This window comes from Deltaproteobacteria bacterium (assembly GCA_016177765.1).
Lineage (GTDB): Bacteria > UBA10199 > UBA10199 > JACPAL01 > JACOUP01 > JACOUP01.
In genome coordinates this window covers 576,717-633,870 of record JACOUP010000008.1, presented here as the reverse complement: position 1 = coordinate 633,870, position 57,154 = coordinate 576,717, and the positions used below count along the sequence as shown (strand labels likewise).

Here is a 57,154-nt window from a genome sequence, read left to right as displayed (position 1 = left end):
ATTTCCTCTACCGTCATTTCTTTCCAGTTGATCTGCCTCATAACGGTTTCCCCATTCGGCGGGGACGGAGACGCGGTGTGAATTTCTCCCGACGTGTCTCTTCTGGTAAGGCCATCAGTAATTTATCGAGCAAGGCGATGAGTTCCGGATAAAAAGGGTACCGTGGATTTAATTGATAGACGATCGTCCGATCCCGTTGACGCCCCGCAAGAATCCCCCCTTGCTCCATCCCCTTTAGCTGTAACTGGACAGACCTTAAAGGGAGTTCTAGAATCCGCCGCATTTCCTGGGCATACCCTTCTTTATAGGTGTACAGATAAAGCAACACCTTCTCCTTGGTTTTGTTCCCTAGTAAGGTCTCAAGCATATTTATAAGACTAACATAGTTAGTCTATACGACTCAAGTCTTTAGTTAAGGGGAAAAGTTACTTAAAAAAGGACATGGTGAGTCTATCGAACCATAATGACTGGCTTTTTGTATTAGATTTGGCTAGAAGATCAGTGGGTTAGGAGTGTACCCGGTACACTTCTGCACTTCTGTTACACTTCTGTTAGGCTTCCACGGGCCAGATATTGCCGTTGATTAATCAGGTTGCTTCCAGTAGCCTCCGGTTCCATGCAAGAAGACTATTTTAGGAAAGGCAAGGTCAGCAAATATTTCCCCCATGCCGGTTACGGGTTTATTCGGGACGGGGCAGGGCATGAGACCTATTTTCATCTGGATGAGGTCCGGTTTGTCGGGGAGAAGAAAAAAAGGGGGGAGATCAAGGAGGGGATGGAGGTCGGTTTTGATGTCTCCCGCACCTCGCGCGGGATTCGCGCCACATTTTTGAAAATTTACCCTATTGTATCAGCTTCCACCCCTTCTGGAACAGGCGAACCGCCAGCAGAAAAAACCCCAGAGACAGAATTAAAAGCATCCCCAGAGAATAAGTCAGTGGAAGATCAGACACCCCAAGCACCTGCCGTCGAAAGCCATCCACCAGATAAAAAATAGGGTTGGCGTAGGAGACCTTCTTCCAAAATGGCGGGAGCATCTCAATCGAATAAAAAACACCTCCAAGATATAAAAACGGCGTGATCACAAAGTTGGTGAAGGTCGCCAGGTGGTCCCAGTCCTCGGCCCAGAGCGCCGCAATAATCCCCAATGAAGAAAATATCGCCGCGATGAGGGTCAAAAAGAAAATGGTGCCGGCGTAGGAGTGGAACGTCATGCCGGTCATGATGACCGCCACAAGCAGGGTCATGATCCCAACCACGAGTCCACGGGTGACCCCGCCGATCACGAACGAGGCAACGATTTGAAAATAGGAGAGGGGGGCGACCAGGATATTTTCAATGCTCCGGTCCATCCGGGCCATGAAGAGGGAGGTGGAACTGTTGGAAAACGAATTGGTCATGACCCCCATGACGGCAAGTCCCGGCAGGATGTAAAGGATGTAGGAGAAGCCATGGATCGTGGTGATTTTTTCGCCCAGGGAATAACCAAAGATCAGGATGAAAAGCAGTGTGGTGATCACCGGCGGGGCGATCGTCTGCGCCGCCAGCCGGGTAAAGCGATAATATTCCCTTTCGATGAGGGTCAAAAAGCCAACGGTTTTAGGGATTAGCATTTTGGTCCTCATGGATGGAGTGACCGGTGACTTTGAGAAAAACCTCTTCCAAACTTCCCGGGAAAACCTTCACCTGTTCCCGACAATATTTTTTAATCAGCGCCTTCGGTTCCCCCATTTCCACAATATCGCCCCGGTTCATGATCGCCACCCTCCCGCAGAGCTCTTCAGCCTCATCGATATAGTGTGTGGTCAGGAGGATTGTCGTACCGTCTTTGTTCAAACTTTTAAGGTGTCGCCAGAGTTCGTGGCGCTGTTCGACATCGACGCCGGCGGTCGGCTCATCGAGGATCAGGATTTTGGGAGAGGTGATGAGGGAACGGGCGACAAGCACCCTTTTTTGCAAACCGCCGGAGAGCTTCCAGTATTCCTCATTCGCCTTATCGGCGATCCCGAATTGCGCCATGAGCTGGTCAGCCCTTTTCCTTCTCTCTTTTCGATCAATACCGTAGAAACCGGCCTGAAATTCCAGGGAGCGGCGGACGGTGAAGTAGCGGTCAATATTCGGTTCCTGGGGGGAGAGGCCGATCAGCCTTTTGGCCTGGAGGTGATTTTTGGGGAGATCGTGAGTAAAGACCCGAAGGGTCCCTTTTGTCGGGTGGACAAGACCGACGATCGCCTTAATCAATGTCGTCTTCCCGGCGCCGTTGGGACCGAGCAGTCCAAAAAATTCCCCGGCCGGGATCTCCAGATCGATCCCGCGGAGCGCCTCCACTTGACGATAATTTTTTTTGAGCCCGTGAATGGCGATCGCTATGGATCTCGGGGAGGCCATGGGATGCTAGAACCTAGTCCAATGTGGGTAAAAATCAACATTGAAAAACAGATTCAGGGTTGGTACGAACCACCCAAGGGTGATTCACCCAAGGGAGGTTTTTATGCGCCACTGGCTCCTGGTTCTTGTTTATATCGTCCCGATCATCGGGGCATTGACGTCGATGATCCGCCGGGCGAGTGCGCTCTACTCTTTTGGCGAATCGTTCCGCCGGCTCCTGCCGGATGATCGGTTCTACCGGATGACGAGGCGATGGCAGGGGTGGCTCAGGCAGTGGCTTCAGAAATATTCCGCCCGGAAATACATCAACGTGGAGGATCTGAATCTCCTCGCCGGCAAGCTGGAATATGCCTTGGGGCATACCCGTGATTACACGATCGGTCTTTATATGGTCGGGGTAGCGGTCTTTGAAACGACGCTAATGATCTGCGGCAACGAAGCGCTCTTTGGGGTCCGGTTCACCTCCGTTTTTTATCATACTTTTTTTGCCCTCCTTTCGATTTTTAGTTATCGCCGCCACGTCCTGACCGGACTTCAGTTGAGTGAGTTTCTCCGGTCAAACCCGAAGGTCCACCCGCAGGAATTTTTCGACCATTACTACCGGCGTTTGGGGCCGCAGACGGTTCCCTTCCCCAGAAAGGCGGCCTGTACTGTGGATCCCCACGATGTTTCCTTTCTCACCGGGAGGCCTCCCCAGCAGGGGATCCGCTTTCTGTTGCGGGGTCTCTACGATACCGCCGTCCTGGCACGGACCGCCTATAAGGCCTCTGATTATGTCGGTTATGAATATGGGCGGGAGATTTTTGAACGGATGTCCCAGATGTGGGGGAAAAGAATCCTTCAGCTTTTCCGGTGCCGATTGATAGTCAAGGGGGATGAAAAGATCAAAGAGCTCTCCGGCAAGGTGATCCTGATCTTCAACCACAAGAGCCACCTCGATTTTGTCTTCAATTTCTTTGCGATGTCTGGCACCGCCTTGAGGGTGGTTCACCCAGAGGTTGGCGAACAGCAATACCGCGGGGTTCGCCCCCGTTACATGGCGGCCAAGGATCATTTTGTCGACAACCGGTTTGTCTATGACGGGTTGGGGATCGGCCGGTTGATTGAATCGGTCGATATGGTCTTTGTGGACCGGAAGGGAAAGGGGAGGCTGGCGGTCTTTGAGGCGTGCGAAAAACTGCTGACGAAAGAGATCGAGATAGCGCTTTACCCTCAAGGGACACGGGCCTACGGAAACAGGGGGTCTCGCGGGGAGAGGAGGGACGCCGGGTTTTACACCACCGGTTCGCCCTCTTCCCTCAAGCAGACGCTCGGGCATCTCAAAAAAGGGGCCGCCTACTTGGCCGTCGATACCGCGATCCAGGCGGCTCCCCAAAATACCGCGGTCCATTTAGTGATGATCGGGATCGACGGGACCGGCAATATTGTCCCTAAGGGTTCTTTCGAGGTACAGACGGAGGCGACGGTGACCTTCACTGTGGGAGAGGTCTTTACCTTGACCCCGGAACGGGTTGCCCGGCTCGAAAAACCGGAAGGGATGGCCCAAACCGAGGGAGAACATCGGTACCTCGGCCTGATTGATGAAATCCAACAGGCGATCAACCAGGGGCTCGTTCAAGCCCTCCACCTCCATGAAAAATTGGAGGCGAGGTTCGTGGAGGATCTCAAAGAGGGTCAGTTGATCCCGATGGAGGGGCTCTTTAACGTCAAACGGAATCTCTCTGAAATAGCCTTTGTGATCCTCGACCGGATCTATGCCCTTTCCCCGAGTGAGTGGGGTCCGTTTCTCGCCGAACTGGCGGGTCAGTTGGCCCGTGGTGCCTCATCGGTTATCTTGGAAGAGCTCCGCGACCGTGTCACGGAACGACTGATCACCACGCGCGGCAAGGAGTGCAAGCCGATGGTCATCCAGGAGAGGGTGGTTCCCCCAAAAAAGAGAGCGGTCGGGGGTCTCTAAAAAACAACAACCTTTTTGGTTGACTTTCCGTCTCGAATCCTTCAAAAGCAACTAGACTGACATGTCAGTTTAGTATTAAGGTGCACTCATCGGGTGAGGTGGGAGAGAATCTTCGATGAATCGTGAAATAATGATCGGTGTCGATATCGGGTCTACCACCGCCAAGGCGGTTGTGGTCGACCCCTCCAACCTTCAGATCCTCTGGCAGGATTACCAGCGGCATGAGACCCGTCAGCCGGAGAAGGTGATGGAGTTTCTCATCCGTATCGGGAACGATTTTCCCCAAGTTCCCCAGGAAAATATCCGGATCTTTGTGACCGGTTCCGGGGCCGGGCCTCTGGCCGAACCGCTGGGGGCGAAATTTGTGCAAGAGGTCAATGCGGTGACCATGTCGGTCGAAAAACTCCACCCGGATGTCGGTTCCGTCATCGAGCTCGGTGGGCAGGATGCCAAGATCATTATCTACAAACAAAACGAAGAGAGTGGTGAAAAACAGGCGATCACCTCGATGAACGACAAGTGCGCCTCGGGGACCGGGGCAACGATTGACAAATGCATGATCAAGGTCGGTGCGAGCAATGACTTGGCCTGTAGCCTCCAGTTTGACGGGACAAAGCTTCACCATGTGGCGGCCAAGTGCGGCGTCTTTGCGGAGACTGATATCGTCAATCTCGTAAAGTCGGGACTCCCGGCCGAGGAGATCTTAAACTCACTGGCCGATGCGATCGTCATGCAAAATCTTTCGGTTCTAACGAGGGGCAACACCCTTCGCCACCGCGTGCTACTCCTTGGTGGACCGAACACCTATCTCCCATTTTTGCAACAATGCTGGCGCGAGAGGATCCCCAAGACCTGGGCTGAACGGAATTACAACTATCCGAAAGATGTTCCGATCGAGGAGTTGATCTATGTCCCCAAGAATGCGCAGTACTACGCTGCTTACGGGGCGGTGATCTACGGGACCCATGAGGCGGACTCTGTCGGCCGGTACAAGGGGCTGGATGGGTTGAAGGAGTTTATGACCAACGGCCGGAAGGCTCAGTTGGGCCAAAAGGCAGGAAAGCCGCTGGTGGAGTCCACTGAGGAATTGGAGGAATTCAGAAGAGAGTATGCCATCCCCAAATTTACCCCCCGTTCCTTCAAGAAGGGGGAGACGGTTCGTGGTTTTATCGGTCTCGATGGCGGTTCCACCTCTTCCAAGGCGGTGTTGGTGGATGAGGCGGGAGAACTCCTCCTGAAGGCGTATCAGCTCTCCAAGGGGAATCCGATCCAGGACACCAAGGATATTTTGCGTCAGATGCAGGATTATGCCGAGTCCCAAGGGGCTAGCCTGGAGGTTTTGGGTTTCGGGGCGACAGGGTACGCCGCCGATGTCCTGGAAAATTGCGTGAAGTCAGATGTCAATATCGTGGAGACGGTAGCCCATATGATGAGTGCGGTCCACTTCTTCGGGGCGATCGATGTCATCTGCGATATCGGGGGGCAGGATATCAAGGTCCTGTTCATGCAGAACGGGGAGATCAAGAATTTCCGCCTTTCCAATCAATGTTCGGCCGGGAACGGGATGCTCCTGCAGGCGATGGCGGACCAGTTTGGCGTCAAGGTCCAGGATTACGCCGACGTCGCCTTTCAGGCCGGGCTCTCGCCCAAGTTTTCCTACGGTTGCGCCGTTTTTCTGGATAGCGACCGGGTGAATTTCCAAAAAGAGGGGTATGCCAAGGAGGAACTCTTGGCCGGCCTCGCCCAGGTTTTGCCCAAGAATGTCTGGCAGTATGTCGTGCAGATCCCACGAATGGCGGAGCTTGGCCGGCGATTTGTCCTTCAGGGGGGGACCCAATACAACCTGGCGGCGGTCAAGGCCCAGGTTGACTATATTAAGGAGAGGGTGCCGGAGGCGGAGGTCCTGATCCATCCCCATACCGGTGAGGCGGGGGCGATTGGCGCCGCGATGGAGACAAGGCGGGTTGTCCAGCGGCGCGGCTATTCCACCTTCATCGGGCTCAATGCGGCGATCCATGTTGAATACACGACCAAGAACGATGAATCGACCGTCTGCCACTTTTGCCCCAACAACTGCAGCCGGACCTTTATCGACACCAAAACTCCGAATGGAGAGATGGCCCGGTATATCTCCGGATTTAGTTGTGAAAAGGGGACCGTTGAATCGAAAGAGGAGATGGTCAAGCTCGCCACCCGCCGAAACGAACTCAAAAAGAAATACCCGAACCTGGTTGATTACGAGGCGCGGGCCGCCTTCAAGATGTACCCGGTCGACCCGCTTCCGGAAGACAAAACAATCATCGACGATATCAAGGTTACGAAAACTATTTTTGGGAATCTCAAGAGGACTCCGTACCGACGGGGTTTTGCAAGGTCTTCCGCGGAGGCGATGGAAAAACGACGCCAGCTCCGGATCGGGATCCCGCGTGTCCTGAATATCTACAATACGGCTCCGATTTGGAGAACCTATTTTGAAACATTGGGGATCCCGGCCTCCAACATTGTTTTTTCCGATTACACGACGGAAGAGATGTGGCAGGAGGGGGGAAAATATGGCTCCATCGATCCCTGCTACCCCTCCAAGGTGGCGCAGGCGCATATCCACAACCTCCTCTTTCATAAGCATGAAGAAACAAAACCTTTAAACTACATCTTTTTTCCGATCCTGACCCATATCCCTTCTTTCCTGGAAAAAGTGATCGATACCGCCTGTTGCCCGATCGTCTCCGGGGCGCCGGAGGTGATGAAGGCGGCCTTTACCAAGGAAAATGATTTCTTCAAGGAGCGCGGGATCACCTACCTCGACCCGGCGATGACGCTCAATGAACCGTACCTCTTCAAAAAGCAGATGTTCCTCTCTTTGGGGTCGATCTTGGGGTTGACCGAGGATGAGAGTGACTTTGCGGTCGACCAGGGCTGGAAGGCCTTGAAGATGTTCGACGACGAACTCCAGCAGAAGGGGCGTGAACTGCTCGATTGGGCGGAGGCGAACGGCAAGATGATCCTCCTGATGCTCGGTCGTCCGTACCATCTGGATCCTGGGCTCAACCATAACATCGTTGATGAGTTTCAGGTCCTGGGGTACCCGGTCCTTTCGATGCGCTCGATCCCGCGGGATCCGAAATATCTCCACCGGTTTTTCAAGAAGGATCTGGAATCAGGAGTCATTACCAGTCCATTTGAGATCACCGATGTCTGGCCGGAAAACTACAGTGCGAACAGCAGTCAAAAAGTTTGGGCCGCCAAGTTTGCAGCACGCCACCCGAACGTCGCCGTGCTGGATCTTTCCAGTTTCAAGTGCGGTCACGATGCCCCGACCTACGGCATCATCGACAAGATTATTGCGACCTCCGGCACACCGTATTCGGCCTTGCATGACATCGATGCGAACAAACCGGGGGGATCGATCAAGATCCGGGTCAGGACCTATGCCCATTCGCTCTCGCTCCGTGAAGAGATTCTGCAGGATTTGACGAAGAAGGAAGAAGAACTGAAGGGCCGTCTGGCGGCCAAGAGGGTTGAATTGGAAGCCCTCGTCACTAGAACTAAACATCAACCGATGAAGGAGGAGAACAATTATGCCGTCAACGCATGAACAAACGAATGTCGAAATTCCTCATCCGATCATCCAAGCTGAACTGGATCGTTTTGAGGCGGAAGAGAGGGCGCGCCTTGGTTTGAAGGAAAAGGGAGAAGGTGCCCCCCAGTGGCAGGACAAGATCAACCGGGAATTTTATGCCGACCAGAGGGAGCATACAACGATCCTTGTTGCGGGGCTGACGGTAGCGCATGATTCCTTCGTTCAGGCGGGGCTCTCCGGTCTTGGTTACAAGGTCGAGACCCTGGATTGCCCGGACAATGAGGCGCTCCAGTTCGGCAAGGAGTACGGGAACCGCGGACAGTGTAACCCGACCTATTTTACGGTCGGCAATCTGGTCAAACATCTGGTGACCCTCCGCGAGAAAAAGGGGATGAGCAGTCAGGAGATTTTGGACAAGTATCTCTTTCTGACAGCGGGGGCCTGCGGGCCGTGCCGTTTCGGGATGTATGTGACCGAATACCGCAAGGCGCTTCGGGATGCCGGCTTTGACGGCTTCCGCGTCATGCTCTTCGATGCGAGCGGCGGGATGAACCAGACCTCCGGCCGCGGGGTTGGTCTGAAGATGGACAAGGATTTTTTTATCACAATCGCCAAGTCGATCCTGTCAGGGGATGCCTTGAACGCAATCATGTACCGGATCCGGCCTTATGAAGTTGTCGCCGGGAGCACGGATAAGGCGGTCGAAGCCTGTCGTGAGGTGGTGAAGGCTTCTCTACGACAAAAAAAATCGATCCTGAAGGCCCTTTACCGGTGCCGCAAGATCCTGCAAGGGGTGAAGGTCGACCGGACGCGGGTCAAGCCGAAGGTGAGTGTCATCGGCGAGTTCTGGGCGATGACGACCGAAGGGGAGGGGAACTACCGCTTGCAACGGTTCCTGGAACAAGAAGGGGCGGAGGTTGATATCCAGCTGATCACCAACTGGATCCTCTACAACATCTGGCAGGCGAAGATCGACACACGGGCCCGGATGGTCCTGCGGGGGGCCGATCTGAACGCGCGCAAGGGTCTGAAAACCACTCAGGTGGGAAAGAAGTTTTTAACCCTTTGGGTGGCTGAAAATGTCCTGAAAGGGGTCTTCTATACCTTTGGCAAGATTCTGGGGCTGACGAATTATCACCTTCCTGATATGCAGGAAAATGCCGACCTGGCGAAGGATCATTACAACCCAGACCTTCGCGGCGGTGAAGGGCATATGGAGGTTGGCAAGCTGATCCAGACCGTTGTTCATAAAAAGGCGCATATGGTAATTTCGGTCAAGCCGTTTGGGTGCATGCCTTCCTCAGGGGTTTCTGACGGCGTTCAGACGCTGATCACCGAAAAACTGCCTGATGCGATCTTCCTGCCGATTGAGACGAGCGGTGACGGGGCGGTGAATGTCTACAGCCGGATCCAGATGATGCTCTTCAAGGCGAAACAGGTGGCCCAGAAGGAATATGAGGGGTTGCTCACCGATAAGGGGTTGACAGTTGATGAGGTGAAGGCTCGGATCGAGAAGAACCGCCGCCTGAAGAAAACCACTTATTACAGTCCTCACAAGGTGGCCGGGACTGCCGCCAATTTCTTGTTGGAAGCGGCTTAGAGCGTTTTTTCCAAAGTGGCGATCAACTCCGGCTTCGCAATGGCATGGATGACGAGGCGAAAGACCTCGCGTGTGACCGCGCTACTGTTCGACTTCCCCCCTCCTTCGAGGAGAGACTGGTAAAAAATCTCCTTCAGGCACCCTAAAAGACAGATGGAAAGGACACGAATATCCCCCTCTCTCACGAACCCCATCTCCTGGCCCTGACGGAGCCCTCTTTGGATGAGGTCGAGGATCTGGCCGTAAAAAATCTTGAGCCGCTCATCCAATTCTTTATCCAGACCCACCGATTCGTTGAAGAGGATTTTGGCGAGTAGTGGTTGTTGCACCAGGAGTCCGGTCACTCGTTGGATATTTCCCATCAGTTGGGAAGGGATCTTGTCAACGGCATCCCTGGGCAGGGTCCGGATCTCCGATTGGACCCGTTGAAAGAGTTCCGTTATCAGGACGTCAAAAATTTCACGCTTCCCCTCAAAATAAAGATAAAAGGTGCCGCGGGCGACATGAGCCCTGGCGATAATATCGGAGACCTGTGTTCGATGGTACCCCTTCTCCCCGAAACAGACAATGGCGGCCTCCAGAAGTTGCCGTTGCCTCTCCTCTTTTGGCAGGTGATGGGACATTTTTGTGAGATGATCATTATCATCTTGAAAAATTGAATAAAAGGATTAAAATCGCTGGCTCTAGGGGGGATACCATGAAAAAAATCAATAAAATAAAGAGGGGGCCTGTCCTTTGGGGGGGTCTCCTTCTGATAGCCCTGCCGGTCTATTTTGCAGGGTGCGGGAGCAGCAGTACTGATGATACAGGGGATGGCGGCGGGACGACAACGGCCACGATTACGAATAATGAGGAGGCGATGCAGAGCCTTCCTAATGCCGATCCAACCTCGATGGATTACGGCATTTCTGCCTCAGCCAGCCTGTCGGCGTTCACGGCGGGTAACAGTTCAAAGGCCCAGCAGGGACCCAGTCTCAGTGGTATGGGGTGCCTTTTGGATGCCCTTTATGCCGCAGGATCGGCACCAACCCGGTTTATGGACAGGATCTTTATCTGCAAGGCGCGGGGGGTTTTTAACCTGAAAAAAGAGGGGAAGAGCGATATTACCCTTCCCGAAGGGGGTGATCTCTACATCAGTTACAGTGTCGGCGGTGGTTTTGACAAGAAACAGCAAGAAGGGGGTGGAGGATCGAGCGATTCAAGCTCGGACAATCTGATGAAGATGAAGCATACCAAAGGGGAGGGGTTGGGGACCTTTGACCTCTTCCTTTGTTCCGGAGGCTCCCAGACAGGGTATGCCCACTATAGTGTGGCCAATGACATTTATACCGGCCGTGTCTTGTTCAAGAGGACGAGTGATAGCTGTCTTGAGACGAGCTATACCCGGAAGGCCGGGGCGATCACGAGCGAGAATTTTACAGGGGAGGTCCTTGTGAAATTTAAGGACGGATCCTCAAATGCCATGGTTCGCGTCGTTGCCGATGGCGCCGGGAAGTCCAACACCCTTCAGGCCAAACATACCGGTCAGGGGACTGCCTTGGCCTTCTGGAGCGGTACGGATAAAAATGGTTGTATCTCCGGTTCCAGTGCCCAGGGATCCTCCGGGAGTATCCCGTTTGATTTCACGGTCGGTTCTGACAAGGACAAGAGCTATTCCACCTTCAGCGGGTCGGATAGCAGCACGCTCTGCGCGAAACTGCCACAAGACCCTGCCGTGGTAGCCTGTCCTGATTTTGCCAGTGAGGAGACGTGGGATTGTGGCACCACCGGCAAGACGGTTAACGCCTTTAGTGACCCCTCGGCCCTGGAGGATGCTGGCGGGGAAGGGTGTACGATGGCGAATGATTTCTTTGAAGGGAGTGTTGATCCAGGCAGTTGCTTTTAATAGAGGATCATCTCCTCCGTTGTCTTCCAATCGATGCATTTGTCGGTGATGGAGACGCCGTACTGGAGCTGAGAAAGATCCTTCAGGTCAGGAGGGAGTGGCTGGTTCCCCTCAAAGAGGTTGCTCTCCACCATCATCCCGATGATGGTGGAGTTCCCTTCGCCGATCTGTTTCAGACAGTTTTTAAAAACGACCGGTTGTTGCCGGTGATCCTTGTTTGAATTGCCGTGACTGCAATCGACCATGATTTCCTTTCGTAGACCCTCCTTTTCCAGCGCCTGTTCACACTGCTTCACACTCACCCGGTCATAATTCGGTTTTTTGCCACCGCGCAAGACGACATGGGTATAGCGGTTCCCCTTTGTTTTAAAAACGGAGGTCCTTCCCTTGGCGTCGATCCCCAAAAAGTGGTGGGAGGAAAGCGCTGATTTCATCGCGTTGATCGCCACCTGAATATTCCCATCGGTCCCATTCTTGAAGCCGACCGGCATTGAAAGACCGGAGGCCATCTCCCGGTGTGTCTGGGATTCAATCGTTCGGGCACCGATCGCCGACCAGGAGACCAGTTCGGAAAGATACTGCGGGATAATCGGGTCCAACGCCTCGGTTGCGGTGGCGAGCCCCATCTCCGTGATCTGCAGGAGCAGGCGGCGGGCCAGTTTGATCCCTTCTTCAATCTGGAACGAATCGTTCATAAACGGGTCGTTGATGAGCCCCTTCCAGCCGACGGTCGTTCGTGGTTTTTCAAAGTAGACCCGCATCGCGATGAAGAATCGGTCCTCCACCTTTTTAGCAAGGGTCGATAATTTCTCCGCATATTCCAACGCCGCCTTCGGGTCATGGATAGAACAGGGGCCGACGACCAGGAATTTCCTTTTGTCTTTGCCATCTAAAATAGACTCAATCGCCTTCCGTCCTCGGAGGACTGTCTCTAACGCCTTGTCGGAGGCAGGCAGCGCCTTCCCTATCTCCTCGGGGGTCGGGAGGAGAGTACTCGTCTCGATGTTGGTATTGATGATTTTCTTTTGATCCATGCTGGTAGGATTACATCTTCATACAACAACCACTGCTGCACTTGATATTATCGGTCCCGATATCATTGGTTGGGTCGTCGTCACCCAAGGTATCATCGGCATAAAGCTGGCACTGAAAGTCGTTGGCACATTTGGCCAGTTCACAGGTTTGTTGTTGTTCTTCCGAATCGGCCATTCCATCGTCATCGGCATCGAGGTTATCGTCCAATCCGTCGGCATTGGCATCCGTATCCGTATCATCGGGCGTTCCATCATTATCATCATCGGTATCCTTGTCGTTCGTCTCCCCGTCGCCATCCAGATCGTTGTCACAAAAATTGGGGATATTATCGTTGTCCTGATCGGGCAGAGTTCCCCAGATTGTTTCAAAGATATCCGGGACGCCGTTGGCGTTGCTGTCGTAACTGTCCGCGGCGGTACAACCGGTCTGATCAAAGGTGTCTTTATCGTCAGCGATATTATCCCCATCATCATCGGTATCGTCAAAATCACTTTGGCCATCCCCATCCTGGTCCGTATCCTTGCAGATATTGTTGGCGACAATCTTTCCACTGGTCAGGGATACTGTGTCTGCGTCAATCCCATCCGTGTCGCCATCGGGGGATTGAAAGATGGGAAGACCCCCAGCCACCCCTCCACTTTCTTCACAACCAAAAAGGCCCAGGTAGGCGGCGGAGTCCTTGGTCACTAACGAGCAAAAGAAAACAGTGTCGATCGTCAAGGTCATTGCAAACGTACAAAGATCATCGACCGTCCCGGTAATTTCGCCTCCGTTGTAGCTGATACAAACGATACTGAGATTGGAACAGGCGACAACCTGCGACTTGATCGGGAGTGGGGAAGTGGCAAGAGAGCTACTGGCGAGTGTCCCGGTGATAGTCCGATCAGCGCCCCGGACCACCGAACCGCCACACCCTTCGGTGAGTGAAAAGGTGATTCCTCCAAGGAGGAGAAGTGTAGCGGAAACAAGGGCTACTTTTCCAGCCTGAGGCGAAGAGATTGCTTTTTCCATGACGAAGGAATAATCTCACAAGTGAAGGATAAAGACAAATAATTTTCTATGCGGCGATTCTACCTCCTTGCCCTGGGGTTTACGCTTTTTGCGCTCCTTCTTTCTTTCGTTCGTCCTCATCCCTTTGAGGTCATGGAAAGAAAATTTTACGACCTCCATTTTACCCTGAGAGGCCCCCTCAACCCTACCGATCAGGTGGTGATCGTTTCCATTGATGAAAAGAGCCTTGAGGCGCTCGGTCGATGGCCATGGCCCAGGGGCCTGCTGGCGCGTCTCTTTGAAAAATTGGTGGATCAAGGGGCCAAGGTCATCGTCCCCGACATTTTTTTCTCGGAACCTTCAGGGAACCCGGAAGATATCCTCCTTTCACGCACCCTTCGCCGTTATCCCGAGATTGTGGTCGGCTACTTTTTTCTGATGACCGATGAGGAGATGAAGGAAAAGGGGATCGAACAGAGAGAAGATCCTCTTTCCTTCGAAAATATCCGGCAGTCCACATTGAAAAATATTCCTCCCTGGCCGCATCTGAAGGAGGCGATCGGTCTCCAGGGGGTCCTCCCCCTCTTTGCCGACCTCCCGGGTGGTGAAAGGCAGGGTTTTTTCAACTTTTTGAACGACACCGATGGAACAGTCCGGCAGACCTCTCTCGTGATCCGTTACCGGGATCACTTTTTTCCTTCTCTTTCTCTTCAGGCGGCGCTCACGGTTCTGGGTGATGATGGTCCCTCTTGGCTGCAAAAACTTCCGCTGACTCCTCAAGGGGAGTTTCTGATCAACTTTCGAGGGAATGGTTTTTCCAGGATCAGTGCCGTCGATCTCTTAAAGGGGGAAAACCGTTCCCTCTCGCTTAAGGGTAAGGTGGTGCTCGTCGGGGCGATGGCGGCGGGTCTCGAAGACAACCGGCCGACCCCCCTTGATCCATTGATGGCCTCAACCCTCCTTCAGGCCAATACGATCGACAACCTGCTTCGGGAGGATTTCCTAAGGCGGGACCGGGTGACCGATCGGCTTTCATGGCTTTTGATCCTTATTCCCGCGTTTGTGTTGGGACTGCTCATTCCCCGTTTGCGTCCGATCGCCGACTTTTTTATCTTTTTGGGGGTTTTGCTGGCTCAATGGGGGGTCATCCATTTTCTTTTTGTTCAAAAAGGATTAGTTTTGCAGAATATCTATCCGTTCTTTTCGACCGTCTTGAGTTACGGGGGTCTTTCCCTTTACGATTACCTGGTTCAGGAAAAGAAAAAGAGGTTTATCAGCGAGACCTTTGAACACTATCTTTCACGTGACGTTATTCGCGAACTCTCGGATCACCCGGAAAAGATCCGCTTGGGGGGGGAGAGAAAGGAACTCACCGTCTTTTTTGCGGACATCCGTAATTTTACCTCCCTTGTCGAGGCAACGCCGCCTGAGGTCTTGGTGGAGTTCCTCAATAGTTACCTGACACCGGCCACTGATCTTATTCTCGAGCGAAAAGGGCTCTTGGACAAGTATATCGGGGACGCGGTGATGGCGGTATTTGGTTCTCCTCTACCGGTGGTTGATCATGCCGAGCGGGCTTGTGATTCGGCGGCGGCGCTCATCCGGTTGGTGAGGGAGAAGGGAAAGATCTGGCAGAGACAGTTTCAGATCCCCCTCCTTCGGGTAGGGGTTGGTCTGAACACGGGGGTTGTGACCGCGGGGAATATCGGTTCCACCCATCGGTTTGATTATACGGTCCTTGGGGATTCGGTGAATCTCGCCTCGCGGCTTGAGGCGTTGAACAAGGTCTATGGGACCTCCATTCTTGTGGGACCAGCCACCTATGAAAAGGCGAAGGAGCGTTTTCCGTTTCGGGAAATCGATGAGGTGCAGGTACGCGGGAAGAAAGAGTGGGTCAGGATTTATGAGCTTTTGGTCGATCCTCCTTCGGAGGTTCTCCGTCTCCTGCCTCTTTATCAGGAGGCGTTGGCGACCTTCCGCGAGGGGCGTCTTGCTCCAGCAAAGGCCCTGTTCCAGCGTTGTCTCCAGGAAGTCCCCGAAGATGGCCCTTCGCAGTTTTTTGTCCAACGCTGTGCCTAGTGCCTAAGGGGTCAAGTCCTTTGTTAGCTAATTTTCGAAAGTTTTAGTCAACAAAGGACTTGACCCCTCATCTCCCCAACAGAGCATCGGGACCAAAAAAAAGAGGAGGTGTTTGAGGTTCATAGGATCTTGAGTGAATCACCCTTGCCAGTCACAAGCCCATCCTTATATAGTGCCGACCTCATGAAAAAGTCACTCCTTTTATTAGCGGCGCTCTCTCTTCTTGTCACTCCTTGGGCACTGGCTGCGGATCTGTCCAAACCTGCGGGTTGGGTGAAGCACCCTTGGGTCAACGACTTTGCCGGGGTGATTGATGCGAATCATAAGGCTCAACTGTCGGCCTTGTCCCATCAACTGGAAAAGGCGAGCGGGATTGAGATGACGATGGTGACGGTCCCTTCTCTCGAAGGGGAAGATATCGAAGGGTATGCCGTGAAACTTTTTGAAAAATGGGGGATCGGCAAAAAGGGGAAAAATAATGGCCTCCTTCTTTTGGCGGCGATCCATGACCGGACCGCGCGGGTTGAGGTTGGTTACGGACTGGAAGAGGTGGTGAACGATGCCTATGCCGGAAGGATCCTGAGGGAGGTCTTATTCCCTTATTTCAAAAAAGGGGAATATGGCGAGGGGTTCCTCCAGGCGGCTCAAGTCCTGGTTACCCGTTTGTCTGATCATTATCAGTTTACCCTGGAAGGGGTGCCGGTCAGTCACCTGGGCGAGGCGGAAGATTTGGCGCTGAGCCCGGGTGCCAAGGTTTTGACTTTCCTGTTGATCCTGCTCCTTGCCTTTTTGGTGTTGCGGTACCCGTGGCTCCTCTTTTTCTTCATCGGTCGCGGTGGTGGTGGGGGAAGGGGAAGTGATTCTGGGGGAGGTTTTGGCGGTTTTGGAGGAGGGTCCTCTGGGGGTGGTGGCGCTTCGGGAAGGTGGTAGATCGTGTCTTGACAATTCTTGGTAGAATAATGATGAATAGAAAGAACGGGGAGGCCAATGATGAAAACAAAATGGATCGTTGCCGGGTTTATTGTCTTTATGCTTTTGCTAGGGGGGGGTTCCTGTGTCTCCAAGTACAATGAACTGGTGACCCTGAATGAATCGGTGACCGGCTCCTGGGCGCAGGTGGAGAATGTCCTTCAACGGCGCAACGATCTCATCCCAAATCTGGTGGAAACGGTAAAGGGGTATGCCGCCCATGAAAAAGAGGTCTTTGAAAAAGTTGCCGAGGCCCGGGCAAAATTGGGTGGGGCCAAAACAATCAACGAAAAAGTCCAGGCGAGCCAGGAGATGGATGGCGCCCTCTCCCGTTTGCTCCTGATTGTGGAACGGTATCCTGATCTCAAGGCCAACCAGAACTTCTTGGCCCTCCAGGATGAACTGGCCGGGACGGAGAACCGGATCGCCGTCGAGCGACAACGGTACAATGGGGTCGTTCAGGCCTTTAATATCGAGGTCCAGCGGTTCCCCGGTGCTATCGTGGCCCGCGTGATGGGGTTTGCCAAGAAGGAGGCCTACTTCAAGGCGGCCGAAGGGGCCAAGGAGGCGCCCAAGGTCCAGTTTTAGGTACCTTTACAAGAAACCCCCTTTCGTTTAGAATACTTGAGAGATGCCTTCTTCTACCAGTGAGTATACCGATAGGAATATTACGGTCCCCTCAGAGGGTCCTTCCTCCCCTGACGTGACGGTGGCCCCTACCCTGAATGAAAAACTGCTCCAAGAGGGGGATGGTCTCAAGAAAGAAAGAGACCTTCTAAGAGGGAGGATGCAAAAGGCCGAGGCGAATAAGGAAAAAGTCAGCGAGACGGTCTACAAAAAGATCAAGGGGGAATACCAGCAAAAGTTTGATGAGACCACGGCCCGGTTTGTTGAGCTGAAAGGCCAGGTGGACAGGGAACTGGCCGATTTGTCCAAGAAGCAGTCAACACTAGAGAGGCAAATGGCCCTGCGCCAGCAGATTCTGGAAGAGGCCAAGTTCCGGCATATGATCGGGGAATATGAGGAATCCCAGTTTAAGGAGTTGGAATCGAAGGAGTCAGCAGAGATAGGCCGTTTGGAAAAGGCGTTAGAACAATTCTCCGGGGCGATCCAGAGGTATCAAAAACTGTTTGAGGGGGAAGATCTCCCACAGACAGCGCCTCGCAAGACTGACAAGAAACCGGCCGCCGCGCAGAGTCTGAAGGCCAAGGTGGCTGAGATTATCCGGGAAGAGGCGCAGGATGATTCTGAAGAAGTCAAGCCGGAGGCGTCGGATTATTCCTATCTGACGGAAGAGGATCCCTTTGAAGAGGAACTGCAGGACTTGACGGCTAAAGACTCGGAGGTTTCAATCCCTCCCCCCCCCAAACAGATCCAGGTGCCGTCGGCTAAAAAACAGGTCATTCCAGTGCTGGTCCAGATGGAAAACGGCAAGATGTTGCAGGAGTTCAATTTGACCGAACCAGTCACTATCGGTCGTTCCCCTTCCAATACCGTTGTCCTGTCGGAATCGAGGATCTCGCGCAAACATGCGATCGTTGAAAAACGGGGGAACAGTTACGTGGTGATCGATCTTGATTCCTCCAACGGGACGCTGGTTAACGGAAAGAAAGTCAAGGAGTACACGCTCAAGCCGGGGGACGAATTCAAGATCGGCAACGCCCAGTTTCTATTTCGTACCTAATGCGCCTCCGCCCAGTTTTTCCCGACACCGATATCGACCTTCAGCGGGACTGACAATTGGGTAGCCTCTTCCATCTCCTCTTTAACCAGAGTGCTTAACTTTTTGATTTCTTGCTCCGGGACCTCAAAAACCAGTTCGTCATGGACCTGTAGAAGGAGCTTCGCTACCAGTTTTTCTTTCTGTAATCTTTCATGAATTCGAATCATCGCCACCTTTATAATGTCGGCAGCGGTTCCCTGAAAGATCGTGTTGAACGCCATCCGCTCTGCATTCTGCCGGATGTTCTGATTAGCGCTTTCAATGTCTGGAAAGTGGCGGTGCCGGCCAAGCAGGGTACTGACCATTTTTGTTTTGTGGGCCTCCTTCAAAACTTTTTCCTTGTAGTCGGCGACCCCTTGATACTCCCTGTAATAATTTTCGATGTAGAGGGCCGCCTCGGCCGGTTTTATCCCTAACTGCTGGGAGAGACCGTAGGCGCTCTGACCGTAGATGACCGCAAAGTTGACCGTTTTGGCCGCTCCCCGTTCTTCGTCAGTGACCTTTTCCAGGGCTTTTTGAAAAATCTGAGCCGCCGTGAGACGATGAATATCCTCATCCTTCTTGAAGGCGGCGAGCAATTTTTTATCCTGCGACATATGGGCCAGGAGCCGGAGTTCAATCTGCGAATAATCGGCGGAGAGGAGACTTTCGCCCTTTTCCGCAACAAAGGCCTCCCGGATCCTTTTCCCTTCCTCTGTTCGAGCCGGGATATTCTGCAAATTGGGATCGGAAGAGGAGAGACGGCCGGTCGCCGCCACCGTCTGGTTAAAGGAGGTATGGATCCGGCCGGTCTCGGGATGGATCATCTCCGGCAAGGCATCGATGTAGGTCGATTTTAGTTTGGAGAGGAAACGGTAAACCACCAGGTGTTGCGGGAGTTCGTGGGACCGAGCCAGTTCTTCCAGGACCTCGGCATCGGTTGAGTAACCGGTCTTTGTCTTGCGAACTGGGGGCAGTTTCAGTTTTTCAAAAAGGATTGTCTGCAGTTGTTTGGGAGAATTGATATTGAATTCTTCACCGGCGATCTTGTAGATTTGTTTTTCAAGGGCCTTCAACTTTTTGGCATACTCCTCTGAAATTATTCCAAGGGCCTTGGGGTCCACCTTGATTCCGTTCATCTCCATCACGAGCAGGACCTCCATGAGCGGCATCTCGACGGTTCGAAAAAGCTGTTCTAAGTTTTTTTCTTTAAGTTTTGGCATTAAAATCTGGATCAGGCGATAAGTCACATCGGCATCTTCGCAGGAGTAGTCGCAGGCACTTGCAAGGTCCACCTCTGAAAAATTCTTTTCCTCTTTCCCACTTCCGACCACTTCTTTATAGGTAGTAACCTTGTGGCTTAAGTATTCCTGGGCCAGCAGTTCCAGATTATGATTCCCCTCCGGGCGGATCAGGTAGGAGGCGATCATCGAATCAGACAGTACTCCTTTGACGGTCAGGCCATACCGTTTGAGAACGGTCAGGTCGTACTTCATATTCTGTCCATACTTTGGGATCTTCGGATCTTCAAAGACCGGTTTTAGGTCGTCGAAGACGGTTGTTTTGGAGAGTTGAAGGCTCGCCTTGGTGTGACCGACCGGGACGTAGTACGCCTCTCCTGTTTTAAAGGAGAAGGAGAGACCGACGAGGTGGGCCTTCATCGGGTCGACCGCGGTCGTTTCCAAATCGAAGGCAAACCCGCTGGAGTTTTTCAAATTGTCAACGAGCGTCTCCCACTCCCCTTGTCTTAAGACCAAGTGGTACCCTTTCTTGGAGAGGGTTTGCTGGGGGGCGAGCTCGTTTAAAAAGCGGTGAAATTCCAGTTCACCAAAAAGTTCCTGCAAGGCCTTGGTATCCGGTTCACTCACCGCAAAGTCTTTAAAATCGTAGTCGATCGGGACGTCGGTCAAGATGGTTGCCAATTCTTTGAAGAGTCTTGCCTCCTTGGTGTGGGCCTCCAACTTTTCCTTGAGTTTTCCATCGACCTTACTCAAATTTTTTAAAAGGTTTTCGATCGATCCAAATTCTTGGGTCAACTTCATTGCAGTTTTTTCTCCAACCCCGGGGACGCCGGGGATATTATCCGAAGAGTCACCGGCCAGCGCCAAGACATCCGCCACCTGTTCCGGCAGGACGCCGAACCGCTCTTTCACCTCCGGGATCCCGATCCGTTTTTCCTTCATCGAGTCATAAATCACCACTTTTTCATTCACCAACTGCATCAGGTCCTTGTCCCCCGTGACAATCACGGTTTTTAATTTTCGCCGCTCCATCTTTTTGGCAACGGTGCCGATCACGTCATCCGCCTCATAGTTGGCCAGTTCCAGGACAGGGATGTTCAGCGCCCGGGCGATCTTGCGAAAGTAGGGGAACTGGGGGACAAGATCGGGCGGCGGTTCGGCACGGTTCGCCTTGTAAGCCGGGTATTTTTCGTTCCGAAAGGTCTTGCGCGCGACATCAAAGACGCAGGCGATATGGTCTGGTCTTTCCTCTTTAATCAGTTTCAAAAGCATCGCGGTAAAACCGTAAAGGGCGTTGGTCGGGAGCCCTTTGGAATTGGAGAGCGGCCGGATGGCATAGTAGGCCCGGAAGATATAACCGGAGGCGTCGATGAGATAGAGGGTTTCGGTCACAGAAGTTTCGCCGCCTCTTTGGCAAAGTAGGTAATAATCAGATCGGCCCCGGCGCGGCGGATGGCGGTCAAGGACTCCATCACCACTGATTTTTCACCCAGCCAATTTTTTTGCGCCGCCGCCTTGATCATCGCAAACTCCCCGGAGACCTGGTAGGCGGCCACCGGAACGTTTATTTCGGCACGGACTACCTGAATGATATCCAAATAGGGGAGGGCCGGTTTGACCGTAATGATATCGGCCCCCTCCTTAATATCCAGTTTGGCCTCGCGGATCGCCTCACGGCTGTTGGCCGGGTCCATCTGGTAACTTTTTCTATTACCAAATTTCGGGGCCGATCCGGCCGCCTCGCGAAACGGCCCGTAAAAAGCAGAGGCATATTTCACCGCATAGCTCATGATCGGAATATGGCTAAAACTATTTTTATCCAAAATTCTTCGGATGGCACGGACCCGGCCATCCATCATGTCGGAGGGGGCGACCAGATCGGCCCCCGCCTCGACGTGTGACAGGGCGGTTTGGGCGAGCAGTTCAAGGCTTGAGTCGTTATCAATTTTCTTTCCCCTGACAACCCCGCAATGCCCGTGACTCATATACTCACACAGACAGAGATCGGTGATGATCACCAACTCAGGGATTTTTTCCTTCAGTGTGCGGACCGCCTTTTGAACGATCCCGTTTTTGGCATATGCCTCGGAGGCCGTTTCGTCCTTTTTCTTCGGGATCCCAAAGAGAATGACTGCCGGGACCCCCAATTTAAAAGATTCCTTTGCCTCTTTGACCAGATCACCAAGCGAAAGCTGAAAGTGCCCTGGCATCGAGCGGATCGGGGCGGTCGCCCCTTCTTTCACAAACAACGGAAGGATTAACTGGTCCGGCGCCAGCCGGGTCTCACGGACCATCCGGCGGATCTCCTCCCGCGACCGGAGGCGACGAGGTCTTTCCTGGGGGAATGCCATGTTGGAGACGGATTCTCGTCAAAAAGCGGGGGAAGTCAATGAAGGAAAGGAGGAGTTCTGCGTGATCGAGCTCGATCCCTTCGGCTCTTAAGAGGGCTATTTGATCCGGCGGGACCGAATCCGCAAAACGAGACCAACGGTCGGCAGGGTAGGCAAGATCTAATTCATCGGGACCGATCGATCGAGCCGATGCCGAAGAACCGGGAGAAGCCGGAGGAGTCGTGCCACCGGAAGCGGCCGGGGTTGCGGGGGCTGGCGCGGCGGGTGTCCCTTCCTTTTCTCCCCCGATCAATCCCTGAAAGTCTGCCAATCGTTCCCTCGCCTTTCGGAGCGATTCCCTGAGGTAGGTCTCTGTTTTTTCATCAAAGTCATAACGGTCAAGGAGATCCACTCGAAAACGGATCGATAACCTCAAAAAATCAGTAGTCGCCTCCAATCGGGCCTGATCGCCGGCGTCACCAATTTCAACGCGGGCCATTTCAGGGCGCTCGGCCGGGATGAAGGCCCCCGTGTGACGGGCAACAACAGTCCAAAGGGTATGGAGTTGCGAGGCGACGAGTTGGAGGGCATAATCGAGCCCCCTTTGTTCTTCAGGCTCTGTGGCGACCGACCGGGCCGACCGGATCCGTTCAAAAAAAACCTCTTCCACCGGAAGGGCGACCAACGCCTCCCGCACCTCCGGGTCATCCCCAGAATCCATAGCATGAGAGAGACCATTTTTTGGGACCGGCGAAGAGAGGGCCATCTCCAGTTGTTGCCGGAGTCTTTCTTCCTTGTCAAAATACCGTTCGTTCTCACGCACAAATCTCTCCTCGGCCGAGTCGATCCAGCCGAGTGACAATACCTTTCCAGCTCCGCGCCAAAACCGTTCTCTCTCAGTCACCGGTTGGGGTGGAACCAGGATGACCGGCGAGTATTGGGCCCACCAGAGGTTGGTCCAGAACCGGACCATCGTCTCTTCAACCATCGCCTTCCATACCGGCAAGATTCGTTCTTGAGAAAGGGGACCGATTTCTCCCCCCGGCAGATCGGCCGTTGGGGTGATTCGAAAGGTTTGCCCCGGGTCCAGTTGCAGGATTACAGGGATATAACCGGCGACCGATTCAGCCTGAACCGTCAAGGTGTAGCGGTCCCCGCCGGCGCTGGCGGCGCCGGGATATTTTCGGACTAGGCGATCAGCCGATCCGGTAAGGGCCTGAAGTACCGGAAGGGTGCGATGGGTCATGCCGGCGAGGTCATGGATTGTCTCCTTGGCTGCTTCGCGTAAAATTTTCGAGAGGAGTCCTGTGTCGGCTTCAACGACTTCAAAGGTGACTGATTGAAAGAGACCGGAATCGACCGCGTATTCGGAATGGATCCGGAGGGTGGTATCCCCCATGGTGATCATTTTGAGAAGAGTCACCGTCCTTAGTCCGGAGGCGTTTTGAAGCGCCACAATTTCATCCGCTGTTCGAGAACGGGTAAGTTCTGTCCAAATTTCGCGCCAGGCGGTCCGGACACGGGCGGCATAGAGATCATTCGGACGGACCCTTTTGCGTTGACGGCTGACTGGAACTGAGGAGTCGGCAATAGGAGCAGGAGAGGCCGTTTCCACAGAAGATCTTGGAGGTGGGTCCCCTTCCGGAGGGAGTTGGGCGACGGTAAGGTGAGTTAGTAAGCTAACCGGCGGCAGGGTCATATAAGGTTTATCGCCCGATGGTCCTGAGGGCCCTGACGACCTCTCTAAGGAGGAGTTCTGCGTGATCGAGCTCGATCCCTTCGGCTCTTAAGAGGGCTATTTGATCCGGCGGGACCGAATCCGCAAAACGAGACCAACGGTCGGCAGGGTAGGCAAGATCTAATTCATCGGGACCGATCGATCGAGCGGATGCCGAAGAACCGGGAGAAGCCGGAGGAGGAGTCGTGCCACCGGAAGCGGCCGGGGTTGGGGGTATAGAGGGGACGGTTCCTGCTGATTTTTTGGGGGAGAAATAGAGGGAGGGAACCGGTCCATTCCGAGCGACTATTCGCGCCCTTCCCAAGGCGTCTTTGTAGGCCCCCATTTCACGGGTGAAACGGACGCTGACCGTCGGCCCACTGAACCCGGCCGTGAAGAACGAGGCGGTTTCACTCCAAAAAACCTGCCTTCTGGACGGGGCAGTTGGAAGCTGGGGAAGAGGGTTTCTTGAAAAATGGAGGGTGTTGAAAAAGGAGACAACCGTGTTTTCTATCCCCCGGGATGAGGCATAGTCCGTGGGAAAACGGAGGGAGTTATTTGACGGTTGGCCCCATCGGACCGTTATTTCCCAGAGCCGTCCGTCTAGATACTCTGCCTGGAGATAAAATTTGCGATCTCCGTCGGCAAAGAGAAGCCAGTTGAATTCCACCGCTCCCTTCTCTGGATTTCCGGTTCCAAAAACAACGGCATGGTCAATCAGCTCTTGGGATGGAAACTGAAGGAGGTCCCGCAAGATCGACCGCCAGGCGTCGCGGACTCGGTACTGGTACAACTCGTCGGGGGAACTTTCTTCCCCCGGTAGCTCTGGCCTTTCCAGAAAGCGGGGAAGAGATTGGACAGCAGGAGCCGCGACGGTCCTGCGGGTGGGATCGGTTAAAGTCCGTAGCGCCTCGTTTGCCCTGCGGAGTGCATTTGCGGCGGCCGGGTTTCGAGTGATCTCGTCGGAACCGGAGAGGCGATCCAAAAGGGCCTGCAGATCTCTTTTTTGTTCGGGGGCCATCTCGCCCGTACGCCCGGCGGCGAGGAAGTCTAATGCCGTATGGGCATGGGCGAGCATCACCCGGGTCAGCGGTTGTCTTTTTTCTCCCTGCCCAGGAGATGGTGATCGGTCCGGCTCTCTCCCAGCCCTTCTGAAAAAATCGGCCGTCGCCGTTCGAAGGGCGGTCGCCTCTGCGGGTGTAATCGGTCTTGTTTTGCCACCTTTGGCCATTCCGGAGGGCTTTATCGTTTAAAGGATAGGGGAGTTGCGGTTTTTTAACTCTTTCAACGCTTGACAACCCTCTTCCAGGAGTATAAGTTAATTATATAATTAAATTATGAACCGAGGTACCTTTAAAGCGGTACGGAAAAAATTGAGGCTGACCCAGCAGGAGCTGGCCCGCCGTCTCGATTTTTCACCCCAGCAGATCAGCAATTATGAAAGCGGGCGGGCGGCGATCCCCCCTTCGGTCCTCCTGGCGGCGCAATATCTGGAAAGAGAGGCAGGAGGGAGATCCTCTCCCCTTTCCCCTCCGGAGAACGCCTTTGTTGAAGAATTTGCCGCCCTCTTGAGGGAAAAATTGGGGCGGGATCTTCTCTTTCTTGTCCTGTTCGGTTCCAGAGTCCGTGGGGACTTTCATGAGGAGTCTGATCTGGATCTCCTGATTGTCGTGTTCAAGAAAAACCGTTCCCTCCGGCATACTGTCTTTAATCTCCTCTTTCAGATCGATCCCTATCAGACCCATCGGTTATCTCCGGTCATTTATTCCTTGAAAGAATTTCGGGAGAATGAAAGGTTGAAATCCCCTTTCGTGGGTGAGATCAAGAGGGACGGGATTCTGGTATGAGTGACGGTGGGCATCATGACCTGGCAGGGCTTCGTCTGAAACAGGCGCGGGCGCGGCTTAAGGCGGCGGTCATCCTTTTTGAGGCGGGGAGTTATGAAGACTCCCTTTCCCGCTCCTATTATGCGATGTTCATGGCGGCCCGGGCCCTTTTGGCCCTCCAGTCGTTGAACTCCCGTCGTCATGCCGGGGTTTTGGCCTTGTTGAACGAACATTTTGTTAAACCAGGACTTGTTGATTCAAAGATGGGGCGTTTGATTGCTGAGGCCAAGAGCCTTCGGGAGGAGAGTGATTATGGGGACTCTGTCTCTTTTTCCAAAGAGGAGACTCTGGATCAGCTCGATGCCGCCAAGGTTTTTATCAGTGAGGTCGAAAAGGCCTTGAAAAATTTTTTGAAGAAAGGAAAATAATGGCTCCTCTCTTAGGCGCCCATATGTCTATATCGGGGGGGATTGAGCTGGCCCCGGAGAGGGGGAGGTCGGTTGGGTGCGACATCATCCAGCTCTTTACCAAGTCCTCCAACCAGTGGGCCGCCAAACCACTGGGGGAAAAAGAGATCGGCGCTTTCAGGGAAAAGATGAGGCGGTACGAAATCCGCCTCGCGTTTGCCCATGACTCCTACCTGATCAACCTCGCTTCGCCCGATGCGACGATGCACAAAAGATCGCTCGAGGCGTTTACCCACGAACTGGAACGGGCCGAGGCGTTGGGGCTTTACGCCCTGGTCTTCCACCCCGGTTCCCATGTCGGGAGCGGCGAAAAAGCGGCGATTCAAAAAATTGCAGAGTCGGTGAACAAGGCACACCAGAAGACCAAGGGTGATTCACCCACGGGGTACAAAGTGTTGACCTGTTTTGAAAATGCGGCGGGGCAGGGGACAAACGTCGGCCACCGGTTTGAACAGATCGCCCAAATGCTGGAATTGGTGGAAGACAAAAAACGGGTCGGTGTCTGTTTTGATACGCAACATGCCTTTGCCGCCGGTTACGACCTCCGGACGGAAGAGGGGTATCAAAAGACATTCAAGGAGTTTGACAAGGTGATCGGCCTGGAAAAACTCAAATGCTTTCACCTGAATGATTCCAAAAAGGAGTTGGGGAGTCGTGTCGATCGGCATGAAGAACTGGGGAAAGGACTATTGGGACTCACTCCATTCCGCTGTTTGATGAACGACAAACGTTTTGTACAAATCCCGATGTCGCTCGAAACCCCCAAGGATGATGATTGCCATCAGGACAAGATCGCCCTCGATCTGCTTCGGAGTTTTATCTCAAAAAAATAGCTGTACCTGGGCGTAGTACAATTTCGGGATCGCCGAAAATTCCCCCCCGGTTTTTCCAAACGGGAGGAGGGCACCAACAGAAAAATCCATCCAGGAAAAGAGGGAATATTTTGTTTCTGGGCGCAGGAAGGTGCTGGCTCCCTCCAGGTCAACAATATTTTCCATCCGGAGAACCCAGAGAGGGGTCAGGTCGTACTTGGCCTGAAGACTGATGAACTGAGTTTTCACTGTTTTTATCTGATTGGCCGTTTCACGAAAAACGATGTTCCCGGTAACAGGATCGGTGGCCGGGTTGCTGAGGAAGAATTGCCCATTCATAAAATATTCAAGGGCTACCGTAAGGCCATTTTGAAACCCATAATCGGCACCGAGGGCCAATTGAATGAAATGATTTTCAATGGCGGCCCTGTCGTAGAGAAACTCTCCCCGGATCCCGGCATTTCCAATATCTCCCGAAATATCGGCCCCCACAACGGTGTCTTTGAGAAACCGTCCCCCGAGTAACGAAAGATCGAAGTGACCAACGGTCTTGGTGAGGCGGGCCCCTGTGCGGGAACGGTCAAAATTGGAATTAAGGGTGTAGGCCGGATTTAATTTCAAGGTGGGGGTGATCGCCCAGGAAAGATTGATCGCATCCACACCGACCCGTTCTTCCGGCTCAACACCAAAGAGGGCAAGCGGTGTGAAAAGATCGGCAGGACTGACCAGCCGCATCACCCCCCAATCCACCTTCTGCCGGCCAACGGTCAGGGTGACTGGTTCCGTCTCCAGTTTGGCATAAGCCCGGTAGAATTGCTGGCCATAAAAGAAATTCTTTTTTCTGGAAATTTCGTAGTCAAGATTCAAATACGGTTCATTCCTCTGTGTTTGTCTCTGGGCGAATTCTTCGGTGTTGACATAACCACCGCCGATGACCTCGTTGTCCCAGATCAGTTTTGTGGAAAAGTTTTTAAAAAAGCGGGTGTCCCATTCCGTTCGGAGCCGGTTGATATCTCCCCAATACCAGTTTCCGGTAGCGGCTCGCTTGGAGGTGACGAAGAGGTTTTTATAATACCCTTTTAATCCGAGAGAGAGGGAATCGTTGTCGTAGAGTGAAAAGGCGTGGGCCGGGAGTGAAAGAAGGCAAAAAAGAAGGAATACTTTTTTCATTACCCTGCTTGCCTCATTGCCTCGATGGGCTCCAGGCGTGAAGCCCTCCAGGCCGGGTAAAGGGAGACCAGGATATTCGAGACCATCACGACGCCGACAAAAAGGAAAAGATAGGCCCAGTCGATCCGGGGATAAACATGGGAGCCGATCAGGAGATTGGACAGCGCTTGTACGAAACGGGAGAGGTTGATGCCGGTATGACCGGCGTAGAGGGTGGCCGCCGCGCCGAGACCAATCCCCAGGAGGGAACCAAAGGCTGTCATCAGGAAAGATTCGAGGGCGATCATCAGCATCACCTGAGATGGCTTGGTGCCGAGCGACATCACGAGGCCGAACTCCCGCGTCCGTTCGATGATCGACATCATCAAGGTATTTAAAATCCCTGCGGCGACGACGGTGAGAACAATCAGGACCACAACCAGAATCATCCCATTTTGAAACCGGATCATCTGGGCGATCATCGGGATCAGCTCTTCCCAGGTGAGGATGGACAGACCCTCAGCCGAGACCTTCTCTCTCAGGTCGGCAACAACCTCTTCTATCTTGAACGGTTTTTGAATCCTGAGGGCAAATTTGGAGATCCGCTGCTCCAACGAAAGGAGCTTTTGGGCGGAGGGGAGGAGCATCATGACGGTCCCGTTATCAATCTGGTCGTTGCCGGTTTCGAATGTTCCCAGAAGTTGATAGGAACCACCGGCGAGGGAGCCGTAATAATCCTGGGCGATCACCGTAATCTTGTCGCCAATGTTGATCTTCAGGATCTTGCGCATCTTCTCCCCCAAGGCGACCCCTTCCTGGTCTTCGGCGGTGAGGGTCCGGCCCTGAACAAGCCCGCGCTGGCTGCCAAGCGCGGTTTCCTGGTCCGGGTCGAATCCGACCAGGTAGGTCATCATCGACTCCCTGGGTGTCACACCCTTGTCGGAGGAGACCATGCCGGCACCGATGATCCGTTCGGAGAAGGCGGCGATGCGGGGATCCTGGTGCAGGATTTTGCGGATCGCCTCGGGGTTTTCAATCGCCCCATTGGCGTTGTAGATGTTTTCCAGCGCCTTGGGAACGATCTGGGCGTCGCTGGTCAATGTGGTGGAGACATTTTCGATCATCTGTTGCTGGGCCCCGTAGATGAACCCGCGCAGAAAGATCAGGGCCCCCAGTCCGAAGGTAATCGCCGTCAGGGTGATGAGGGATCTCTTCTTGTTGCGGAGGAGGTTCCTGAGGGCGATTGATAAAAAAAATTTCACGCCCCTTCTCCCAGCACCCGGCCGTCTTTCAGGCGGATAATCCTCCTGGCCCGCTCGATGACGTTCGGGTCGTGCGAGGCGAAAAGGAAGGTTGTCTTGAAGAATTCGTTCAATTCACGAAAGAGCTGGATTAGTTGGATCCCTGTTTGGGAGTCGAGGTTGGCTGTCGGCTCATCCGCGAGGACAATCTCGGGACGGGTAGCCAGGGCTCGGGCGATCGCGACCCGTTGTTGCTGGCCGCCGCTCATCTCGCCCGGTCGCTTGCCCGCCTGGTCGGAGAGACCGACGCGGGCCAAAAGGTCCTCGATGCGGGACCCCCTCTCTTTTCTATCAATCCCCTGGAGGAGAAGGGGGTATTCGATATTTTCACGGGCCGACAGGACCGGGATGAGGTTGAAGGATTGAAAGACAAAACCGACCTTGTGCAGGCGGAAGAGGGCCAGTTCCGTGCGCGAGAGACGGGCAAGATCCTGACCGGCGATCGTGATGCTCCCTTCCGAGGGCTGATCGAGGGCCCCGATCAGGTGGAGCAGGGTTGATTTTCCGGACCCTGAGGGGCCTGCCAGGACCATGAATTCACCCCCCTCGATTTTTAGATTGATGCCTGACAAGGCCCGGACCGCAAGACCGTTATTCTGGTAAATCTTGCTGGCGCCGGTTAATTCGATCTGGGGCCTATTCAATGGGACCTCCTGAGCTGTTTCTCCGTGAAGATTTCATCACGGATTCCTTCGAGGGGATTGAACTGGATCTCTTTCAACGTCAGGGTTGTGTAATGCCCCTCTTTGTTCACCGACTCCATCCTCCAGACCGACGGGAGGGTGGTCCCTCCCATCTTCTTGACCTCGCTGAACTCAAGGTTTTTGATGAGACGGCCCCTTTCATCATAGAAGGCCTGGCGGAGAGGGATAAAATCGGCCTTGCGAATCCAAAAGAAAACCTTGCCCCAGACGACGGGGGCATGGGGTTTGGGGTCGAGACGGATTCGCCAGAGAGCTTCGCCCTCTTTGGTTTCTACCCCTTCCAGGGTGTGATCGTAATCATCAATGTAGCTCGATTCCTTGACCAGATCGTCATTGGTAAAATCGCTTCCCATCCAAGGCTGGAGCATCATAGAGGGTGGGATCTTCATCACCTTTTCGGTGGAGGGAAGGTACATCCAGAGGTTGTAATCGATCCTTAAGAAGCCGGTTCCTTCATCCTTGGCCGGTTCCAGAATCCGCACAAAGACCTTTTTCTCCATCCGTTTATCCCACGCCTTGAGTTTGAGACGCCGCCTCCAGCGGGGGTTTACAATCTCCACTTCATACAGGGCGACGTTGGAATGACCCCGGAGGAGGTTAATCGTGTGCGCCACAATCTCCCTGGGCGAAGCGCCCTTGGGTGGCACACCCCTGGGTGAATTTTCGGCGGGTGAGGCAAGCGGCAGGGCCAGAAAGAGGAAGAGGATGAAAGTGGGTTTTCTCATAGCCTCATACCCTCATTGCCTCAACTGGTTGGAGGCGTGAAGCCCTCCAGGCCGGTTGAAGGGAGACGACGAGATTCCCCCCCGTCACAATTCCCAAAAAGAGGAGGAGCGAGGAGATATCCAGTCTTGGATAAACATGGGAGCCGATGAGGAGATTGGAAACGGTAGAGAGAAAACGGGAGAGGTCAATACCGACATGGCCGAAATAGAAGGTGAATCCGATGCCGAAGAGAATGCCGGCCAAGGCCCCCGCCGTAGTGAGGAAGAATGATTCCAGGGTCACAACCATCATTACGGCGGAAGGGGATGTTCCGAGAGCGGCCATCAGACCGAACTCCCTTGTCCTTTCGGTAATGGACATCATCAATGTGTTCAAGATTCCTGTGGTGACCACGGTGAGGACGATAAAGACAATCACAAGAATCATCCCGTTCTGGAACCGGATCATCTGGGCAATCAGGGGAAGTATCTCCTCCCAGGTCATGACTGAAAGGCTGGTTCCTTGATAGGGGCTTGCGTCCGCCTCCATTTCTTGAATTTTCTTCCTGAAATCTTTTGCCAGTTCGTCGGGTTGATAGTGAGGATCGATTTTTAGGATGAATTTCGAAATGCGGTGCTCGAAGCCGAGTAATCTTTGCAGGGTCGGCCGGAGGAGCAGGACATTGCCGTTGTCGATCTGATCGTTTCCTGTCTCAAAGGTGCCGGTCAGTTTAAAGGCCTCGCCGGCAAGGCCGCCGTGGTAATCTTGAAAGGTGACAACAACCTTGTCGCCGATTTCAATCTCAAGGATCTTGCGCATCTTCTCACCGATCACAATGCCGTAGTCATCGGCCGTCGTCAGGCGGCGCCCCTGAATGATAGGGATCCTGAATTCTGTAGAGGCCTCGTCGTTGGGGTTATACCCGGAGGCAAACGTCGGGAGAGAAGCGGTAGCCGAGGCGGCGATGCCGCTGGCCCCCACCTCTTCCGCAAAATGGAGAACGCGGGGGTCGTTTTTCAACAGTTGACGGATCGTTTCGGGGTTTTCGATGGCCCCGTTGGTGTTGTAGATGTTTTCCTGGCCCGTGGGGAGGATTTGGATATCGCCGGTTAAGGTGTTGATGACGTTACCCACCATCTGATTCTGGGCGCCGAAAATAAAACTTCTTAAAAAGATCAAGGCCCCCAGGCCGATACTGACGGCGAGCATGGTAATGAGGGATCTTTTCTTGTTACGAAAGAGATTTCGTATCGCGATTTTCAGGAGGACCTTCATTGAGGGAAGTCATTCTGCCTATTTTGGGATTGAAGGTAAAGGATTAGTTTGTTATGCCCGCCGTTGATGAGCCTCTCGGGTAATCTGGCCTATGCGGGAGAGCCTGTTCCATCGGCTCGAAGACTGGTTTTGGACAAGGCCCTTGCCTTGGCCCTAAGACACCTTACTTCTCACCGGCAATGTTCCTTGGTGGAGATCGGCTTGGCGAGGTTGGCGGAGGATACAACCCAAGACCCGTTTACCCCCTTTATCGACCTGCCTCTTTTGGTGACCGGGGCGATCCGTGGAGAGGAACAGTCGGCTGATTGTCTGCCAGCTTTAACGACAATTCTCTTTTTGGGGATTGACCTCCTGGATGACCTGGCCGACCATGATCTCTCTCCTGATTGGAAAGGGTACACGGAGTCGGAGATTAACCTCTTTGCGCTGACCCTCCTCTCAACGCTCCCCTCCCTTATTCTTTCGGAATTTGCGGTTTCTCCGGAAAAGCAATGGCGATTGCAAAAAAGGCTGGCCCGAGGACTCCTCCGGATGAGCGAAGGGCAAAGTCAGGATCTCGCCATGACAGGATCTCCTCGGGTTGGCTTGGAGGAGGTAGAGTCTTCTCTTGTTGGGAAGAGTGGGGCAGAAGCGGCCATTTTTGCCGCGCTGGCGGCGGAAATGGCAGGGGCGAATCCGGAGGAGATTAAAAATTACGAGGAGATGGGCTGTTTTTTGGGAGTCGCCAGTCAGCTTGCCTCGGATTGTTATGACCTCTTTCAGGCCCCATTTAGTCGCGACCTGAAAAACGGGACCCGTACTTTTCCGATTGCTTATTGTCTTGGCAAAAAGGGGGGTAAGGATCGCCTGGAATTTTTGAAAATTTTAGAACAGGGCATGAGTGATCTGTCCCTTCACGAGCAGATCCGCCGGTTTCTTCATCAAACGGGGGCCCTCCGGTTTTCCGCGTTTATTGTAGAGTTGTATTGTCAACGGGCCCTTCGATCACTTGAAAAGGCCAGGCCTCTTGAACCGGCCGCTCATTATTTGCGTGAAGTGATTCATGCCATTTCATTTTTTCATCAACCAAAGGAGGTGATGTCATGAGTTATGAAGCAGTGGGGAAGTTGGTTGACAAGTGGTTGAACGATGCCGGTTTCAGGAAGGCCTTGAGGGAGGATGCGGAAAAGACGGTTCGCCGAAGCGGGCTTGAGCTTTCTCCAGAGGAATGGGCTACCCTTCGCGGGATCGATTGGCGGATGACGGACGAGGAATTAAAGACACGTATCACCAAAGGGATGTAAGCGGTCCCAAAAATATTGGAAGAAGATCGTATCAGAATACTGTCAAGGCTGCCTCCCTTTGCAACGCTTCCTCGCGTTGTGTTGGAAGAGTTAGCAGTTCACCTTGAGGAAGAGTCGTTTGCGGCCGATTCGGTCGTCATCCGGGAAGGGGATATCGGTGACAAGCTATACCTTGTTACGGAGGGACGGGCCGAGGTCCAAACGGAAGGGGAGACCGGCCCGATCGTTTTGGCAACCTTGGGGGAGGGAGAACTCTTTGGTGAGATTGCCCTTCTCCACCCCGGTAGCCGCCGATCGGCGAGCATCGTTGCGGTCACTCCTCTGAAAGCCTTGACCTTGGCTGGACCTGTTTTCGCGACAGTCATCGCCAGCTTTCCTGAGACTCAAGAAAAGTTAAAGGCCGTGGCAGAAAAACTTCTCATCATCAAATTTCTGAAACAGGCGACCCCATTTACGACATTGGAAGCGAGGCGATTGGAATTGTTGGCCTCACGTTTGGAAAAACTCTCTGTGCCTGCCGAAAAAGAGATCATCCGTCAGGGGGAAAGGGGAGATTGTTGTTTTCTCATTCAGTCAGGTCGTGTAGAAGTCATTGTGAACGAGAGTTTTCGATCATCGCGTCAGCTGGCCACCCTGGAGGCGGGTGCCCTCTTTGGCGAGGCAGCGATTCTCTCTGATTCGCCACGGAATGCCACAATCCGTTCTCTTCAACCCTGTGAACTTTTTATTCTCAAACGATCCGATCTTTTAGAGGTCATGGGGGCCGATTGGAAGGTCGCCTCCCAGATGGTCGATCTTTTGAGACTCAGGGACCGTCCCCGCCGGATTGACAATGTTCAGATCGAAAAGAGGAAAACGGATCAAGGGGAAAAGGTGATTATTCTCAAGGATCCAAAAAGAGGGGCCTATTTTAAACTTTCACCGGAGGGATGGTTTGTTTGGGAGCGGCTGGATGGGAATCACAATTTAAAAGATATTATTATCGATTATTTCAGAACCTTTAAAACCTTTTCTCCTCAGGGAGTGACCGATATTATCACCTCCCTGGTGACCGCCGGTTTTGCGGAAAGCCGTACCCTCCGTTACGGTGTTCTGAAGATGACCCGTCATCACCCAAGATTGTATCAAGGGTTGGTTCGGCTGAAAAACTTTTTTGAGTGGCGATACCTGATCAGGGGTGTGGATCGGTTGATCACGGTTTTTTACCGGCGGGGGATGAATCAATGTTACCGAAAGCCGGTTCCTTTTTTACTAACCCTGGTGGCTGTTTTTGGATTGGTTGCCTTTGTGGGAGAGGCGGGGCCGCTCCGGCCTTTTTTGAACGAGAGGGCGACTTTCTCTCTGGTCCTTGCCCTCTGGCCTCTCTATCTTCTGAGTATCGTCATCCATGAGGCGGGTCATGCCTTTACCACCAAGGCATTTGGTCGGGAGGTCCTTGGTGTCGGTCTGGGGTGGTATTGGGTCGGGCCGATCGTTTTTGTTGATACCTCCGATATGTGGCTGGCCCCCAAGTGGCCCCGGATTCGTGTGGGCGTTGCGGGGGTTTATACCAATCTTGTTGTGGTTGGTCTTGTGATGGTCGTCGGGGTTTTTTGGGCGGCCCCTCTTGTCAAGATTTCTTGCTGGTTCTTTGCCCTGATTTCCTATCTTGTGGTCCTCCTCAATCTAAACCCCACCCTTGATTATGACGGGTATTATATTTTGTCGGACCTCTTTGAACGACCTCATTTGAGGCAGCAATCCTTCAGATGGTTTAAGAAGGATTTGTTCCGCTCTTTTTGGAAACCCTCTCTTTTGGCACACCATTTTCCGGAGTTATTTTATGGTTTTCTCATTATCTTTTATTATATCGTTTTAGGGAGCTTCCTTTATTTTTTGTACCGGTTTTTTAGAGGATGAAAGAGGTTAGGGTGCCTAAAAAACAGCTTCTTTTTTTAATAATAACGGCAGTTCTGGTAACCCTCACGACCCGTCTTGTTCAGGCGGAAGATTCTTACGAGCCGAGGAGTGGTTTTTATATCGGACTGGGGGGTGCCCTGGGTTACGAGGCGAATGCGATCCAGCGGGTCGGAGGGGGTGGGATCGGCCAACTCGGTTATCGGTTTAGTGATCAGTTTGCCCTTCATCTGGAGAGTGGTGGTTATTTTACCAGCCGGGCCGGTGTGAATTATACCTTCATCCCGGTGACCCCGACCCTTCTTTACTTTATTGTCGATGGCCTCTACGCCTACAGCGGTTTTGGGTATGAGATGATGCGGGTTACCTCCGGCGCCAGCTTTGGCGCCGTTGGAATGCCGGGGACCACCTACTACAGCGGCTTCACGGTCGATTCCGGGATCGGTTATGAATTCTGGATGGGGGAACAGTTTACGCTAGCCCCCCAGTTCGGGCTCAACTACGCCCATATCGCCGATGGGGATCTTTACACCCCGCTCTTTCGGGCAACGGTGCAGTATCATTTTTAGGATTTTTCCTCGACCCAGGTCTAAAAAAGTCTTGACATTTTTAGAGTTCGGTCTAGACTTAAAATCATGCAGCGGACCCTATCCCCCTTGCTGGACAAAATCCTCAAGAAATGGAACAAGATGGCCTTCCTCTCCGGTCCCCGCCAGGTAGGGAAGACCACCCTCGCCAGGCAGTATGGAGAGCAGTGGGGCCCTTGCCACTATTTTAATTGGGATGACTTGGGGGACCAGAAAAGGCTGGTCAAGGACCCCTATTTTTTTGCGAGGGAGGATCGGGAAGGGGGAACTCCTCCCCTCCTCCTTTTTGATGAGATCCACAAATATGCCCGCTGGAAGAATTATCTCAAGGGAGCCTTTGACAAGTATCACGGAGAGTTCCGATTCCTGATAACCGGCAGCGGCAGGCTGGATCTTTTTAAAAAAGGGGGGGATAGCCTGCTGGGGCGTTATTTTTCTCTCCCCCTCTTTCCCCTGACCATGGGAGAGGTACAGGGTTGTTTCCCGAACTGGAAGGAGACGAAAGAGCTTCTGTGTGATCTTCCTCCCCGCAAAGATTCCAGCCGGGAACTCTATGACCAGTTGTTCCGTTTTAGCGGTTTCCCAGACCCTTTTTTAAAGGCGGCCTCCGACTTTTACACCCTCTGGTTTCGAGAGAGAAAAGGGGTCCTGATTCGGCAAGATATTCGGGATGCGAGTCCGATCCGGGAAATTTCCCTCCTTGAAATGCTCTCTCACCTGATCCCGGAGCGGGTTGGAAATCCCATTTCCCTCAATGCCCTCAAAGAGGATGTCGGGGTCGCCTTTGAAACGGTCAGAGATTGGGTCCAACTTCTCGCCTCTTTCTATTATCTTTTCCGATTAACCCCTTTCACCGCCTCCCTGAAACGGACGCTCAAGAAGGAGGCCAAGGTTTATCTCTATGATTGGGTCGAGGTGACGGAGGAGGGATTTCGCTTTGAGAACCTGGTTGCTCTTCATCTGCTGAAGGCGGTCGAGACCTGGAGCGCTACGGGGGAGGGATCTTTTCGACTCCACTACCTGAGGGACAGGGAAAAGCGGGAGGTTGATTTTGTCGTCGTCCGTGACAGCAGGCCTCTCCTTCTTGTGGAGTGTAAATGGAGTGATACCAACTTTTCCCCCTCACTCCTTTATTATCAGGAAAGACTGAAGGTCCCGGTGGCGGTGCAACTGGTCCATCAAAGAGGCGTTTGCAGGAAGAGAGAAGAGGGAAAACTGGCGCGGTGGGTTGTTTCCGCCGACCATTGGTTGCAAATTTTGCCCTGAGAAACAGTGCCCTATATCATTTTTAGGAAACCTTGACATTTTCAGTCAGCCTTGGTTTATCAATCACCATATAAAGGAGGGGTTATGGCACTTAAAGAGGGGGACAAGGCCCCGGAGTTTGGCCTGTTGGGATCAAATAACAAAAAGGTCTCGCTCAAAGATTTTAAGGGGAGGCAAAACGTCGTCCTCTACTTCTACCCGAAGGATGACACCCCCGGGTGCACGGTGGAGGCCTGCGGTTTCAGGGATTCGATCAAAAAGATTGAAGGTGTGGATGCGGTGGTCTTGGGGGTCAGCCCGGATGATGTCAAGGCCCACAACAGGTTCATCGACAAATTCCGTCTCCCGTTTATCCTGCTGGCCGATACGGAGAAAAAAACCTGCGGGGATTACGGGGTCTGGGTCAAGAAGAGTATGTATGGCCGCGAGTACATGGGGGTCGCCCGGACGACGTTTATTATTGGCAAGGATGGGAAGATCGCCAAGATCTACGAAAAGGTGAAACCGGAAGGGCACAACGCAGAGGTCCTTGAATTTCTCAAGACACTCTAATGGAAGCGACTAAACCGGCCTTTCAAAAATATATCCTTGTCTGTGAAAACAAACGAGAGACTGGTGACTGCTGTGCCCCTGCCGGAGAAAAAATCAGAGAACTCCTGAAAAATAAAATCAAGGAGAAGAAGCTCAACACAAAAATCCGGGTCAGCCGGACCGGCTGTCTGGATGTCTGTAAGTGGGGCCCGAATGTCTTGATTATGCCGGATAATATCTGGCTCAAAGGGGTCAGGGAAGAGGACCTCGATGACATTGTCCAGAGGGCCTGCGAAGGGCTTCATTAATCCCATTTAAAGAGAAAAGAGATCTCCCCTAAAAAATTATTCCGGTCAACCCCGGGGACAAAATTAAAACCGGTGACCCGTTCATAACCGAAGTTTCCGGCAAGTTCGATCCTTTCCCCGAATTTTTCAGTCCAACCGGTGACGACACGATAGCGCTTTTCAGGCGGGCCGTTTTTATCCCGGAAATAATCGCCATCACCGGAGGTGTAAATATCGCTATCCCGGAGCTCCCAGTCGAAGACAAAATCGAGTTGGGAGGTTTGACGCAGGTCCCAGACTGTTTTGATATGAAATTTGTCGCCATCCGGGCCCAACTCGCTCCCCAGGATATGCCGGTTGAGGGTGTGGCCGAAGTTCCAGACGCCATGCCGGTAAAAGAGGGGGTCGGTATGTTCATACTCAATCCGAAGCGATAATTTCCCCTCAGGATCGATCGCCGGGATGTAGAATCCGGCAAGATAGGCGGCGCGATCTTCGTAATAAGTCGGATCACCGCCAAGGATCTCAAATCCCAGGTCATCAAACATGACTTCTCCATAAAGTGCCGAGTTTCTCAAAGGGGGGATAGTGATCCGGAGGTCAAGCCCGCCGCGGTGATCGGCCACATTCTTGGTGACCTTGTTACCGGTACGGACGAGGAATATTTCGGAGATCGGGTCCAGAAAATTTAAGCCCGGGGCCCCCTGGCCCCCCATGAAAAAGATATTGGAGATGCCGAATTCAAAAAAGGACCACGGCCGGATGGAAATCTTTAGCCCGACGAGAAGGGTGTAGGGGAATTCCCTCTCCGGTCCCATCGTGGCCACAAAAAAACTGTAACGGGTCGGCCCCAAGTATTTAAAGAGCCAGGGGTTGTAGAGAGGGGAATCGTTGGAGAAGTGGATCATGTCGAGGGGACGCGCATTGTTGGAAAGGAGATGACCTCCGTATTCCCCCTGACCCAGGATGAGCGAGTCACGTCCGATTTCTGTGACGAAATTTCCAAATTCCAACCTCCCGTAAAAATTCTGCAAAAAGAATTTGGGACGATTTTTCCCCTCTTTTTCGATCAAGACTCGGAAGTCAGGGCGGAGATTGATGGCCAGGTGGGGTCCAATCTGCGCGCGGTGGGAGGTTTCGAGGGAAAGGGTTTCCCCGTTGGCAAAATACCTCCCCTCCCGGTTGGCAATGAGGGGGTTGATATCCGCCTCGATGAAGGCCCCGACGCCGTTATCTCTGGGGACCGCTCGGACAGGGCTGTCGAAATAGGTGAAGGAGAAACGGGAGGTCTCCAGAAAATGAAGGGTATTAAAATCCTTTTCCCCCTCGAGGGCTCCCCTCTGAACCAGCTCTTCATGATACTCCTTTTTCAGACGGCCCAATATTGGGGCCGCTCCCTGCTGTTGGTTCTCTTCATCATTTTTCAACGCCTCTTCGATCATTCTTGAAATTTCCCTCCGGGACCAGGGTCTCTGTCCATAAATGGCTTCATGGATCAGCCCAAAGGCGATCAACCGGTCAATATCACGGTAGACCGGATGATCCACAGGAACGTTGACACTGCCGAACCCCCAGAGGGGAGGGGCGAAAAAGAGGAGGAGGAAAAAGAGGAAACCCGTTTTTTTCATAAAGAGGGGAAAGGATGGTCTTTGCACAAAAATAGGTCAACTGCCTTTTTTTAGGGCAGTGTGTTGCCAGGCTCTTGTAAAAAAGGTGAACAAAAATCGACACCGGTTATTTTTTTAAAATGGCACACTATTTGCTTGGAGTAAGAGAAACGAAAGGAGTGCTTATGCGACAAACTTTCAGGTATCTTGCCTTGTTCCTTTTTTCGACACTGTTTTTATTTGCCCTCTCCGAGGTCGCCTTTGCCGAGGAAGAATCGGGGGCGGATCACCCCTCGGGATCAATCCCGTTTTGGCAGAAGACCAAGGTGAGTGGTTCAGCAGATGTCAATTATAATTACAATTTCAATCGGCCGGTGACCACTTCATCGGTGGCCCCGGCAATCAACGGTTACCGGGTCTTTGACGCCAATGCCAATACTTTTAATGTCGGTCTGGTCGAGCTGGCGATTGAAAACAGCCCCACTGATTGGGTGACCTTCCGGACCGATCTCGATTTTGGTCACGACGTGGCCGCCTTTCATGCGGCCGGTCTCGGGACAACCGAATTTTTTGACCTCCAACAGGCCTATATTGCCTTGAAGGCGGATGTTGGGAATGGACTCACTGTCAAGGTGGGGAAGTTTGTGACGCTCCACGGGGCCGAGGTGATCGAGGCGGCCTCCAACAATAACGTCTCACGAGGTCTCCTGTTTAATTACGCTATTCCGTTTACCCATACCGGGATCGTTGCCAGTTATCCCTTTGCCGATTGGATCAGCCTTGACCTCGGGATCGTCAATGGGTGGAATAATGTTGTTGATAACAACAGCGGCAAGAGCGCCCATGGGATGTTGACGATCAAACCGTTTGACAAATTCACCTTTACTCTAGGGGGCACGGTGGGTCCTGAGACGGCGGGGAAGAACAGCCCGATCCGTACCTTGATCGATGCCATCGCCACCTATGCCTTGAACCCAAAGTGGACCTTTACCCTCAACTACAATCTGGGTCGGGATGGGGGATTGGGTGGTACCAACGGTCTTGCCGACTGGCAGGGAGTCGCCGGTTATGTTCATTGGAAACCGATGGATCGTTTTGGCCTGACCCTCCGCGGAGAATTTTACAAGGATGATGTCGGAACTCTGGGGGTACCGACTGGCGCCGTTGCTTCAAGCAAGCTCTATGAGGGGACTCTGACCTCTCACCTCTACCTCACGGATGGTTTGGATCTCCGCTTTGAATTCCGTCATGATCAGGGAGACCAAACCTCGTTTTTAACCGGCAGTGGTTCTTCCAAAAAATTCCAGGACACGGTGGCAAGCCAACTGATCTACTCATTTTAACGGTTGAATTAAGGAGGTCTTTCTCATGACAAAACGAAAAAACATCTTTCTTGCGTTGGCGGCGGTTGTCCTTGGGAGCGGGATGATACCGGCGATGGCCAATGCCCAGGAAGTGGGCGATTTAAAAATCGCCGCTGATACGGTTTGGACACTGATTACCGCCTTCCTTGTCTTCTGGATGAATGCCGGTTTCGCGTTAGTTGAATCCGGTTTTTGCCGGGAAAAGAATTGTGTTAACATTTTAGCGAAGAACTTTATTGTCTTCGCCGTTTCTTCAATCGCCTACTGGATACTTGGTTTTGGCCTCATGTTCGGCGATGGGACCGGCTGGACAGGCCAGCAGGGACTCTGGTTCCTGGGGGGCGCCGACAACAGCCCTGCCCTGGGAGAGGCGTACCAGGGGGTTTACGGCTCCTTGAACTGGACCGGTGTCCCTCTTCTTGTCAAATTCTTCTTTCAACTTGTTTTTGCCGGAACGGCCGCGACGATTGTTTCTGGGGCTGTCGCTGAGAGGATCAAATTTCACTCCTTTATCGTTTTTTCTTTCATCATTGTGGCCCTCATGTACCCGACTACCGGGCACTGGATCTGGGGAGGGGGCTGGCTGGCCAAAAAAGGATTCTTTGATTTTGCCGGGTCCACGGTTGTCCATTCCGTGGGGGGATGGGCCGCTCTCATGGGGATTTTGTTCCTGGGTCCCCGTATCGGGAAATACAAGGATGGCAAGGTTCGTCCGATCCCGGGACACAACATGTCAACGGCGACCCTCGGCTGTTTGATTTTGTGGCTGGGCTGGTTTGGTTTTAACCCCGGTTCGACCATGGCGGCAGACTGGGCCCATATCGGGCATATTGCGGTCACGACGAATATGGCGGGAGCGGCGGCGACCCTTTCGGCGACGGCGATGGCCTGGTTGCTATTGGGAAAACCGGATATAGGGATGATCCTAAACGGGACACTGGCCGGTCTGGTGGCGGTAACCGCCCCCTGCGCCTTTGTGAGTGTGACCAGTTCTGTCATCATCGGTCTCGTCGCGGGGGTTTTGGTTGTTTTATCGGTTTCCTTCTTTGACAAACTGCAGATTGACGATCCTGTGGGGGCCCTTTCCGTACACCTGATGAATGGCGTTTGGGGGACCTTGTCGTTAGGCCTGTTTGCTCAAAAGGAGATCACCCCGAACACGGTCAAAGATGGGCTCTTTTTCGGGGGGGGAACGGAGCAGTTGATGGCTCAGCTGATCGGTGTTGTGACGGTAGCCCTCTTTACGGTTGTCGCCGCCGGTTTGGTCTGGGGCTTGATCAAACTTCTGCTCGGGCTTCGTGTTACTCCCGAAGAAGAGATGGAGGGACTCGATTTTGGTGAACATGGGAACAGGGCTTATCCTGATTTCCAGACAGTTAAGTAAAAAGCGGGGGCCCTTATGAAGAAAATTGAGGCGATCATCAAGCCGTTCAAGTTGGATGAGGTCAAAGAGGCGCTGGCCAAGGTTGGTGTCCATGGCCTGACCGTCAGCGAGGTCAAGGGGTTTGGTCGCCAGAAGGGGCATACCGAACTCTATCGGGGGGCGGAATACATTGTTGACTTTCTCCCGAAGGTCAAGCTGGAGATTCTGGTGACCGATGATCTGGTTCCGACGGTTGTTGAGACGATTGTGAAGACGGCCAGAACCGGCAAGATCGGGGATGGGAAGATATTTGTCTCCACCCTGTCGGAGGTCCTGAGGATTCGCACCGGGGAGTCCGGCGCCAACGCCGTCTAAAGCATTTCAATCCCCGAGGGGATTAGAAATACTTACATAAAATATTCTAGACAGGCTAAAGGATCTCATGTTAGGGCTGCCTCGTTCTGAATGTAAGGAGGTTGTATGAAGAAGGTGGAAGCGGTTATTAAACCATTTAAATTGGATGAGGTGAAAGAGGCCCTCCATCAGGTCGGTGTGGCCGGGATGACGGTTTCTGAGGTGAAGGGGTTTGGGCGGCAAAAGGGGCACACCGAGTTATACCGGGGTGCTGAATATGTTGTCGATTTTCTCCCTAAGGTCAAGATTGAGATCATTGTCAAAGATGACCAGGTTGCTTCCGTTGTGGAGGCGATTGCCAAGGGGGCGAAGACCGGGCGAATCGGTGACGGCAAGATTTTCGTATCCCAAGTGGATGAGGTGATTCGTATCCGAACCGGTGAAACTGGCGCTAATGCCATTTAAAGTAAGGAGGAAGTTCGTATGACACCGAAGGAAGTTTTGGCGATGGCCAAGGAAAACAAGGCCAAGTTTCTCGATCTGAAGTTCATTGATTTTCCCGGCGTCTGGCAGCATTTCTCGGTGCCGATCTCCCAGTTTACCGAATCCAATTTTGAAGAGGGGTACGGATTTGACGGTTCCTCCATCCGCGGCTGGCAGGCGATCAATGCCTCGGACATGCTGGTCCTCCCGGACCCGCAAACGGCGGTCATGGATCCATTTTGTTCCATCCCGACCTTTTCGATGATTTGCAATATCGTTGATCCGGTGACCAAAGAACCGTACAGCCGGGATCCCCGTTACGTGGCCCGCAAGGCGGAGGCTTATGTTAAAACGACCGGAATTGGTGACAAAATCTTTTTTGGGCCGGAGGCGGAATTTTTCGTCTTTGATTCCGTTTCTTTTGATCAGTCCCACAACTTCGGATTCTACAAGATTGATTCCGTCGAGGGACGATGGAATTCAGGTCAGGATAAATTGGTGACCGGCCAGACCAATCTTGGATACCTGCCCCGCTTCAAGGAGGGGTATTTTCCGGTTCCTCCCACCGATACCTTGCAGGATATCCGGTCAGAAATGGTCTTGGAGATGGAAAAGCTGGGAATCGTCATTGAGTGTCAGCACCATGAGGTGGCGACCGCCGGCCAGTGTGAGATCGACATGCGATTTGATACCCTAACCCGGATGGCCGACAACCTCTGCTGGTTCAAGTATGTCTTGAAAAATGTCGCCCGCCGTCATGGCAAAACGGTCACCTTCATGCCGAAACCCCTCTATAATGATAACGGTTCCGGCATGCATTGCCACCAGTCAATCTGGAAGGGGGATACCCCTCTCTTTGCCGGTAACAAGTACAGTGGTCTCTCCGAGATGGGGCTTTACTATATTGGGGGTATCATCAAGCATGCCCCTGCGATCTGTGCCTTTACCAATCCAACGACCAATTCTTATCGACGGTTGGTGCCGGGCTTTGAGGCGCCGGTGAACCTCGCCTATTCTTCACGAAACCGTTCCGCCGCCTGCCGGATCCCGATGTACTCACAATCGCCGAAGGCCAAGAGGGTCGAGGTCCGTTTCCCGGACCCCTCCTGCAATCCGTACCTGGGGTTTGCCGCCCTGCTGATGGCCGGCCTTGACGGGATCCAGAACCGAATCGATCCGGGTCAGCCTCTGGATAAGGATATCTACTCCCTCTCTCCCGAGGAGCTGCAAAACGTCCCCCACGTCCCTGGGACTTTGGAGGAGTCGCTCGCCGCCCTCAAGAAGGATCATGCCTTCCTGCTGAAGGGGGATGTCTTTACCGAGGATGTGATCGAAAGATGGATTGAGTACAAGACAGAAAATGAGGTCAATCCGGTCCGGCTCCGCCCTGTCCCGTGGGAATTTGCCCTGTATTTTGATATTTAATAGGAGATTTTTTTCATTTGCAGGATCTCCTATTCATGCTAGCCTCATCCCCCGTTGGTAAATCTTTGTTCAACGAAAGGAAACTTTATGCGTCAAGGAATGATTGTCTTGTTTGCTCTTCTCGCCCTGGCCTGTGCCCGCAAGGAAACGGTCGTCATTAAAGCAGAACCGGGTGAGCCCAAGGTGTTGGCCGTTCTGGATGGAGAAAAGATCACCGAAGAGGATCTCCAGAAGTCTGGTTCCAGCCACCTCTCCCAGGCGCAAGCCGAATTGTACGATGCCCAGAAAGAGGTGATTGATTCCATCGTCCAGGACAAGCTCCTGGAGAAGGAGGCGGCCCGCCGCAAGACAACCAAGGAAGAAATTATGAAGGTGGAGGTCTTGGACAGAGTCGCCGTGACCGACAAGGATGTAGAGAAATTTTACAATGAAAAAAAGGGAAACCTTCAGGGAAAGACCCTGGATCAGGTAAAAGATAACCTGAAGGGCTACCTGACCCGCCAGAGGCAGGAAGAGAGGAAAGGGGAACTTTTCAAGAAGCTCTCTTCCAAGGGGAGTGTCAAGTACCTGATCGATGCCCCTCGCGTTGAGGTCAGTGTGGATGACGACCCGTCGATCGGTCCAAAGGACGCCAAGGTAGTGATGATTGAGTTCACCGATTACCAGTGCCCCTTCTGCGGAAAGTCACGGGATACGGTCAACCAGGTTTTGGAGGAATATAAGGGAAAGGTTCGGTATGTCCTGCGTGATTTCCCCCTCTCGTTCCATCAGGATGCCTTCAAGGCCCACGAGGGGGCCCAGTGTGCCGCGGATCAGGGCAAATATTGGGAATTCAACAAGAAGCTGTTTGCCAACCAGAGGGCGATCAAGATCGAGGACCTGAAAAAACATGCCCAGGATCTGAAACTGGATATGGGAAAATTCAACGATTGTCTGGATTCCTCGAAATACAAGGACGAAGTGGCCAAGGATCAGATCGATGGAGAAAAGGCGGGAGTCAGCGGGACGCCGGCCTTCTTCATCAATGGCCGGCTTATCGGTGGGGCCCGCCCCTTTGCCAACTTTAAGGAAGTTATTGATGAAGAGTTATCGCGTAACTAGCGATGCTTGATCCGAAGTTCATCCTGGCCAATCTCGAAAAAGTTGAGGAGGCGGTTCGGTCAAAGGCCCAGGAGTTTGATTTCCCCCTTTTTCAAAAACTGGAGGCCCAGCGCCGCAAGATCCAGGCGGAGCACGACTCCCTGCGGGCCCGCCAGAATGAGGCCTCAGGACTGATTGCCAAACTTCAAAAGGGCGATTCGCCCAAGGGTGATTCACCCAAGGGGAAAAAGGATACCACTTCTCTCAAAAACGAGATGAAAGAGGTTTCTTCCCGTCTGAAAGATCTGGTTCAATCCTTGACGGAGACTGAAGAATCGGTGCGGGCCCTCCTGCTGACCATCCCCAACATCCCCCATGAGTCGGTCCCCCGCGGCGCCGATGCCTCTGCCAACAAGGAGATCCGGAAGTGGGGCAAGATCCCTGAATTTTCCTTCAACGTTCAGGATCATGCGGCGATCGGTGAGAAGCTGAAAATTCTGAATGTGGCCCAGGCCGCCAAGATTGCCGGTTCGCGCTTTACCCTTTACAAGGGAATGGGGGCCCGTCTGGAAAGAGTGCTCGCCCAATTCATGCTGGACCTGCACACCCAAAAACATGGCTATCTGGAGATCCTCCCCCCTTTCCTCGCGAATGAAAGGTCTCTGATCGGGACCGCCATGTTACCGAAATTTGAGGCGGATCTCTTCAAGACAAGAGAAGGGTTGTTTCTCATCCCAACCGCCGAGGTCCCTTTGACCAATATGTACCAGGATGAAATCCTTGTGGAAGAAGAACTGCCGATCTGTGTGACGGCCCATACCCCCTGCTTTCGGGCCGAGGCGGGGGCCGCTGGGAAGGATACACGGGGGTTGATCCGTCAGCATCAGTTCAACAAGGTGGAACTGATGAAGTATGCCCATCCCGACCATTCCTACGCAGAATTGGAAAAACTGCTGGTGGATGCGGAAAAGGTTCTTCAGTTGCTGGAGCTCCCCTATCGCGTCATGCTTCTTTCCACAGGCGATATGAGTTTTGCCTCGGCGAAGACCTACGACCTGGAGGTCTGGCTCCCGGCCCAAAAGGCCTATCGGGAGATCTCTTCCTGTTCCAACTTCGAAGATTTTCAGGCCCGACGGGCCAATATCCGTTTTAAACCCAAAGAGGGTGGAAAACCCCGGTTTGTTCATACCTTGAACGGCTCCGGTCTGGCGATCGGCCGGACCGTGGCGGCCATCCTTGAAAACGGCCAGCAGGCCGATGGTTCCGTTCGTCTGCCGTTAGTCTTGAAACCTTACCTGGATGGTCTCGACATTATCAAGGGTCCCTGATTCAGGCCGAGCCTGATTCGGTTTGCCTTTTCCCTCCAAAATCGGTATGTTCTGTCTGGATGTATTGCGCTTACTTTGGTTTCCAGGAGAAGCCGTTTAATGTTACGCCGGATCCCCGGTTTCTCTATCTTTCCAAATCCCATGAAGAGGTTTTGGATTCCCTTCTGTACGGCATCAACGACAGAAAAGGCTTTTTGCTTTTAACCGGCGAGGTAGGGACCGGCAAGACCACCATCGCCCGGGCCCTTCTCGACCGACTGGGAGAAACAGTCGATACGGCGCTCCTCTTCAATCCCTTACTCTCGACCGTTGAACTCCTTCGGTCGATCAACGGCGATTTTGGTCAGCTCCTCGCGAGCCCTTCGCCGAAAGATCAGATCGATTCCCTCAACAATTTTCTGCTCTCACGGTTTCATGAAGGACGAAATGCGGTGGTGATCATTGACGAGGCCCAGAATCTTTCCGTGGAGGCGCTCGAAATGACGAGGCTACTTTCCAATCTGGAGAGTGGGAGCGAAAAACTCCTGCAGATACTGCTGGTCGGACAGCCGGAACTTCAGGAAAAACTCTCCCGGCATGATCTTCGCCAGCTCAACCAGAGAATCATTATCCGTTCCCATCTGAAACCGCTCGATTTTGAGGATGTCTGTTCCTATATCCTCTTCCGCCTGGGGCGTGTGGGGGCCAATGTGGCCAAGATTTCGTTTGAAACGGAGGCGTTCAAGAGGATCTATCAATTTTCCCAAGGGTTCCCGCGTCTGATCAATACCCTCTGTGACCGGATTCTCCTCTCGGCCTATGTGGAGGAAACGGGGACTGTCACAGAACGATTGGTCCAGGTCGCAGAACAAGACCTCTCTTCTGCCTCTCCGGAATCCTCTTCCTGGAAACGGTGGGTTCGCTGGGTGACACACCGTCGTGTGACTCACCCTTGGACCGGTTTTTCACTAAGAGGTCGCTAAAGATGTCTCTCATCCATAAGGCACTGCAGAAATCGAGGGGAGAGGACGGGAAAACCGGTGAGGGAGAAAGATTTTTGAAAAATCAGTTCCTTGCCGAAAAGCAAGACGGCAACTTTCCCAGTTCCCGGAAAAGCGTGCTTCACCCAAGGGTGGTATTGCTCGTGACCCTCTTGCTCCTTTCACTGACCCTTGTCGGGGCGCTCCGGTTTTTCAAGGGGAGTTCCCTTTTTCAGCCACGCATCCCTTCCCCGGTAGTCGCCCCCTTTGGCGGCGGTAGTCCTGGGGAACTGGCCAGCCTGGCCGAGGCCAAATTTGCCGAGGGGGATTTTGAGGCGGGCCTTCGAGCCTGGAAAACGGCTCTCCTCAAGGAGGAAAATCCGGAATTCTACAACAATATCGGCCTCTCTTATAAGAAAAAAGGGGATCTGGATCTGGCGTTGGAAAATTATAACAAGGCGTTATCGATCAAACCCGACTTTGCCGAGTGTCTTAATAATCTGGGGGTTCTCTGGACTGCCAAGAAGGATCCTGCGACAGCGGCGCGGTTCCTCCAGAAGGCGATTCAGGCTGAGCCCGGTTATGCCGATCCCTATCTGAACCTGGCTATTGTCCAGGAGAAGTCAGGTCATTACCAGGAGGCCCGGCTGAATTATCGGAAATTTCTGGAACTCGCCAGCAATATCCCTAAGGAACTGCGGGAAAAGGTTCGGAAGAAAATGGAACGTGAAGGCCTTTGAAGGAGATAGCTTTTTGGAGGTCATGGCGGTTCAAGACGAAAGACCTCATCGGTCTTGACTGGGGCCATCATTCGGCCAAGATCGTTCAGATCAAGAAAGATCCTACAGGCTCCCTGGTCTTGGCAAGGCTCGCCTGCCAGGTGAATCACTCTTCATTGGGGGATTTTGTCCAGGCAGAACAGATGAGTGGTTTCTCGGTTGCCTGTAATCTCGAAGAAGAAAATCTGCACATCAGAAGGGTTGAGATCCCCCCGATGCCTGAGTCTGATCTGGAACAGGCGATTCGGTGGATGGTGAAAGACAGTGTTGAGGGGAATCTCGATCAATATGCCGTTCGCTCTCTCCTTCTCGACGACCAGGTCACGTCGGGAGGAAAAAAACAGGTCTACCTCGCCTTTGTTGTCTCCAGGAAGATTCTGTTGGACCGTATGGTTTCCTTGCGGCGGCTTGGGTTCTCTCCCGTCTCTCTGGAGCCCAGTGCCACGGCCCTTCTCGCCTCTTTTGATGCCAGTGAGGAATGGGAGGTTGGCAAGAAGTATGTCTTGCTGGATATCGGAGGTTCTCAATCGTCTTTTTTTGTTTTTTCGGATCAGAAACTTCTCTACCATCATTCGTTGACTGGCGTTTCTGCGGAACCACCGGGTGGGGGAAAAGACGAGACACTTTTGAAATCTTTTTATGGCCAGTTAGCCGTTGACGTTCAACGGGCTGTTGACTCCTTTTCTGTTTCTTTTCACCGAGAGAAGGTTGACAAGATTTTTCTGTGCGGGGGAGGGGCCCTGCTCCCCCGAGTGGATGATTACCTGACAAAAAATATGGGGATTGAAACGGTTCTTTTTGACCCGTTCCAGAGAATTCAGAGGAGTTCTCACCAGGATTCACTTTTGGCAGGGGAGGGTGGGTCACCCAAGGGTGATTCCCCCAAGAGCGATTCGCCTAAGGGTGGTTCGTTGGGGCTGAGGCCCATTTTTGCCACAGCGGTGGGGTTGGCTCTTATGGAAGGGAAGAGATAATGGCAGTCCCGAGGATTAACTTTGTCGAGGAAAAAAAATGGGAACTGACCTACCGGAGCCTTGGTCTTTTAATAATCTCCTGGATCGGGTTTCTTGGGCTCCTGGCCCTTTTCCAGACAGCCCTCTTTTTTTATACCCAGTGGCAGAACCGGTCGGTTGCTGAAGAGATTACACGCCTCAAGTCTGAGAAGGAAAAGGTCCTTTCCGTCATGGAGACTCGTAGTCTCTCCAGGCCCCTTGGGCCCGGTTACAGCGCTGTTTACGCCATTTTTGAAAGGCGCATCCAATGGTCTCCCTTTCTTTCAGCCTTGAGCCAAAAGATACCACCCCGTTTGTGGCTGACAGAGATCAACAGCACCGGAAAAGAGACCCAGGGTGATTCCCCCAAGAGCGATTCGCTCAAGGGTGATTCACCCAAGGGAGGTCAGAAGTCGTTAACCCTGACCGGTTTTACCTACCAGTCCTCAACTATTTCCCAGTTCTTGAGGGAGCTGTCAGAGATCAAAAATTTGGGGAATATCTCTCTTGTCTCCTCGGAAAGGGGGGAGAAGGAGGGATTCCGATTTACGATTAAATCTGATTTATCGCCGTAATGACCGATTACCATATGCGATTGCGGTGGGGATAAAATTAAAGTATAGTGCCCCCTATGTCTTATCACTGGCAGAAAATGGCGGATACCCGGCGACAAGTGGCCTCTTTGGTCATTCTCATCTTGCTTTCAACCCTCTTTTTTCGCCTCTTCTACCTTCCCCGTCAACAGGGGCTTCGGCTGGAGAAGAGCCGGCTTCAAGGGCTCCGGCTGGAAAGGGATTCGCTGAAGAAGGTTTATTCCCAGACAAACGTGGCCCCTCTAGTGGCCAAAAAACCACCGCCGGATGATATCAAACTCAAGGTCCTGAACGAAGAGATCCAGCCCCTGTCCATTTCTTCGATGCCTGATTTTCTAAAGGAGCTGACCTCTCCGCGATTTTTGAGAGGGCTTGAGGTTGTGTCGATTCATGATAAGCCTGCCTTACAGGAGGAAGGGTATGATCTGGCGACGAGCGTGGTGGCTCTCCAGGGGTCCTTTTTTACCATCAGTTCTCTGGTTGATAGAATTGAAAAGATTCCCCTCCTGGTGAAGATCCGGGATCTCTCCCTAAAGACCACCGAAAAAGGGGGGTCTGATGTCGTTGCGGAATTAACACTGGAGTTCTACCAATGGCGTGGTCATCTATGAAACGATGGAACGTTTTCCTGGTCCTGCTTGCCCTCTTTCTTTCCGGATCGGCCCTGTCGGAAAGGAACGAGGTGGAACTCGGTGCCCCCTCCGGTTCAGAATCCGGAGTCGGGAGGAATCCCTTCGCCCCCTCCGGCAGCCTTGAAGCCCTGGATATTTCCGAATTTGTCTTGAACGGCCTTATTGTTAGCGAAGAGAAGGGTGGTTCACCCAAGGGTGATTCACCCAAGGGTGTGCCACCTAAGGGTGAATCACCCAGGGGATACGCCCTGATCTCCGGGAATGTTGTCACCAAGGGGGACCGTTTGGGGCGTTACCTCGTTGAGGAGATCCAGTTTGACAAGGTTATTTTGAGGGAGGGGGACAACCGTTACCCCCTCAAATTCCAATGAAGATCCGCCTTTTTCTGCTGGCCATGCTCTCGTTTTCTCCGCTGGCCCATGCTGGTTATACGGTTGAATTCAGGGATGCTGGTCTTAAGGAAGCGCTTCGTCTTCTGGCCCGTGCAGCCGATTTGAATATCATCCTACCGGAGGATCTCCCTGGAAAGGTGACGGTGAACTTCAAAGACATCACACTATTTCAGGCCTTTCAATCGATCCTCAAGGTCAATAGTTTGGAGTATGCCATTGAGGAGGGGATTTACCGGGTTGGTAAACCGGATCAATTTGCGGGGGGGGCCGATCTCAAAACAGCCCTGATCCCGCTGAAGTATGCAACGGCGAAGGATCTTGTCGAAAAAATAAAACCTCTCTTGTCGGATAAAGGGATAGTTGTTTCGGAAGACAGGAGCAACAGTCTGAATATCAAGGACCGGGATTATGTCCTCTCCAACGTGCGTAATTTTGTGGCTCTGATCGACAAGAAAGATGCGCAGGTTCTGATTGAGGGGAAAATTTTGGATGCCTCCAACAATTTTACCCGGAGTCTCGGGATCCAGTGGGGTGTGAATAAGGGCGAGGGGAGGACGAGGGTTGGCGGTGTTGCGGGGGTTGGTGTTTCCGATGCGGGGCGACCGCTGGATGTCAACCTGCCGGCTACCGGCCCGTCGGGAGCCCCGACGAGCGGGATTGGTCTTGTAATCGGGCAACTGGCCAAGGGGACCAATATTGATGCCCAGATTACCGCCTCTGAGAGAAAAGGGGATGTTCGCATCATTTCACGCCCCTCCGTGACCACGGTCAATAACATGCCGGCCAAGATCAGGAGCGGTCTCAAAATCTATGTCAAGTCAACCTCCAATATTAATATTGCGACCAGCGGTGGTTCGGGGGGAGGTTCTCAGAATTCATTGCAGGAGATTAATACCGGTGTTGAATTGACCGTAACACCACAGATTTCCATTGATGATCATATCAAACTGAAAATCGATGCGGTGGAATCAGAGGCCGATTTTACCAAGACCGTCGACGGGATTCCGGCGGTCATCGACAACAACGCCTCTACCACCGTTCTGCTGAAGAACGGAGAGACCACCGTCATTGGTGGTCTGTTCCGCGTGAAGTCGACGAAGACCAGAGATGCGGTTCCCTTTATTTCCTATGTGCCGGTGGTGGGATGGCTCTTTCAGGGGTCGACCAAGACGAGGACCAATAGTGAGCTGATGATCTTCATCACGCCTAAAATCCTTGGTGATACTTAAAAACCTGTTTCAAAACCTTATTGAAAAAAGAGGCGGTTTTCGTTTTTTTGATACTCCTTCTGCCTCTTTCCTCTTCAGCCAAAGGCCAGAGCCTTACCGAGGGTTTTGCCCTTTTTGAAAAGAAAAATTATGGCCGTGCGATCGAGACCTTAAAGAGGGTCAAAGAACCGGAGCTGGAAGATTACGTCTACTACGCCATCGGTGAATCAGCCCACCGACTCAAACGATGCCCCACTGCCGTCTGGGCCTTTAGCAAAATAGTTTCTGAGGAAAATAGCCCCTGGTTTGTTGTTTCACTCCGGAGGCTGGCCGAGTCCTACCAGTGTCTTGGTCAATGGAAGGAGGCCCGGGACTATTGGGAAAAATATTTTGAGGAGACTACGGTTCACCATGAAAAGGGGAGGGCCCGCTGGCAGGTGGCGCTCTGTGACTACAAGGGAGGGAACAGGGAAGAAGCGGTCTCTTCACTCTGGCAGTACTGGCGCGCCTATCCTGAAACCCCCTGGGCCGATGAGGCCTTGTCACTTTTGGGGCACCCCTCTTTTACCCCTGATGAACTCTTTGAAACCGGTAAAATCCTCTACCAAAGAAGGGAATTTGCGAGGGCGGCCCAACTCTTCAAGGGGCCTGACCATCCTTTGGTGAATCACCCGGAGGCTAATTTCTGGGAGGCAGAGTCACTCTTTCGTGAAGGGCATTACCCGGAGGCGATTGGGCTCTATGAAGGGATGATAAAAAAGGAAAAAAATATCGGACGGAAACGTCAGATTCTGAGCCGGATCGCGTCGGCCTACGCCAGACAGGGGGAGACAGAAAAGGCGCTCTCTCTTCAAAAAGAGATTCTCAAAAAATTCCCCCACTCACCAGAAGGGAAACAGGCCGCCCGGAAGATTGCCTTTTTGTATTTGGATGCCGGTTTATTCAAAGAGGCACTCCCTCATTTGAAACGCCTTTCAAAGGGAAGGGGTGCTTCGCCCCTCTGGGCGCAAGACCAAATTGCCTGGAGTTATTATTGTTTGGGGGAATGGTCCTTATCCCTTCAAGCCTGGAAAAAACTTGAACGGAGTAAAGAATCGCAAAAGGCACTCTATTGGCAGGGGAGGATTTTTGAAAAGAGGGGGGATGAGACTTTAGCCCATCAGTATTATCAAAAATTGATCGAAGGATCGGAGTGGGGGTATTATCGATTTCTGGCCGCCGATCGGCTTTCACTTTCTGTGGATCAGTGGCGCTCTTTTACTGAGCACAAAAATTTTCTGGAGCCGGTTGATCTGGCAAAGGTTGTCTCTCCGGACTGCCCGGTTTTTAACAGGATTCAGAGACTCCATCAGCTCCGTCTGGACGACCTTATTTTCAGGGAGTTGGCAGTGGGGAAGAACGGCTGCCGGCCGGTCTGGACCTACCCTCGCATCTATCGATCTTTCATTGAACGTGAGGCCAAGAGGGTTGGGATCGACCCATTTCTGGTTTATAGTCTCATGCGTCAGGAGAGCCATTTTAATCCGGGCGCCTCTTCACCCGCAGGGGCGATTGGGTTGATGCAGTTGATGCCGCAAACGGCCCGCCGCCTCTCTCGGGAGGCTGGCTGGCTCCAGTTTGATGGTTCTCTGGAAGATCCCGAAACCAATATCCTGCTGGCCCTGGCCTACCTGCAAAGGTTGTCGAAAGAATTTGGCAAAAATCAGGTTTCGATCATTGCCAGCTATAATGCGGGTGAGGGAGCGATCAGTCGCTGGAGAGGTCAGAGAAAGGATTTGGATGAAGAAGAATTTATCGAAGAGATCCCTTACACCGAGACCAAAGATTACGTCAAAAAGGTTTTGAGCAACTACCGGACCTATCAGATTATCTACAACAAACTTTTGAGTCGTTGATGTTCGTTCAAGGCGAACCGGTCGGTCATTCCGGCGATGTAGTCGCAGATCACCTTCTCAGGGATTTCCATTTTAAACTTTTGCTGGACCTCCAGGGGAAGATTTTTTGGGTTGTTGAGATAACTGTTAAAAAGGGATTCGATGACCCGTTCCGCCTGTTCCGCCATCCTCTGGACATGAGGGTGTTTGTACATATTAGTGTAGAGAAACCGCTTGAGCTGCTTATTTTTCCCATCGAGCGTCTCAGAGAGACAGACAATTTTCTCACTGGTAGCCCTTACCTCGTCAATAGATTTTATTTTTAGTAAAGTAAGATTCTTTTCCGTTTCGCGGGCAAGATCGGTGACGTAAGTATCGATAATGGACCTTACCGTTTGGCGAAGGATGACCTTTTCCGGGGCTGAGGACTTGATAGAAGGAGAAATTTTATCGTAATGTCCCTGCCAAAGCTCGACTTCTTTGAGTTGTTGAAGGGTAATCAATCTCGACCGGAGACCATCATCCAGGTCGTGATTACAGTAGGCGATCTCATCGGCCAGATTGACGATCTGGGCCTCCAGGGTCGGGTTCCCTTTTTTATGCAGATTCTTGATCTCCGGGGTATCATATTCACTTTTATGTTTGGCAAGTCCCTCCCGGACTTCGTAAGTCAGGTTCAAACCGGGGAAATTAGGGTAACGATCTTCGAGGGTCGTGACAATCCGCAGGCTCTGCCGGTTATGTTCATAGCCGCCATGATCTTTCATGAGCCGATTCATCACCTCTTCACCGGAATGCCCAAAAGGGGTGTGACCCAGGTCGTGGGCCAGGATGATCGCCTCGGCAAGATCTTCATTCAACCGGAGGATACGGGCAAGGGTTCTCGCAATCTGGGCCCCTTCGAGGGAATGAGTGAGCCGTGTTCGGTAATGATCCCCCTCGTGATAGACAAACACTTGAGTCTTGTATTCCAGTCGGCGGAAGGCATTGGAGTGAATGACTCGATCCCGGTCCCTCTGAAAAGCGGTCCGGTAGAGGTGTTCTTCCTCAGAGAATTCCCGTCCTACAGTTTCGGAACTTTTCATCGCGTAGGGGGCGAGATTTTCCTGTTCTCTCTTTTCGTACTCCTGCCGAGTTATCATAGAATCCCCAACTGTTTATGGAGTTGAGGGATCACCCTCACGGAGCCAAGGGGTGGTTCACCCAAAAGTGACCGCATTGTTTTTTCGTTCTGATGAATTTTCGCCGGAGTTGGTATTTTTCGAAAAGAGCCAAAAGCCGATGCCGGCTGGAGGATACAGGGGATCTTTCCCGAGTAAGCCTTGAGGAGAGAGGCACCCCTTTCAAGATCTTCATCGGTGGTCTCCTCCGTAATGACAATCTTGACATAAACCTCTTTTGATTGGGCGATCTTCAAGAACTGCCGGTGTTCTTCCCAGTAGCTCTTCATCCCTGTCGAGGAGGGAAGTTTCAGGTCCATTGAAACGATATCGATGAGGCCTACAATTTTTTCTAATTCCTGCCAATGAATGCCCGCCGTCTCCAGTAATATCTTTCGTGGGCCGCTTTTTTTGAAGGACGAAAGCCATTCTTTGAGGAAAGGGACATGCTGAAGAGGCTCTCCCCCAGTGATCGAGAGGGTTGTGTCTGAAAAGCGTTGAAGGATCTTACCAAGTTCAACAATGGTGATCGGATTGGGGTATTTCTCAAATTTCTTTGAGAAGGGAGGCCATTCCACCCGGCACTGTTTATTCTTGATGAAGGAGAGAGGGGTGTCGCAAAATTTACAGGAGAATTCACAGTCCTGGAATCGGACAAACGTCATCGCCTCACCGACGTGGGGTCCCTCCCCTTGCAGTGAAGAAAAAATTTCTATCAGGGGGGCTGTTAACATTTAAGGGACCGGTTTTACCTTGGCCCGGGCCTCCTTCAATGATTCCACCTCGTGGCGGAAGGTTTCGAGCAGGGTCTTGGCAAATGGAACAGGGTCAATCTGGTAATCATTCAGCCCCTTTGTTTTCACCGGGGTGTTGGCGCTGGAAATATTGAGGCCATAGTGAATGAGTGTCGAAACGGGGGAAGAGGTGGCGATGGAGACGGAAAGTTTGGCATCCCCTTCATAGAGGTCGTTACCAGCGCGGACCACTACCGGCTTTTGAAGACGGAAAAGGATCTCCTGTTGGGCCAGGGAAACCAGGAGTCTCTGCAGGACGATTGTCTGGTCCAGGGTGGTATCAAAGAGTTCGACCAGGAAATGGAGCATCTCATCACTCGCGATCTTTTTCCCCTCTTTAAGGTCGACCAGGTCCACCATATGCTCCGGGTCGACGGCACAATGACCAATGAAGGCAACTGCCGCATTTCCAAGAATGCCTGAGTTCTGAAAAATCCAGTGGGATTTCAGCTGAGAGCCGTTGTAATCAATCCTTTGTTCAAGAAATTTAATTTTCATAAATCGCTTTTACCTTTTCCAAAACCCCTGCCTGTTGGTAGGCCCGCAGAGACCGTAGGCATGACTCGCAAACCCCGCACATCTTTGGACCTCCCTCATAACAACTCCAGAGGTTGCTGAAATCAACCCCCAAGGCGATCCCCTTTTGGACGATCTCGACCTTTGTCATCTCCTGGGTGTAACTCTTAACCATGACGTTGCTCAGTGTTGAGAAAGAAAAAAAATGGTTCGCACTCTCGACAAAAGAAGCGCTGTTGTCCGAAAAAGTAACCGCTTCTTCCTTGTTGAAACCGGTGACAATCAGGGCGCAATCAAGCGACTCGGCAAAGACGGCGGCGACGTTTAAGAAAAGTCCGTTTCGATTGGGGACCCAGACTGCCCGGGCGGACAAGTTCGTTTTTTCACGGTCATCCAGTTCCGAAATGTTGAGCAGGGGCAGTGCTTGCCCTCCCCTGACCAGTGCCGTTGGTGTTAATTCTTTGAGCCAGGGGAGAGAGATTATTTTATGCTCAATGCCAAGATCCTTGGCAATCCGCAAGGCGCTTTGCTGTTCCTTCAAGGTAGCCCTTTGGCCGTAATCAAAGGTGATGGCGAGTTTTAACGGGACCTCTTTTTGAGCCAGGATGGCGGAGACCGTTGAATCAAGCCCTCCCGACAAAATCACAATAGCTTCGGACATGAACTATTCCCTATCAAGGGGATCGGGG

General features: G+C 52.7%; 53 protein-coding genes. 33 read left to right on the top strand and 20 right to left on the bottom strand.

The features are described 5' to 3' along the window. Positions 1-37: 37 nt before the first annotated feature. From HYS22_05480 to HYS22_05470, 3 genes are all read right to left on the bottom strand, one after another. Complete coding sequence (locus tag HYS22_05480) at positions 38-367, bottom strand: hypothetical protein (protein ID MBI1909602.1); 330 nt, start codon at positions 365-367, stop codon at positions 38-40. Positions 368-842: 475 nt separating this feature from the next. After that, complete coding sequence (locus HYS22_05475; GenBank protein MBI1909601.1) at positions 843-1,613, bottom strand: ABC transporter permease; 771 nt, start codon at positions 1,611-1,613, stop codon at positions 843-845. After that, entirely contained in the window at positions 1,600-2,388 is a 789-nt protein-coding gene (locus HYS22_05470; GenBank protein ID MBI1909600.1) for an ABC transporter ATP-binding protein, read from the bottom strand. The genes HYS22_05475 and HYS22_05470 overlap by 14 nt, the downstream gene beginning before the upstream one ends. 103 nt (positions 2,389-2,491) lie before the next feature. On the opposite strand from HYS22_05470, the gene HYS22_05465 reads away from it, so the two are divergent. From HYS22_05465 to HYS22_05455, 3 genes are all read left to right on the top strand, one after another. Next, on the top strand, positions 2,492-4,345 hold the full coding sequence (locus HYS22_05465; GenBank protein MBI1909599.1) for a 1-acyl-sn-glycerol-3-phosphate acyltransferase: 1,854 nt from the start codon (positions 2,492-2,494) through the stop codon (positions 4,343-4,345). A 115-nt stretch (positions 4,346-4,460) separates the two neighbouring features. Continuing rightward, positions 4,461-7,940 carry a CoA activase gene (locus HYS22_05460; protein MBI1909598.1) on the top strand — a complete coding sequence of 1,160 codons (3,480 nt, stop codon included), beginning with the start codon at positions 4,461-4,463 and terminating at the stop codon, positions 7,938-7,940. Beyond that, positions 7,924-9,525, top strand: a complete 1,602-nt coding sequence (locus tag HYS22_05455) for a 2-hydroxyglutaryl-CoA dehydratase (GenBank protein MBI1909597.1) — start codon at positions 7,924-7,926, stop codon at positions 9,523-9,525. Before HYS22_05460 ends, HYS22_05455 begins: the two co-directional genes overlap by 17 nt. On the opposite strand, the gene HYS22_05450 is transcribed toward HYS22_05455, so the two are convergent. Further along, on the bottom strand, positions 9,522-10,148 hold the full coding sequence (locus tag HYS22_05450; protein MBI1909596.1) for a TetR/AcrR family transcriptional regulator: 627 nt from the start codon (positions 10,146-10,148) through the stop codon (positions 9,522-9,524). The two genes, HYS22_05455 and HYS22_05450, sit on opposite strands and share 4 nt — an antisense overlap. A 74-nt stretch (positions 10,149-10,222) precedes the next feature. Between HYS22_05450 and HYS22_05445 the strand changes: the two genes are divergently transcribed. After that, positions 10,223-11,410 (top strand): hypothetical protein, encoded by a 1,188-nt coding sequence (locus tag HYS22_05445; protein ID MBI1909595.1) that lies wholly within the window; start codon positions 10,223-10,225, stop codon positions 11,408-11,410. Here HYS22_05445 and HYS22_05440 read toward each other — a convergent pair. Beyond that, positions 11,407-12,444: a 3-deoxy-7-phosphoheptulonate synthase gene (locus HYS22_05440; protein ID MBI1909594.1), complete on the bottom strand. Its 1,038-nt coding sequence runs from the start codon at positions 12,442-12,444 to the stop codon at positions 11,407-11,409. The genes HYS22_05445 and HYS22_05440 overlap by 4 nt on opposite strands. 10 nt (positions 12,445-12,454) lie before the next feature. Then, positions 12,455-13,456, bottom strand: coding sequence for a hypothetical protein (locus tag HYS22_05435; GenBank protein ID MBI1909593.1), 1,002 nt, complete (start codon positions 13,454-13,456; stop codon positions 12,455-12,457). A 48-nt stretch (positions 13,457-13,504) separates the two neighbouring features. Here HYS22_05435 and HYS22_05430 point away from each other — a divergent pair, with 48 nt between their 5' ends. From HYS22_05430 to HYS22_05415, 4 genes are all read left to right on the top strand, one after another. Further along, entirely contained in the window at positions 13,505-15,514 is a 2,010-nt protein-coding gene (locus HYS22_05430) for an adenylate/guanylate cyclase domain-containing protein (GenBank protein ID MBI1909592.1), read from the top strand. A 183-nt stretch (positions 15,515-15,697) separates the two neighbouring features. Beyond that, positions 15,698-16,444 (top strand): TPM domain-containing protein, encoded by a 747-nt coding sequence (locus tag HYS22_05425; GenBank protein MBI1909591.1) that lies wholly within the window; start codon positions 15,698-15,700, stop codon positions 16,442-16,444. A gap of 60 nt (positions 16,445-16,504) precedes the next feature. Further along, positions 16,505-17,071, top strand: a complete 567-nt coding sequence (locus tag HYS22_05420; GenBank protein ID MBI1909590.1) for a LemA family protein — start codon at positions 16,505-16,507, stop codon at positions 17,069-17,071. 43 nt (positions 17,072-17,114) lie between these two features. Then, complete coding sequence (locus tag HYS22_05415; GenBank protein ID MBI1909589.1) at positions 17,115-18,167, top strand: FHA domain-containing protein; 1,053 nt, start codon at positions 17,115-17,117, stop codon at positions 18,165-18,167. Here the strand turns inward: HYS22_05415 and polA are convergent. From polA to HYS22_05395, 4 genes are all read right to left on the bottom strand, one after another. Further along, positions 18,164-20,818 carry a DNA polymerase I gene (gene polA / locus HYS22_05410; protein ID MBI1909588.1) on the bottom strand — a complete coding sequence of 885 codons (2,655 nt, stop codon included), beginning with the start codon at positions 20,816-20,818 and terminating at the stop codon, positions 18,164-18,166. The two genes, HYS22_05415 and polA, sit on opposite strands and share 4 nt — an antisense overlap. Beyond that, a complete protein-coding gene (hemB, locus tag HYS22_05405) occupies positions 20,815-21,777 on the bottom strand; it encodes a porphobilinogen synthase (protein ID MBI1909587.1) in 963 nt (320 codons plus the stop codon). Before hemB ends, polA begins: the two co-directional genes overlap by 4 nt. Beyond that, on the bottom strand, positions 21,710-23,371 hold the full coding sequence (locus tag HYS22_05400) for a hypothetical protein (protein MBI1909586.1): 1,662 nt from the start codon (positions 23,369-23,371) through the stop codon (positions 21,710-21,712). Before HYS22_05400 ends, hemB begins: the two co-directional genes overlap by 68 nt. A gap of 91 nt (positions 23,372-23,462) precedes the next feature. Continuing rightward, positions 23,463-24,704, bottom strand: coding sequence for a hypothetical protein (locus HYS22_05395; GenBank protein MBI1909585.1), 1,242 nt, complete (start codon positions 24,702-24,704; stop codon positions 23,463-23,465). A 106-nt stretch (positions 24,705-24,810) separates the two neighbouring features. Between HYS22_05395 and HYS22_05390 the strand changes: the two genes are divergently transcribed. From HYS22_05390 to nfo, 3 genes are read left to right on the top strand one after another with little or no spacing between them, the layout of a single operon-like run. Continuing rightward, positions 24,811-25,320 (top strand): helix-turn-helix domain-containing protein, encoded by a 510-nt coding sequence (locus tag HYS22_05390; GenBank protein MBI1909584.1) that lies wholly within the window; start codon positions 24,811-24,813, stop codon positions 25,318-25,320. Continuing rightward, the gene (locus HYS22_05385) at positions 25,317-25,727 is read left to right on the top strand and encodes a HEPN domain-containing protein (protein MBI1909583.1); all 411 of its coding nucleotides are present in this window, start codon (positions 25,317-25,319) and stop codon (positions 25,725-25,727) included. The genes HYS22_05390 and HYS22_05385 overlap by 4 nt, the downstream gene beginning before the upstream one ends. Further along, positions 25,727-26,599, top strand: coding sequence for a deoxyribonuclease IV (gene nfo, locus HYS22_05380; GenBank protein MBI1909582.1), 873 nt, complete (start codon positions 25,727-25,729; stop codon positions 26,597-26,599). The genes HYS22_05385 and nfo overlap by 1 nt, the downstream gene beginning before the upstream one ends. On the opposite strand, the gene HYS22_05375 is transcribed toward nfo, so the two are convergent. The 5 genes from HYS22_05375 to HYS22_05355 are packed head-to-tail and all read right to left on the bottom strand — an operon-like array spanning position 26,588 to position 31,712. Beyond that, positions 26,588-27,748 (bottom strand): hypothetical protein, encoded by a 1,161-nt coding sequence (locus tag HYS22_05375; protein MBI1909581.1) that lies wholly within the window; start codon positions 27,746-27,748, stop codon positions 26,588-26,590. The genes nfo and HYS22_05375 overlap by 12 nt on opposite strands. Next, a complete protein-coding gene (locus tag HYS22_05370; protein ID MBI1909580.1) occupies positions 27,748-28,989 on the bottom strand; it encodes an ABC transporter permease in 1,242 nt (413 codons plus the stop codon). The genes HYS22_05375 and HYS22_05370 overlap by 1 nt, the downstream gene beginning before the upstream one ends. Then, positions 28,986-29,657, bottom strand: a complete 672-nt coding sequence (locus tag HYS22_05365) for an ABC transporter ATP-binding protein (protein ID MBI1909579.1) — start codon at positions 29,655-29,657, stop codon at positions 28,986-28,988. The genes HYS22_05370 and HYS22_05365 overlap by 4 nt, the downstream gene beginning before the upstream one ends. 11 nt (positions 29,658-29,668) lie before the next feature. Next, on the bottom strand, positions 29,669-30,457 hold the full coding sequence (locus HYS22_05360; protein ID MBI1909578.1) for an outer membrane lipoprotein-sorting protein: 789 nt from the start codon (positions 30,455-30,457) through the stop codon (positions 29,669-29,671). A gap of 4 nt (positions 30,458-30,461) precedes the next feature. Continuing rightward, positions 30,462-31,712, bottom strand: a complete 1,251-nt coding sequence (locus tag HYS22_05355) for an ABC transporter permease (GenBank protein ID MBI1909577.1) — start codon at positions 31,710-31,712, stop codon at positions 30,462-30,464. 66 nt (positions 31,713-31,778) lie between these two features. Here HYS22_05355 and HYS22_05350 point away from each other — a divergent pair, with 66 nt between their 5' ends. The 7 genes from HYS22_05350 (at position 31,779) to HYS22_05320 (ending at position 37,583) form a co-directional block, all read left to right on the top strand. After that, positions 31,779-32,798 (top strand): polyprenyl synthetase family protein, encoded by a 1,020-nt coding sequence (locus HYS22_05350; protein ID MBI1909576.1) that lies wholly within the window; start codon positions 31,779-31,781, stop codon positions 32,796-32,798. Continuing rightward, entirely contained in the window at positions 32,795-32,995 is a 201-nt protein-coding gene (locus tag HYS22_05345) for a hypothetical protein (GenBank protein ID MBI1909575.1), read from the top strand. The genes HYS22_05350 and HYS22_05345 overlap by 4 nt, the downstream gene beginning before the upstream one ends. Positions 32,996-33,073: 78 nt before the next feature. Beyond that, the gene (locus tag HYS22_05340; GenBank protein ID MBI1909574.1) at positions 33,074-34,894 is read left to right on the top strand and encodes a cyclic nucleotide-binding domain-containing protein; all 1,821 of its coding nucleotides are present in this window, start codon (positions 33,074-33,076) and stop codon (positions 34,892-34,894) included. A gap of 11 nt (positions 34,895-34,905) precedes the next feature. Next, positions 34,906-35,460, top strand: a complete 555-nt coding sequence (locus tag HYS22_05335; GenBank protein MBI1909573.1) for a hypothetical protein — start codon at positions 34,906-34,908, stop codon at positions 35,458-35,460. Positions 35,461-35,526: 66 nt separating this feature from the next. Continuing rightward, entirely contained in the window at positions 35,527-36,744 is a 1,218-nt protein-coding gene (locus HYS22_05330; protein ID MBI1909572.1) for an ATP-binding protein, read from the top strand. Between the two features lie 84 nt (positions 36,745-36,828). Then, entirely contained in the window at positions 36,829-37,296 is a 468-nt protein-coding gene (gene bcp / locus HYS22_05325; protein ID MBI1909571.1) for a thioredoxin-dependent thiol peroxidase, read from the top strand. Next, on the top strand, positions 37,296-37,583 hold the full coding sequence (locus tag HYS22_05320) for a (2Fe-2S) ferredoxin domain-containing protein (GenBank protein MBI1909570.1): 288 nt from the start codon (positions 37,296-37,298) through the stop codon (positions 37,581-37,583). Before bcp ends, HYS22_05320 begins: the two co-directional genes overlap by 1 nt. Here the strand turns inward: HYS22_05320 and HYS22_05315 are convergent. Continuing rightward, positions 37,580-39,190 (bottom strand): hypothetical protein, encoded by a 1,611-nt coding sequence (locus HYS22_05315; protein ID MBI1909569.1) that lies wholly within the window; start codon positions 39,188-39,190, stop codon positions 37,580-37,582. The genes HYS22_05320 and HYS22_05315 overlap by 4 nt on opposite strands. 164 nt (positions 39,191-39,354) lie before the next feature. Between HYS22_05315 and HYS22_05310 the strand changes: the two genes are divergently transcribed. The 15 genes from HYS22_05310 (at position 39,355) to HYS22_05240 (ending at position 54,016) form a co-directional block, all read left to right on the top strand. Next, positions 39,355-40,512 carry a porin gene (locus tag HYS22_05310; GenBank protein ID MBI1909568.1) on the top strand — a complete coding sequence of 386 codons (1,158 nt, stop codon included), beginning with the start codon at positions 39,355-39,357 and terminating at the stop codon, positions 40,510-40,512. A gap of 25 nt (positions 40,513-40,537) precedes the next feature. Continuing rightward, a complete protein-coding gene (locus tag HYS22_05305) occupies positions 40,538-41,917 on the top strand; it encodes an ammonium transporter (GenBank protein MBI1909567.1) in 1,380 nt (459 codons plus the stop codon). Between the two features lie 15 nt (positions 41,918-41,932). Further along, positions 41,933-42,271: a P-II family nitrogen regulator gene (locus HYS22_05300; protein MBI1909566.1), complete on the top strand. Its 339-nt coding sequence runs from the start codon at positions 41,933-41,935 to the stop codon at positions 42,269-42,271. A 105-nt stretch (positions 42,272-42,376) separates the two neighbouring features. Continuing rightward, a complete protein-coding gene (locus HYS22_05295) occupies positions 42,377-42,715 on the top strand; it encodes a P-II family nitrogen regulator (GenBank protein ID MBI1909565.1) in 339 nt (112 codons plus the stop codon). An 18-nt stretch (positions 42,716-42,733) separates the two neighbouring features. Continuing rightward, complete coding sequence (gene glnA / locus HYS22_05290; GenBank protein ID MBI1909564.1) at positions 42,734-44,158, top strand: type I glutamate--ammonia ligase; 1,425 nt, start codon at positions 42,734-42,736, stop codon at positions 44,156-44,158. An 87-nt stretch (positions 44,159-44,245) separates the two neighbouring features. Continuing rightward, entirely contained in the window at positions 44,246-45,259 is a 1,014-nt protein-coding gene (locus HYS22_05285; GenBank protein ID MBI1909563.1) for a DsbA family protein, read from the top strand. A 2-nt stretch (positions 45,260-45,261) separates the two neighbouring features. After that, positions 45,262-46,566, top strand: coding sequence for a serine--tRNA ligase (gene serS, locus HYS22_05280; GenBank protein ID MBI1909562.1), 1,305 nt, complete (start codon positions 45,262-45,264; stop codon positions 46,564-46,566). A gap of 59 nt (positions 46,567-46,625) precedes the next feature. After that, entirely contained in the window at positions 46,626-47,528 is a 903-nt protein-coding gene (locus HYS22_05275; protein ID MBI1909561.1) for an AAA family ATPase, read from the top strand. A 2-nt stretch (positions 47,529-47,530) separates the two neighbouring features. After that, positions 47,531-48,265, top strand: coding sequence for a tetratricopeptide repeat protein (locus HYS22_05270; GenBank protein MBI1909560.1), 735 nt, complete (start codon positions 47,531-47,533; stop codon positions 48,263-48,265). Further along, on the top strand, positions 48,262-49,278 hold the full coding sequence (gene pilM, locus HYS22_05265; protein MBI1909559.1) for a pilus assembly protein PilM: 1,017 nt from the start codon (positions 48,262-48,264) through the stop codon (positions 49,276-49,278). The genes HYS22_05270 and pilM overlap by 4 nt, the downstream gene beginning before the upstream one ends. Then, positions 49,278-49,871, top strand: coding sequence for a PilN domain-containing protein (locus HYS22_05260; GenBank protein ID MBI1909558.1), 594 nt, complete (start codon positions 49,278-49,280; stop codon positions 49,869-49,871). The genes pilM and HYS22_05260 overlap by 1 nt, the downstream gene beginning before the upstream one ends. Positions 49,872-49,927: 56 nt before the next feature. Next, on the top strand, positions 49,928-50,500 hold the full coding sequence (gene pilO / locus HYS22_05255; GenBank protein MBI1909557.1) for a type 4a pilus biogenesis protein PilO: 573 nt from the start codon (positions 49,928-49,930) through the stop codon (positions 50,498-50,500). Beyond that, complete coding sequence (locus HYS22_05250; protein MBI1909556.1) at positions 50,497-50,892, top strand: hypothetical protein; 396 nt, start codon at positions 50,497-50,499, stop codon at positions 50,890-50,892. The genes pilO and HYS22_05250 overlap by 4 nt, the downstream gene beginning before the upstream one ends. Beyond that, positions 50,889-52,142, top strand: coding sequence for a secretin and TonB N-terminal domain-containing protein (locus HYS22_05245; GenBank protein MBI1909555.1), 1,254 nt, complete (start codon positions 50,889-50,891; stop codon positions 52,140-52,142). Before HYS22_05250 ends, HYS22_05245 begins: the two co-directional genes overlap by 4 nt. A 47-nt stretch (positions 52,143-52,189) precedes the next feature. Next, entirely contained in the window at positions 52,190-54,016 is a 1,827-nt protein-coding gene (locus tag HYS22_05240; GenBank protein MBI1909554.1) for a transglycosylase SLT domain-containing protein, read from the top strand. On the opposite strand, the gene HYS22_05235 is transcribed toward HYS22_05240, so the two are convergent. Genes HYS22_05235 through queC form a run of 4 tightly spaced genes read right to left on the bottom strand, consistent with a single transcriptional unit; the run spans position 53,992 to position 57,126 of the window. Beyond that, positions 53,992-55,137 carry a deoxyguanosinetriphosphate triphosphohydrolase gene (locus HYS22_05235; GenBank protein MBI1909553.1) on the bottom strand — a complete coding sequence of 382 codons (1,146 nt, stop codon included), beginning with the start codon at positions 55,135-55,137 and terminating at the stop codon, positions 53,992-53,994. The genes HYS22_05240 and HYS22_05235 overlap by 25 nt on opposite strands. Next, a complete protein-coding gene (locus HYS22_05230) occupies positions 55,134-55,889 on the bottom strand; it encodes a 7-carboxy-7-deazaguanine synthase QueE (protein ID MBI1909552.1) in 756 nt (251 codons plus the stop codon). Before HYS22_05230 ends, HYS22_05235 begins: the two co-directional genes overlap by 4 nt. Beyond that, positions 55,890-56,447: a DUF366 family protein gene (locus HYS22_05225; GenBank protein ID MBI1909551.1), complete on the bottom strand. Its 558-nt coding sequence runs from the start codon at positions 56,445-56,447 to the stop codon at positions 55,890-55,892. Continuing rightward, the gene (gene queC, locus HYS22_05220; GenBank protein ID MBI1909550.1) at positions 56,437-57,126 is read right to left on the bottom strand and encodes a 7-cyano-7-deazaguanine synthase QueC; all 690 of its coding nucleotides are present in this window, start codon (positions 57,124-57,126) and stop codon (positions 56,437-56,439) included. The genes HYS22_05225 and queC overlap by 11 nt, the downstream gene beginning before the upstream one ends. Positions 57,127-57,154 lie beyond the last annotated feature (28 nt).

What these genes read in the sequence shown, in the direction of transcription:
- HYS22_05480 (MBI1909602.1), bottom strand. Translation starts at nt 367, where the DNA reads ATGCTTGAGACCTTACTAGGGAACAAAACCAAGGAGAAGGTGTTGCTT.
- HYS22_05475 (MBI1909601.1), bottom strand. Translation starts at nt 1,613, where the DNA reads ATGCTAATCCCTAAAACCGTTGGCTTTTTGACCCTCATCGAAAGGGAA.
- HYS22_05470 (MBI1909600.1), bottom strand. Translation starts at nt 2,388, where the DNA reads ATGGCCTCCCCGAGATCCATAGCGATCGCCATTCACGGGCTCAAAAAA.
- HYS22_05465 (MBI1909599.1), top strand. Translation starts at nt 2,492, where the DNA reads ATGCGCCACTGGCTCCTGGTTCTTGTTTATATCGTCCCGATCATCGGG.
- HYS22_05460 (MBI1909598.1), top strand. Translation starts at nt 4,461, where the DNA reads ATGAATCGTGAAATAATGATCGGTGTCGATATCGGGTCTACCACCGCC.
- HYS22_05455 (MBI1909597.1), top strand. Translation starts at nt 7,924, where the DNA reads ATGCCGTCAACGCATGAACAAACGAATGTCGAAATTCCTCATCCGATC.
- HYS22_05450 (MBI1909596.1), bottom strand. Translation starts at nt 10,148, where the DNA reads ATGTCCCATCACCTGCCAAAAGAGGAGAGGCAACGGCAACTTCTGGAG.
- HYS22_05445 (MBI1909595.1), top strand. Translation starts at nt 10,223, where the DNA reads ATGAAAAAAATCAATAAAATAAAGAGGGGGCCTGTCCTTTGGGGGGGT.
- HYS22_05440 (MBI1909594.1), bottom strand. Translation starts at nt 12,444, where the DNA reads ATGGATCAAAAGAAAATCATCAATACCAACATCGAGACGAGTACTCTC.
- HYS22_05435 (MBI1909593.1), bottom strand. Translation starts at nt 13,456, where the DNA reads ATGGAAAAAGCAATCTCTTCGCCTCAGGCTGGAAAAGTAGCCCTTGTT.
- HYS22_05430 (MBI1909592.1), top strand. Translation starts at nt 13,505, where the DNA reads ATGCGGCGATTCTACCTCCTTGCCCTGGGGTTTACGCTTTTTGCGCTC.
- HYS22_05425 (MBI1909591.1), top strand. Translation starts at nt 15,698, where the DNA reads ATGAAAAAGTCACTCCTTTTATTAGCGGCGCTCTCTCTTCTTGTCACT.
- HYS22_05420 (MBI1909590.1), top strand. Translation starts at nt 16,505, where the DNA reads ATGAAAACAAAATGGATCGTTGCCGGGTTTATTGTCTTTATGCTTTTG.
- HYS22_05415 (MBI1909589.1), top strand. Translation starts at nt 17,115, where the DNA reads ATGCCTTCTTCTACCAGTGAGTATACCGATAGGAATATTACGGTCCCC.
- hemB (MBI1909587.1), bottom strand. Translation starts at nt 21,777, where the DNA reads ATGGCATTCCCCCAGGAAAGACCTCGTCGCCTCCGGTCGCGGGAGGAG.
- HYS22_05395 (MBI1909585.1), bottom strand. Translation starts at nt 24,704, where the DNA reads ATGGCCAAAGGTGGCAAAACAAGACCGATTACACCCGCAGAGGCGACC.
- HYS22_05390 (MBI1909584.1), top strand. Translation starts at nt 24,811, where the DNA reads ATGAACCGAGGTACCTTTAAAGCGGTACGGAAAAAATTGAGGCTGACC.
- HYS22_05385 (MBI1909583.1), top strand. Translation starts at nt 25,317, where the DNA reads ATGAGTGACGGTGGGCATCATGACCTGGCAGGGCTTCGTCTGAAACAG.
- nfo (MBI1909582.1), top strand. Translation starts at nt 25,727, where the DNA reads ATGGCTCCTCTCTTAGGCGCCCATATGTCTATATCGGGGGGGATTGAG.
- HYS22_05375 (MBI1909581.1), bottom strand. Translation starts at nt 27,748, where the DNA reads ATGAAAAAAGTATTCCTTCTTTTTTGCCTTCTTTCACTCCCGGCCCAC.
- HYS22_05360 (MBI1909578.1), bottom strand. Translation starts at nt 30,457, where the DNA reads ATGAGAAAACCCACTTTCATCCTCTTCCTCTTTCTGGCCCTGCCGCTT.
- HYS22_05355 (MBI1909577.1), bottom strand. Translation starts at nt 31,712, where the DNA reads ATGAAGGTCCTCCTGAAAATCGCGATACGAAATCTCTTTCGTAACAAG.
- HYS22_05350 (MBI1909576.1), top strand. Translation starts at nt 31,779, where the DNA reads ATGAGCCTCTCGGGTAATCTGGCCTATGCGGGAGAGCCTGTTCCATCG.
- HYS22_05345 (MBI1909575.1), top strand. Translation starts at nt 32,795, where the DNA reads ATGAGTTATGAAGCAGTGGGGAAGTTGGTTGACAAGTGGTTGAACGAT.
- HYS22_05330 (MBI1909572.1), top strand. Translation starts at nt 35,527, where the DNA reads ATGCAGCGGACCCTATCCCCCTTGCTGGACAAAATCCTCAAGAAATGG.
- bcp (MBI1909571.1), top strand. Translation starts at nt 36,829, where the DNA reads ATGGCACTTAAAGAGGGGGACAAGGCCCCGGAGTTTGGCCTGTTGGGA.
- HYS22_05320 (MBI1909570.1), top strand. Translation starts at nt 37,296, where the DNA reads ATGGAAGCGACTAAACCGGCCTTTCAAAAATATATCCTTGTCTGTGAA.
- HYS22_05315 (MBI1909569.1), bottom strand. Translation starts at nt 39,190, where the DNA reads ATGAAAAAAACGGGTTTCCTCTTTTTCCTCCTCCTCTTTTTCGCCCCT.
- HYS22_05310 (MBI1909568.1), top strand. Translation starts at nt 39,355, where the DNA reads ATGCGACAAACTTTCAGGTATCTTGCCTTGTTCCTTTTTTCGACACTG.
- HYS22_05305 (MBI1909567.1), top strand. Translation starts at nt 40,538, where the DNA reads ATGACAAAACGAAAAAACATCTTTCTTGCGTTGGCGGCGGTTGTCCTT.
- HYS22_05300 (MBI1909566.1), top strand. Translation starts at nt 41,933, where the DNA reads ATGAAGAAAATTGAGGCGATCATCAAGCCGTTCAAGTTGGATGAGGTC.
- HYS22_05295 (MBI1909565.1), top strand. Translation starts at nt 42,377, where the DNA reads ATGAAGAAGGTGGAAGCGGTTATTAAACCATTTAAATTGGATGAGGTG.
- glnA (MBI1909564.1), top strand. Translation starts at nt 42,734, where the DNA reads ATGACACCGAAGGAAGTTTTGGCGATGGCCAAGGAAAACAAGGCCAAG.
- HYS22_05285 (MBI1909563.1), top strand. Translation starts at nt 44,246, where the DNA reads ATGCGTCAAGGAATGATTGTCTTGTTTGCTCTTCTCGCCCTGGCCTGT.
- serS (MBI1909562.1), top strand. Translation starts at nt 45,262, where the DNA reads ATGCTTGATCCGAAGTTCATCCTGGCCAATCTCGAAAAAGTTGAGGAG.
- HYS22_05275 (MBI1909561.1), top strand. Translation starts at nt 46,626, where the DNA reads ATGTATTGCGCTTACTTTGGTTTCCAGGAGAAGCCGTTTAATGTTACG.
- HYS22_05270 (MBI1909560.1), top strand. Translation starts at nt 47,531, where the DNA reads ATGTCTCTCATCCATAAGGCACTGCAGAAATCGAGGGGAGAGGACGGG.
- HYS22_05260 (MBI1909558.1), top strand. Translation starts at nt 49,278, where the DNA reads ATGGCAGTCCCGAGGATTAACTTTGTCGAGGAAAAAAAATGGGAACTG.
- pilO (MBI1909557.1), top strand. Translation starts at nt 49,928, where the DNA reads ATGTCTTATCACTGGCAGAAAATGGCGGATACCCGGCGACAAGTGGCC.
- HYS22_05250 (MBI1909556.1), top strand. Translation starts at nt 50,497, where the DNA reads ATGAAACGATGGAACGTTTTCCTGGTCCTGCTTGCCCTCTTTCTTTCC.
- HYS22_05245 (MBI1909555.1), top strand. Translation starts at nt 50,889, where the DNA reads ATGAAGATCCGCCTTTTTCTGCTGGCCATGCTCTCGTTTTCTCCGCTG.
- HYS22_05235 (MBI1909553.1), bottom strand. Translation starts at nt 55,137, where the DNA reads ATGATAACTCGGCAGGAGTACGAAAAGAGAGAACAGGAAAATCTCGCC.
- HYS22_05230 (MBI1909552.1), bottom strand. Translation starts at nt 55,889, where the DNA reads ATGTTAACAGCCCCCCTGATAGAAATTTTTTCTTCACTGCAAGGGGAG.
- HYS22_05225 (MBI1909551.1), bottom strand. Translation starts at nt 56,447, where the DNA reads ATGAAAATTAAATTTCTTGAACAAAGGATTGATTACAACGGCTCTCAG.
- queC (MBI1909550.1), bottom strand. Translation starts at nt 57,126, where the DNA reads ATGTCCGAAGCTATTGTGATTTTGTCGGGAGGGCTTGATTCAACGGTC.